This is a genomic window from Limnobaculum parvum, assembly GCF_003096015.2.
In the GTDB taxonomy this organism is placed as follows: domain Bacteria; phylum Pseudomonadota; class Gammaproteobacteria; order Enterobacterales; family Enterobacteriaceae; genus Limnobaculum; species Limnobaculum parvum.
Window position 1 is genome coordinate 1,611,370 of sequence record NZ_CP029185.2, and the last position, 57,671, is coordinate 1,669,040.

Here is a 57,671-nt window from a genome sequence, read left to right on the forward strand (position 1 = left end):
CGTGAAATGGTAGGCTTACCACCAGAAACCGAAAGTAAGCTTCCGGTGGAACGTGGCCGTCGTCGCACAAAAGCAAATCAAATTCGCCGTGCGGTGAAGAAACATAGCCAAAGACCGGCGTCTAGAAATACCACAAGAAGAAGCGCTCAACCGAAGCGTTAATACTAAAATTGATAAGAATAGCGCCGTGTAGGCGCTATTTTTTTATCTAAAAATCCGGATTATCCATTAATTTCAATTGATAAATTATAAAATTATTAATCCTCTTTTTACATGAATATGATAGCGTTGCTTTTTATATTGCTAAATATGTTGCATTAATATCATGCTATCTAATTTTAATCTTAATCGTGTTAATAACTATTCTCGATAGAGAATAAACCTTAAAAATATTATGTATATTTCCGCTGTTTATCCCGATGTACTCTCTTGCTGTTAATTTTTATCAAAAATTAAAACCAGCCACGCTGCTAAATTGTACATAATTTCATCTTTTCTATTGCTTTCTGATAGTAAAAAATGAAATGTTATAGACGTGTTGTAGCCATGACTCAGCACATAACCCGCTGGAATTAATTTTTTTAATATAAATTACATGTAGTTAATGAAATGGTAGCCACGCGTATATTATTCTAAATGTGGTCATTATTTACATCTTTGATACACAGGCTCTTTCTCGTTACCGAATTTCTTTTTTTTGACATCCATCAACGATATCAGTGGGTCAGTTGCTATAGTGCAGTAGTGCGGAAATAGAAATTTGAGATTATAGTTTATTTGTACTAATTCTTAGGTAATTATCGTTCTGATATATTTGTAATTAAGTGTGGAAGCAATCAAATGATTGCAATTTTAATAAAGCCGATGGTGAGTATAATATGCTACAAATAACGTCTCTGGTGGTTGTCGCAATCACTATTTATTTACTGATAAAACAGTATGAAACGCGGATGGTGCTAATTGGTTCTGGTTTGGTGATGTGTCTTTTGGCATTGTCACCTATGGGGGGGCTTGATGCATTCAGTGAGCGTATGACTTCAGCTAGCCTGATTCAGTCAATTTGTGCCAGTATGGGTTTTGCTTACGTCATGAAGTATACCGAATGTGATATGCATTTGGTGCGTACTTTGACCGGTATGATGAACCGTATGGGTTTCTTCCTGATCCCGATGACGGTGGTTGTGACCTACTTTATTAACATTGCTATTCCTTCAGCCGCCGGGTGTGCGGCAGCGGTAGGAGCAACGTTAATCCCTCTATTGATTGGTGCTCGTATTCACCCTGCCATTGCAGGTGCTGCGGTTCTGAGTGGTACCATCGGTTCTTTCTTAAGCCCAGGTATGTCACATAATGCCTTTGTATCTAACCTGTATAATGAAGTTATGGTTGGTACTGAAGGCTTCAAGCATATGGAAGTTATCGACCTGATTAAACATCACGCGCCAATCAGTATTGCTGTTGGGGTTATCGGTGCGATTTCTCTGTCTGTTGTGGCGCTGGTGCGTAAAGAGTTTCGTGTTGAATTGGCCGATACTGTTGCAATACAAGATGTAGAAGCCAAAGAAAAGCCAAAAACGAACTATTCGTATGCTACTGCACCTTTTATTCCATTAGTGCTACTGTTGGTTGCAGGCTTAACCGATTGGTTTGGCGCAGTGAAAATGACTGTACCGGCAGCAATGGTTATCGGTGTTATCTATGCGCTGCTCATTACCTGCTGTAACCCAACCACGATGACCAAACAGTTCTTTAGCGGTATGGGTAATGCCTATGGTGATGTGATGGGTATCATCATTGCGGCTGCCGTCTTTGCGGCGGGTTTAAAGGTCTCTGGCTTAATCGACAGCTTTATCTTCTTCCTGACTCATAATCCTGAACTGGCTCGTTGGGGCGGTACGATTGGTCCATTCCTGATGGGGATCATTACGGGTTCTGGTGATGCTGCGGCATTAGCCTTCAACGAAACGGTTACCCGCCATGCAGCCGATCTGGGATATACCATTCCTGATCTAGGTATGGCAGCCGCTATTGCTGGTGCATTAGGCCGTACTATGTCGCCAATCGCCGGTGTAACAATCGTTTGTGCTGGTTTAGCAGCAACCAACCCCGTTGAGATAATCAAACGTACTGCGCCTGGTATGCTTATCGCTGTATGTTTTGTGGCCCTGTTTATGCTGTAAACGTTATGCAGTAACTATCGCAGTAACTACCAGATAATAAGGAAGGAAGAGTAATGTCGACTATTGATTTAAACCAATTAGTAACATGGCGTCGTGAATTTCATCGCTTTCCTGAAATCGGTTGGTCCGAATTTACGACTACGGCGCGTTTAATGACTGAATTACGCAAGATGGGGCTTGAGGTTATCACTGGCCCAAAAGTCATTAACCGTGAATTTGTTCGGGGCCGTAGAGCTGAGGTTGTAACGCGGGGGCTGGAATTAGCCAGAGAACGAGGTGTTGATGAAGCGCTGTTAGCTGAGATGGATGAATTAACCGGCTGTATGGCAACATTTTACAGTGGTAAACCGGGTCCGACAGTTGCTCTGCGTTTTGATATTGACTGCGTTAACGTGCAGGAGTGTGCTGCGGGTGAGCATGTTCCTAATAAAGAGGGCTTTTCATCGAAAAGCGCCGGTCTGATGCACGCATGTGGTCATGATGGTCATATGTCCATCGGTTTAGGGATTGCTAAATGGTTAGTTGCAAACGGCAGTTCACTGAGCGGTAAAGTGAAGCTGCTGTTCCAACCGGCTGAAGAGGGCGTTCGTGGCGCAAGGCCAATGGCAGAAAGCGGCATTGTTGATGATGCCGATTACTTCCTTGGTATGCACCTCGGTTTTATCGCCAAAACCGGTGAGATCGTGGTTAATCCAAATAGTTTCCTTTGCACTACCAAGTATGACTTTCGTTTCTACGGAGCACCTGCTCATGCCGGTGCTGAACCTCATTTAGGTCGCAACGCACTGGCCGGTGCCTGCCACGCAGCAACTCAAATGTTAGGGATTTCCCGTCATGGTAAAGGGATGTCCCGAATCAACGTGGGCGTTATCCGGGCAGGTGAAGGCCGTAACGTAGTACCCGCTTATGGTGAGCTTCAGGTTGAAGTTCGCGGCGAAGATGAATCGATTAATACTTTCATGGCTGAGCAGGTAGAGCGCATGGCTGCTGGTGCAGCTCATAGCTTTGACTTACGTTTAGAAAGCGAAGTCATGGGCGAAGCGGTTGATCTGCAAAACGATAAAGAGCTGGTTGATTTATTAACTGACGTTGTGAAACAAAATCCTGAGCTGACTGTGGTACCAGAGCGCATATTTGGCGGCAGTGAGGATGCAACTGTACTGGCCAAACGTGTTCAGCGGCATGGTGGTAAGTCACTGTATTTTATTGTAGGTGCAGATCGAAAAGCAGGCCACCATCAGGCAGAGTTTGACTTTGACGAGCAACAGATGGAAACCGCGGCAAATCTGTTGATAGGCTGTCTGCAAAAACTGATGATTAAATAAATATCTTATTGATGTGGTTAGGAAGCCGCCTTGCAGGCGGCTTGAGAGTGCTGACAAATCTAATAAATCAGCATCTGTGAATCTTCCGGCCGTTCACCTTCGAGCTCGGCCGGAAGATCGTCTGTACTTAGCTATGGAGCGCAACGGGCTTGGCCGGGTTAGGGGCGATCCGGCAGCTAAAGCTGCTACGACCCCAACCCTGACCCTCCCGTCGATTAGCTATCTTAAGGGATTAAATTGAATTAGCAGAGGTTGTCATCGGTCTGAATCCGCTTTACAGGCGGCTTTTTTTTGCATCTAAAGCTTGTTATTTCGCAGCGCCGGGAACCCGATTCGGCTGGGCATCAAAGCTAACGCCAGACTCATTGCTGCTGTCGTCTCCCATAACGTACAAATAGGTTGGCATGATATCAGCAGGTGTCTTCAACAGACCGGGATCTTCTTGTGGGAACGCCGAAGCTCTCATACTGGTACGGGTTCCTCCCGGGTTAATGCAGTTAACCCTCAATGAAGTCCCCTGATATTCGTCCGCCAGAACCTGCATCAGGCCTTCGGTAGCAAATTTCGATACTGAATAAGCCCCCCACCCGCGACGGCCTTTACGGCCTACGCCAGAACTGCTGAAGACCAGTGATGCTTTAGGTGATTTGAGTAACAGCGGCAACAGGGCCTGAGTGAGCATAAACCCGGCATTGACGTTGACTTGCATGACCTGTTGCCAAAGTTCTGGATCCTGAGTACTTATTGGGGCAATTTCACCCAGCAAACCTGCGCTGTGTAGCAATCCATCCAGACGCTCAATTCTGTTAGCTATCTCTTTTGCCAGTGCCTGATAATCGCTGGTTTTTGCCGTCAGTAAATCAAAAGGAAAAATCAGCACAGGATGGCTACCCTGAGCGGCGATTTCTTGCTGTACTTGTTTGAGTTTAGTTTCGCTACGGCCAAGTAATAGTAACTGAGCGCCATAGCGAGCATAGGTTAGAGCCGCTTCTTTACCAATACCGTCACTGGCTCCGGTTATCATGATAATTTTGTTATTGAGTAAATTGGACGGTGGCTGGTAGTGCATAGTCTCTCCTTACGGTATATTTGTCGGCATCACGAACTAAGTGACAAGGTATAGCGAATATAGAATTGTAGCGTTTTAGAAAACTTTTGCATGAGTAGCAAAAGTAAATAGCTATACTTAATGGGTTATTGTTCATCATGTTAGTTCATTGCTAGTTTGATTCAACTATATAGGAATATGTCTGTGGAGTGGATTTCTCAGTACGGTCTTTTTTTGGCAAAAATTGTGACTTTTGTGGTGGTAGTTGCTGCGGCTGTGTTACTTGTCGTGAGCGTAACTCAGCGTAAGTCTGGGCGTCGTGGGGAGTTAACGCTGGTAGATTTAGGTGAGCAGTACCGCAATATGCAGGAAGATATGCAGTTTGCCCGTTTGCAACCGGCAGAGCAGAAGTTGTGGCATAAGGAACAAAAGAAAAAGGATAAAGCTGAGGCGAAAAAAGCGAAACTGGCAGTCAAAAATGGTGAAAAGGAAATCCTAAAACCATGCCTTTATGTGTTGTCGTTTAAGGGCAGTATTGATGCTCATGAAGTTGAATCTTTGAGAGAAGAGGTATCCGCTATTCTCGCCGTGGCTAAATCGGGTGATGAGGTTTTATTGAAACTGGAAAGCCCGGGTGGAATGGTGCACGGCTATGGTCTAGCGGCATCACAGTTGGACCGTTTGCGTAAGGCGGGCATTCGCCTGACAGCGGCGGTAGATAAAGTGGCAGCCAGCGGTGGTTATATGATGGCCTGCGTTGCTGACCATATTGTCGCTGCGCCTTTTGCAGTGATTGGTTCTATCGGTGTAGTGGCACAGCTACCAAACTTCCATCGTTTACTGAAAAAGAATGATATTGATGTGGAACTACATACTGCCGGAGAATTTAAACGCACTCTGACACTGTTTGGTGAAAACACCGATCAGGGACGTGAGAAATTTCGTGAAGAGTTGAATGAAACCCATCAACTGTTTAAAGATTTTGTACGTGAGCAGCGACCATCGCTGGATATCGATCAGGTTGCTACCGGAGAACACTGGTTTGGTATTCAGGCAAAAGAGAAGGGTTTGATCGACGATATTGGCACCAGTGATGATTTGGTGATCGCTCAAATGAAAGATCGTGATGTGATTGGTGTTACCTATGCACAGCGTAAAAAGCTAATAGATCGCCTGACCGGCAGTGTTGCCGAAGGGGCTGACCGCCTGTTGTTGCGGTGGTGGCAGAGGGGACAGAAGCCGTTAGTGTAGTCTTGAGTTTTTCAAGAAAATAATAATTGGCTTTTGAAGACATTCCGGCCATGAAAACAAAGAGCTTATATTGCCTTTGTGCTAGGCCGGAAGACCATCTGTATTTAGCGTAGGCGTGTATTGGGGATAGATTTCCTACGGGCCAGCGCAAGTGCTGTTCAAACAGGCGTTAGCCTGTTTATCGTTGGCTTACGCCCAGTCGATAACAGTACCAGATTAATCTTGCAGATGATATTGGCTGGATAACACATGGGCCAAGTGCTTAAACATATTAAATACAGCGGTAGTTTTTGGGGTAGGTAGTCCATCTTCATCTAGGAAAAACTCTCCTCGAAAAACCAGGACATCGCCTTTTTGTTCTACATCGGTGGCTTCCATTCCGTGAAGAAAATCCTCATGGTTACGAATAATTTTATTCGCTTCAGTCAGTAATGCCTGACGGGACATAGGTGATGTTTGGTTAAGCATGAATACCTCCATTCAATTTTTACGGATGGGTTATTTTAGACATCTGCGCTCGCGAGAGCAATGTGTTAAATGGGTTGCGATTGCCCATTTTTTTCAGTTCGACAGGATGAGCTATTACCGATAAAACGGCATCAATAAACTAATTTTGTTGCGTAGCGCTTTTTATCAGGTACAGTTATGGGCTTTCAACAGCAGAGTCAGCATGATGTTTGGTGGTGTTAACTAATTGTAAGTAATATCAATATCACCCAAAAATTGGCGTTACAGGTTGAGATTCTGTATTTTCGCTACAATATAGAAGTCATGCTTTCTCATCATTTTGCTGAAATTGAAATGTTGAGTTTCATTAAGAAGGTCTAATTTAGGTAAACAATATTATGGGTAAAGCGCTCGTCATTGTGGAGTCCCCGGCTAAGGCCAAAACGATTAATAAATATTTAGGAAATGACTACGTGGTTAAGTCCAGCGTTGGTCATATCCGGGATTTGCCAACGAGTGGTTCGGTAACAAAAAGCAGCGCTGTAACAAAAGGCACCAAAGTAAAAAAGGATGCTAAACAGGCGTTGGTTCACCGAATGGGAATCGATCCTTATCATGACTGGGCGGCTCATTATGAAATTTTGCCAGGTAAAGAAAAAGTCGTTGCAGAACTAAAGGCGTTAGCCGAAAAAGCCGATACTATCTATCTCGCAACCGACCTTGACCGCGAAGGGGAAGCCATAGCGTGGCACCTGCGGGAAGTGATTGGTGGTGACGATAGTCGCTATCGGCGAGTGGTGTTTAACGAAATTACTAAAAATGCGATTCGTCAGGCGTTTGAAGAGCCGGGCGAACTGAATATTGATAGAGTTAATGCTCAACAGGCGCGTCGCTTTATGGATCGCGTCGTCGGGTATATGGTTTCTCCATTATTATGGAAAAAGATTGCCCGCGGTTTATCTGCTGGACGAGTGCAGTCTGTTGCCGTGCGTTTGGTCGTGGAACGTGAACGTGAAATCAAAGCCTTTGTCCCCGAAGAGTATTGGGAACTGCATGCGGATTTAAGTCATGGTAAAGATGTTCCTCTGCAAATGGAGGTTACTCACTTTCATGATAAAGCGTTTAAACCGGTTACCCATAATGAAACTTACGCTGCGGTAGCGCTACTGGAAAAAGCGCATTACGAAGTGTTGGAACGTGAAGACAAACCAACCAGCAGTAAACCAAGCGCTCCCTTTATTACCTCCACATTACAGCAGGCTGCCAGTACACGTCTGGGTTTTGGCGTGAAGAAAACCATGATGATGGCTCAGCGTCTGTATGAAGCGGGTCATATCACTTATATGCGTACCGACTCTACCAACCTGAGTCAGGATGCGTTAGCGATGGTGCGCGGTTATATCACCGATAGTTTCGGTGACAAGTATTTGCCTGAGCAGCCAAATCAGTACAGCAGCAAAGAGAACTCACAAGAAGCACACGAAGCGATTCGTCCTTCTGATGTGAATATTCAGGCTGAACAGCTAAAAGATATGGAAGCGGACGCTCAGCGTCTGTATCAGTTGATCTGGCGTCAATTTGTTTCTTGTCAGATGACACCAGCTAAATATGATTCCACTACGCTGACGGTTAAAGCGGGAGACTTCCTGCTGAAAGCTAAAGGGCGTACTCTGCGTTTTGATGGCTGGACAAGAGTACTTCCTGCATTACGTAAGAACGATGAGGATAAAACCTTACCGGTCATCGCCGTAGGCACGACATTGAAGCTGGAACAGTTACTGCCAGCACAACACTTCACTAAACCACCTGCGCGTTTCAATGAAGCCTCGTTGGTTAAAGAGCTAGAAAAACGCGGTATTGGCCGTCCATCTACGTATGCTTCGATTATTTCGACTATTCAAGATCGCGGCTATGTTCATACGGAAAACCGCCGTTTCTATGCGGAAAAAATGGGTGAAATCGTTACTGACCGTTTGGAAGAGAACTTCCGAGACTTAATGGATTACGATTTTACCGCCCGTATGGAAAACGATCTGGATAGCGTAGCAACCAATAAAGCCTCTTGGAAAACGGTACTGAATAATTTCTTCAGCGAGTTTAATAACCAGTTGGAAAAGGCCGAGCAGGAACCCGAAGAAGGCGGTATGCGCCCTAATCAGGTGGTGCTGACCTCTATCGATTGTCCGACCTGTAGTCGTAATATGGGTATTCGTACTGCTAGCACCGGCGTATTTTTAGGTTGTTCTGGTTATGCTTTACCGCCTAAAGAGCGCTGTAAGCAGACTATCAACCTGATCCCTGAATCTGAGGTACTGAATGTACTTGAAGAGGATGATGCAGAAACTAACGCATTGCGTGCCCGTCACCGTTGTAAAAAATGCGGCACGGCAATGGACAGTTACCTGATCGACAATCAGCGTAAACTTCACGTTTGTGGTAATAACCCAGAATGTGATGGTTATGATATTGAAGAGGGTGAGTTCCGCATTAAAGGTTATGACGGTCCGGTGATTGAATGTGAGAAATGTGGTTCTGAAATGCACCTGAAAGTAGGGCGTTTTGGTAAGTACATGGGCTGCACCAATGCGGATTGTAAAAATACCCGTAAGATTTTACGCAACGGTGATATTGCACCACCAAAAGAAGATCCGGTTCCATTACCAGAATTATCTTGTGAAAAATCGGATGCCTATTTTGTGTTGCGTGACGGGGCTGCAGGGGTATTCCTAGCTGCTAACACCTTCCCTAAATCTCGCGAAACGCGGGCTCCAACGGTAGAAGAGCTGCGTCGTTTTAAAGATCGTTTACCCGAGAAGCTGAGCTATCTGGCTGATGCTCCTGTTGCCGATCCCGAAGGGAATAAAGCGATTGTTCGTTTTAGTCGGAAAACAAAGCAGCAATATGTGGCATCTGAAAAAAATGGCAAAGCGACCGGCTGGTCGGTGTTCTATGCGGATGGTAAGTGGGCTGAAGCCGCCAAAAAGTAATGAAAGTTGCTGATTAAGTAGAATATTACTTGATATATAACGCCCTGTGTGTCATTTAACTGCAGGGCGTTTTTATTTTTTGCAAACGGTGCACAAAATAAGTCGGATTTTTTTGGTCGCGTTTCTAACACCTGAGTAAACCTTCAGTGGTGTGATGAGAGGGATGTTTTCACTGAACTGGACAATGGAATATAACTTTATATTTTCAGTATTGAGATACTTGTTAAGTGGTGGTGTAAAGCATGAAATTACAACAGCTTCGCTATATTGTTGAAGTGGTTAATCATAATCTTAACGTTTCTTCTACAGCCGAGCGCCTCTATACCTCGCAGCCCGGCATCAGCAAGCAAGTTCGAATGCTGGAAGATGAACTGGGCATCCAAATTTTTACCCGCAGCGGTAAACATTTAACCGAAGTGACTCCCGCAGGGCAGGAAGTGGTACGTATTGCCCGTGAAGTGTTATCCAAAATCGACGCTATTAAGTCGGTTGCGGGTGAGCATACTTATCCCGATCAAGGTTCTCTGTATGTGGCTACGACCCATACTCAGGCACGTTATGCGTTGCCAAAAACGATTAAAACCTTTATTGAGCGCTACCCTAAAGTTTCGTTGCATATGCATCAGGGATCGCCAACCCAGATAGCTGAAGCGGTATCCAAAGGTAATGCCGATTTTGCTATTGCGACAGAAGCGCTGCATTTGTACGAAGATTTGGTTATGTTGCCCTGTTATCACTGGAATCGAGCGATCGTTGTGAAGTCCGATCATCCATTAGCTAATAAGAAGCAAGTCAGTATTAAAGAGTTGGCTGAATATCAACTGGTGACCTATACCTTCGGCTTTACGGGGCGTTCTGAATTAGATATTGCTTTTAGCCGGGCAGGGCTAACGCCGAAAATTGTCTTCACCGCCACTGATGCGGATGTGATTAAAACTTACGTTCGTTTAGGTTTAGGCGTTGGTGTATTGGCAAACATGGCGGTAGACCCCATTGAAGACCCTGATTTAGTCGCGTTGGATGCCAGCCATATCTTTTCTCACAGCACCACAAAAATAGGTTTCCGCCGTACCACGTTCTTGCGTAGCTATATGTACAGCTTTATTGAGGGTTTTGCTCCGCATTTAACGCGTGACATCGTGGATAAAGCAGTGGCAGCAAAAACGCCGGAGGAGCTTGATGAGCTGTTTAAAAATGTTGAGTTACCGGTGAGATAATATCCAGCGATAGAATATTTAAGAATAGAAAGATAAAGCCCGCCAAAACGGCGGGCTTTATCTTTTGTTGCAGTGCAAACTATTTTGTCAGCAGATGCCCCATCTTGGTGGCTTTAGTATCCAAATACTTTTCATTTTTAGGATTACGTCCAACCTGCAGTGGCACTCGCTCAACGATATTGATACCGGCGTCGGATAGAATCTCAACTTTCTTCGGGTTATTGGTTAGCAGGCGTACAGAGTCAACATTCAGCAATTTGAACATATCTGCACACAGGGTAAAGTCACGCTCATCGGCAGCAAAACCTAATTGATGGTTTGCTTCAACCGTATCGGCCCCTTTATCTTGAAGGGCGTAGGCGCGGATTTTATTCAACAGGCCAATATTACGACCTTCTTGACGGTGATAGAGCAGAATACCGCGGCCTTCTTCAGCAATATGCTGCAATGCAGCTTCAAGCTGAAAACCACAATCACAGCGTAAACTGAATAGCGCATCGCCAGTCAGACATTCTGAATGGATTCGGGCTAATACAGGTTTTGGATCGCTGACGTCACCAAATACCAATGCTACATGGTCATGCCCTGTGGCCAGCTCTTCAAAACCGACCATCAGAAAATCGCCCCATGGTGTCGGTAATTTGGCCTCTGCCACTCTTTTTAGCTGCATGATACTCTCCAATAACCTATTGCTACGTTATGAACCCTGTTATTTTGCGAAGATACGGTAAAAATAAACAGAAATTCTAATGCGTATGACTTTATTAGTCTGATAAAGCGTATCAGTATAATCTAATCAAACGAATTTTGTTGCTGAATAGTTAAGAAAAAATCAGCCGAGTCGGGATGGTATTTTTGCGCTTTTAGCCATTTTTGTGGGATTATAGACCACTGTTGTGATATCAGAACTGAGACGGAACATGCTAAGTGGGCTTGCAAAGCGAATATTTATTGGGGTTTTAGTTCTGTTGGTGATGCCAGTATTTGTCTGGCTTATTGATTGGACATGGACACCTAATGAAGATAATCCTACGCTTAAACCATTATTCTGGATGACAGAGACAGCCAGTTCTCCTTGGGGAGCAATTACCAGTGTGGTGCTGGCGCTATGGTTTGTCTGGCGTTTGCGACTTGTATTTAAGCCAAGTGCTTTGCTGATAGTCATACTGATGGTGGCTATCGTTGGTGGACAGGGGATAAAATCAGTCATTAAAGAAACAATGGAAGAGCCTCGACCATTTGTTCTTTGGATGGAAGGTGAGTTTCAGGTTGATGATCACGCATTTTATGCGTTACCGCGCAAAGAGCGTGCCCGCATTGTGGAACAACACCTTAAAGGTGAAGAACGTGTTCCACCTTGGTTATCTAAACACTGGGAAAGAGAAACAGGCTACTCATTTCCATCAGGCCATACGTTGTTTACCTCTACCTGGGCGCTGTTGGGGCTGGGAATGCTGTTTCCTCGCCGTCGCTATATCAGTGTGGTTGTATTGATGACTTGGGCGATTACAGTCGCAGGGAGCCGGTTGTTGCTCGGAATGCACTGGCCAGAAGATTTAATTGTTTCGGTTTTATTGAGTGGCTTATTTGCTTTTCTGGCCTGTTGGGTTGCAGAGTTTCGAGTGTTTTCTCCTAAACCAACGGCAGTCACTACCCGCGAAAAGTGCGAAGAATAGCGAATACAAAACGATACTATTCGCCACGAGTCACCAGAGTCAGTAAGATGGTGTGATAGTATTATTAGACGATATCAGCGATAAACAGCCCACGGATAAAAAGAGAGATTTTCTATCTGTAAGTAGAAATGCTAAGTTATAGAACATTAATCAAGTATTCTTGGTATAATTCATCCGTTTATCTCTATTTTGGATAGCATTGTGAAATATTTAATAATTGGACTTATCGTCATTGTTATTTTGGTTATCTCAGTAACATTAGGCGCACATAATGAGCAAGTTGTCACATTCAACTTCCTGATTGCTAAGGGTGACTATACTTTGTCCACTCTGCTAGCAGTATTATTTGGCGGTGGTTTTATTCTGGGGTGGTTAGTCAGCGGCCTGTTTTATCTGCGTTTGCGCTTGCGTTTAGGCCGTGCGGAACGTCAGATCAAACGCTTACAGCAAGCGGCAATACCTTCCTCGTCACCGGTCAGCGAGCCTGCCCCCGTGGCGTTGCCGCAATCCATAAAGGAATAAGGCTGTATGCTAGAACTGCTGTTTCTGTTGTTGCCCGTAGCTGCCGCATACGGCTGGTATATGGGCCGAAGAGGCGCACAACAGGAGCGGCAGCAGGAAGCGAATAAACTGTCCCGTGGTTATGTGGACGGGGTTAACTTCCTGCTTTCTAACCAACAAGATAAAGCCGTTGATCTCTTTGTCGACATGTTAAAAGAGGACGGCGGCGCTTTTGAAGCCCACCTGACGCTAGGCAACTTATTCCGTTCTCGGGGTGAAGTTGACCGAGCTATCCGTATCCACCAGTCTTTGATTGAGAGTGCTTCCCTTGCGTTTGAACAGCGTTTGTTGGTTACTCAGCAATTAGGCTGGGACTATATGGCAGCAGGTCTCTACGATCGTGCTGAACAGATGTTCATCCAGTTAATCAATGAAGCAGACTTTCGTGTTCCTGCATTGAAGCAGTTGCTGATTATTTATCAGGCAACCAGCGATTGGCAGCAGGCGATAGAGATGGCTGAAAAATTGGTTAAAGCCGGAAAAGATGAGTTTCGTCTTCAGATTGCTCATTTTTATTGTGAATTAGCTTTGCAAGCGATGGGTTCTGATGATCTGGATAAAGCGATGGGGTTGCTGAAAAGAGCCGCATCGGCCGATAAGAGTTGTGCCCGGGTATCGATTATGTCTGGCCGTATTTGGATTGCTCGCGGTGACGATACTAAAGCGATTAATGAGCTTGAACGAGTGATTGATCAGGATAAAGATTTTGTCAGTGAGACCATTTCTATGCTGTATGAGTGCTATCAACGATTACAGCAGCCTGAGCGTTGGATAGAGTACCTGAAGCGTTGTGTGGCAGAAAATACCGGCTCAGAAGCAGAATTAAAACTAGCAGATATGTTGGAGCAAACTGAGGGGCGGGATGCCGCTCAAACCTACATTAACCGTCAGTTACAGCTTCATCCCACCACCCGAGGTTTTTATCGCCTGATGGATTACCAATTGGCGGAAGCAGAAGAAGGGCGAGCTAAAGAGAGCCTGCTCGTTTTACGCGAAATGGTCGGTGAACAAATTCGTATCCGCCCTCGTTATCGCTGTGAAAAGTGTGGGCTGGTGGCTAATTCGCTTTACTGGCACTGTCCCTCTTGTCGGGCATGGTCTACGGTGAAGCCTATTCGTGGATTAGATGGTCAATAAACAGATGATAGCCTGATAGCGATCGGGCTTTTTTAGTAAGAATGCATTACAGGAAAACAGTATGTCGATGTCGACTTCACCCATAATTGTTGCTCTGGATTACGATAATCAACGCTCAGCCCTTGAACTGGCCGATAAAATAGAGCCTAAAGATTGCCGGCTGAAAATTGGTAAAGAGATGTTTTCTCTGTGTGGTCCTGAATTGGTACGTGAGTTACATCAGCGTGGTTTTGATATTTTTCTGGATTTGAAGTTTCATGATATTCCCAATACGGTAGCGAAGAGTGTTGCCGCGGCGGCTGAGTTGGGCGTTTGGATGGTCGATGTGCACGCCAGCGGTGGCGCTCGTATGTTGGAAGCCGCAAAGAAAGCACTTTTGCCTTATGGTGATTCTGCGCCTAAGCTAATTGCCGTGACGGTATTAACCAGTATGGATGAGAGCGATTTACGGGGCATTGGAATTACCTCTTCGCTGGAAGAGCATGCAGAAAGGCTGGCTCGATTAGCAAAAGAGAATGGCCTTGATGGCGTCGTGTGTTCAGCGCATGAAGCTCGCCATTTGAAATCATTGTTTGGTCCGGCATTCCAGTTAGTTACCCCAGGAATTCGTCCTGTAGGTAGCGATATTGGAGATCAGCGTCGTGTAATGACGCCGCCACAGGCTTTAGATGCAGGCGTCGACTATATGGTTATTGGTCGTCCTATTACACAGTCAGCTAATCCTGCACAGGCACTACAGAATATTCTGACCAGCTTGGCATAATTTATATGGCACGATCATGACAGATAATAATAGTCGTTTAGTCTACTCTACTGACTCTGGGCGAATTACCCAGGAAGAAGTTAAAGTTGAACGTCCAAAAGGCGATGGTGTTGTCAGAATTCAACGACAAACCAGCGGACGTAAAGGAAAAGGTGTTTGCATTATCACCGGTTTGGATATTGACGATGCCGAATTGCAGAAACTGGCTGCCGAGCTAAAGAAAAAATGCGGTTGCGGTGGTGCAGTGAAAGACGGCCTGATTGAAATTCAAGGTGATAAACGCGATGAGTTAAAAGTGCTGCTAGAATATAAAGGATTCAAAGTTAAACTTGCCGGTGGCTAAGTTTACCTACTGATTTTTGGAATGATATCTCACCTTTGCGGTTAAATATCTGTCAGTTTGCTTTGTCGTTTATGTTGATAAAATGAATAAAAAAGCGTTTTATACTGAGTTGCACCGAGACTTGGCCGCCCTGATTACAGGGGAGCCGAATCTGATAGCGACATTTGCTAATGCGAGTGCATTATTATTTGAGCGACTGGAAGCGGTTAACTGGGCTGGTTTCTACCTGTTGCAAGGTGATGAACTGGTGCTTGGACCGTTTCAGGGAAAGATTGCCTGTACGCGAATTCCTGTTGGTCGGGGTGTGTGCGGTACGGCGGTTGAAGAAAATCGAATTCAACGTATTGATGATGTTCATCAATTTGAAGGACACATTGCCTGTGATAGCGCAAGCAATGCGGAGATAGTGTTACCTGTTTATCAGGGAAGTCACATTATCGCTGTTTTAGATATAGATAGTACAGTATTTGGTCGTTTTGATAGTGATGATCAACAAGGTCTGGAAAAAGTTGCTACACTGCTTTCTCAGCATATCAGCTAATATTTACAGACGGTTATCATCATTAGTTTAAACTTGAAGTGCGGATAACGTAGCTTTTACTGAAAGCGTGATTATAATGACGCGTAATCTACGCCTGCGCTTTTGGGTGAGTTCGTTGTAATCAGGAAATTTCATGGAAAATCAACCTAAGTTGAACAGCAGTAAAGAAGTGATTGCCTTTCTGGCAGAAAAATTCCCGCTTTGTTTTACCCTTGAGGGTGAAGCAAGGCCGCTGAAAATTGGAATCTTTCAGGATGTTGTAACCCGACTGCCTGAAGAGACCTTATTCAGTAAAACACAACTACGTACTGCGTTACGCTTATATACGTCCAGTTGGCGTTATCTGCACGGTCTAAAATTAAATGCTCAACGTGTTGATTTAGATGGTGCGGACTGTGGCCTGCTGGAAGAACAGCACGTGGAGCATGCACGTAAGCAACTGGAAGAGGCGAAAGCCCGAGTTCAGGCTCAGCGTGCAGCACAGCGTAAGGAATCAGGAGACGCTCCTCAGGCTCGCCGTCCTCGTCCTGCCGCTAGAAAAGCGACATCGGATAGCAAAACGGCTCAGCCATCGTCTCAACCAAAAGCGAAGGCAAAACCGGCTCCGACACGTGCTACGACCACAGAACCTGCGGTTAAAGTGACTGAAAAATTCCGTCCAGCTTCTGTTGCTGATATTGCTGCGCTTAAAACCGGGCAAAATGTCAAAGTACGTGCAGGGCAGAGCGCTATGGATGCAACCGTTCTCGAAATTGCTAAAGATGGCGTTCGGGTGCAACTCGCTTCAGGTTTAGCTATGCTGGTTCGAGCAGAGCATTTACAGTTTTAAGTTGGAGGTCAGCCAGAGCATGAGTAACTTAATCCGGTTAACGGCCATTGCAAGCTTATTTCTAGCAGGATTAAGTTATGCTAAGGAAACGACGATAACCCGTGTCGATCAACTGCCTGTTTTAAAACAAGAAGGGCAGCATGCGACGGTTAGTGAACGGGTAACCGCGCGTTTTACACGTTCACACTATCGTCAGTTCGATCTCGATGATGCATTTTCAGAGAAGATTTTTAATCGTTATCTGAACGTATTGGATTTTAGCCATAATGTTCTGTTGGTTTCTGATATATCTAAATTTGCTGATAAAACGACTAAACTAGATGATGAACTGAAGTCCGGTCAATTAGATACGGCTTATGACCTCTACAACTATGCACAGAAACGTCGTTTTGAGCGTTTAACCTATGCGTTAACGTTGTTGGATAAGCCGATGACGTTTGACGGCGATGACGCGATTGAAGTCGATCGCAGTAAAGCGCCTTGGCCAACTAGCGAAGAAGAGCTGGATAAACTTTGGTTCGAAAAAGTCAAATATGATGAACTCAACCTTAAGTTGGCGGGTAAAGAGTGGCCAGAAATCAAAGATATTCTGACCAAGCGCTATCAGTCAGCCATTAAGCGTTTAAGTCAGGCGAAAAGTGAAGACGTCTTCCAGTCGTTCATTAATGCCTTTGCCCGTGAAATTGATCCGCATACCAGCTATCTTTCTCCTCGAAACACCGAGCAGTTTAATACGGAAATGAGCCTTTCTTTAGAAGGTATCGGTGCCGTATTACAGATGGAAGATGACTATACGCAAATCAATTCTCTGGTTGCCGGTGGACCTGCGGCTAAGAGCAAATCAATTGCAGTTGGTGATAAAATTGTTGGCGTAGGCCAGCAGGATAAGCCAATGGTTGATGTTATCGGTTGGCGTCTGGATGATGTGGTTGCATTAATTAAAGGACCTAAAGGTAGTAAGGTTCGCCTTGAGATTTTACCTGCGGCTAAAGGGGCGAAATCGAAGACGGTTGTCCTGACGCGCGAACGTATTCGCTTGGAAGATCGCGCCGTTAAGATGACGCTGAAGACCATGGGTAAAAAGAAGGTTGGCGTACTGGATATTCCCGGTTTCTACGTTGGCTTGACCGAAGACGTTAAAACACAATTACAGAAACTGACCAAGCAAAACGTCGACAGCATTATTATTGATCTACGTACGAATGGTGGTGGGGCATTAACCGAAGCGGTGTCTCTTTCTGGGTTGTTTATTCCAAGCGGTCCTGTGGTGCAGGTTCGTGATAATAATGGAAAAATTCGCGAAGATAGTGATACCGATGACATTGTTTACTACAAAGGCCCCTTGGTGGTGTTAGTCGATCGCTTTAGTGCCTCAGCATCGGAAATTTTCGCCGCAGCAATGCAAGACTATGGTCGGGCACTGATCGTTGGAGAACCCACCTTTGGTAAAGGTACGGTACAACAGCATCGCGCATTAAACCGTATTTATGATCAAATGCTGCGCCCTGACTGGCCAGAGCTGGGTTCAGTACAGTACACCATTCAAAAGTTCTACCGTATTAACGGTGGTAGTACTCAGCGCAAAGGGGTAACGCCAGATATCATCATGCCTACGGGGATTGATCCGGTAGAAACCGGTGAAAGTTTTGAAGATAATGCGCTACCGTGGGACAGTGTAGATAAAGCAACATACACCCTGTTAGGTGACGAATCTCGCTATATTCCGACCTTGAAGAAGAACTATGATGAGCGGATTGCTAAAGATCCAGAGTTCCAGTTCATCATGCAGGATATTGCACGCTATAAGGCCAATAAAGATAAGCGTTCTACAATTTCACTGAACTACGCGAAACGCGAAAAAGAGAGCAGTGAAGATGATGCGATTCGTTTAAAACGTATCAACGACCGCTTGGAACGTGAAGGCAAGAGCAAGTTGAAATCGCTGGAAGACTTACCAAAAGACTATAAGGACGCCGATCCTTATCTGGATGAGACGGTATTGATCGCAGTAGATTTGGCTGATTTAGAAAAGAATGATGCTACTCCAGCAACCCCTGTGGAGACAGAGAAAAAGATTAAATAGCAACATTTTAATTAGCAAATGAAAGGAAGGCGCTCTTTGAGCGCCTTTTTTATCCTCGTTAGAATTGGTATGCAGGGGATAAATGTGAGGTTAATCATCTGCCATTGTAAAGTTATGATCTAATTGCTCTGTGGGTGTTGTTTAGGCTTGAATTTTGAATATTAGCCCATAAGATCTGTCGGGTAGGAACATTTTTTATTTTTCTGAGGAAACTATCATTTTATGATGCGTATAGCGTTATTTTTATTAACAAACCTCGCCGTTATGGTGGTTTTTGGAATCGTGCTAAGTTTGACAGGCATTCAGGGGCGAAGCGCTCAGGGCCTGCTGATCATGGCGGGTTTGTTTGGTTTTGGAGGTGCATTCGTCTCGTTGCTGATGTCAAAATGGATGGCGTTGCGTTCTGTTGGTGGTCAGGTGATTGAACAACCTGCCAATGAAGCGGAACGTTGGTTAGTTGAAACCGTTAGACATCAGTCACAACAGGCGGGTATTGCAATGCCACAGGTTGCCATTTATCAGGCACCCGACATTAACGCATTTGCAACGGGAGCCAGACGAAACGCATCTTTGGTTGCCGTTAGTACAGGTTTATTACAAAACATGAGTCGTGATGAAGCTGAAGCGGTTCTGGCTCATGAGATTAGCCATGTTGCTAACGGTGATATGGTTACCATGACCCTGATTCAAGGTGTGGTAAACACCTTCGTAATTTTTGCTTCACGTTTGATTGCTCAGGTAGCAGCAGGCTTTATGAATCGCGGTAACGAAAGTTCGTCGGGTAACTCCATGATCTATTTTGCCGTTTCTATGGTACTGGAACTGGTATTCGGTATTTTAGCCAGCATCATTACTATGTGGTTCTCTCGTCATCGAGAGTTTAAGGCGGATGCTGGCTCGGCTAATCTGGTTGGTAAAGAGAAGATGATTGCAGCACTGCAGCGCTTGAAAACCAGTCATGAGCCGCAGGAAAGCTCTACCATGACGGCATTTTGCATCAACGGTAAGTCAAAAACCTTTAGTGAGCTGTTTTTGTCCCATCCACCGTTAGACAAGCGTATCGAAGCATTACGTGCAGGTAGCTACCTGAAGTAATAGAGCATTGAGTATTTATGATGAAACAGGGAGCCTTGTGGCTCCCTGTGTTTTAACCCTCTTTTAATCATCGAACAGATATACATCATCATCCCGTAATTCCAACTTAGGATGGCGAATATCATTCAGCACTAAGCGATGAGCACCTTTACTCTTATACCCGGCAAACAGAATCAGAGAGTCAGCCGGTTTTCCGGAGATGGGGACATCTTTCACGGTGATTTGCGAACCGGGCAACATTTTCACCGGCCATACTATCAAATTGCCGGGGTTCTCTTTTAGTATCTGTTGTTTCTGCTCAAACCACTGACTGGCCGTGAGAGCTTCAATCTTTTGCACCAGTTTCTCGCTGCGAACAGCAACAAAATCGACATTTAATGGCTTACCATCATTGGCTTTATCCGTCACGCTAAGCTCAATGGAACTCATCGCAACATGAGGGGGCATAAAAGCGCAGGCAGATAATGTCATACCAATAGTGGCAAAAAGGATCCCAGAAAGCAGGGGACGAAAACGATAGGGCAATGTTGAAAATATCATAATATGACCACTTGTGATTCAAAGCCTGCATGTATGTTTTTATTAGACTCTGAATGGGGGATTTAAATCCTGTACCTGATAACATATCTATTAAAATATAGGTCGATATCCAAGCTGAATCAAACTAGCCGGTATGTTATCGGGACCGAGGGAGGATAACTGACTGAAAACTTGGGGAGAACTAGCTCCAAAACCATTACAAATGATGATGATTGATTCTGGAGCAAAGTTCAGCGATGACTATTTCTTCAGATAGGGGCCATCAGTCACGGATTTTCGTTCAATCAGTTCAGGATGTAGTTCAATGGAGTGGGACGCTTCGCGCTTATTGATAATCCGATCTAATAACATATCTAACGCCATGACAGCCAAGCTCTCTTTAGGCTGTTGAATGGTGGTTAGCGGTGGATTATAGAAACGGGTATGGCGAATATTGTCATAGCCAATAACCGAAATATCTTCTGGTACACGAACCCCCATATCTCCGGCAGCACATAACGCACCCATCGCGATGACATCTCCGCCGCAGAATAACGCAGTAGGGCGCTTCTTCAGATTGATAAGCGATACCATGCCATCGTAGCCTGCCTGTGGTTGAAAGTCCGCCTCGATAATCCACTCAGGGAGGATATCGATATGGGCTTCTTTCAAGGCATGGAGAAAACCTTTATGGCGCTCACGGCCGGTAAATTCATTTAATTGACCCGTTATCGTTGAGATTTCGCGATGTCCTCGCTCTATCAGGTAACGAGCAGCCAGATAACCGCCATGAAAACCGTTATCTTCAATATTATCAGTAAAGCCTTTGTGTTTATTCCAGTCCATCACCATCATGGGAATGGCGTGATAATTTTCCAGAAGCGAAAGTAGTGGGGGATGATACTCAGAACACATCACTAACAGGCCATCAACCCGTTTTTGTGCCAACATAGCAAGATAAGCCTGCTGTTTTTCTAAATCGTTTTGCGTGTTGCACAGAATCAGCGTATAGCCTTTTTTATAACAGGCTTCTTCCACTGCTTGGATAACTTCAGCAAAATACGGTGAACCGCTGGCGGTTGCCAGCAGGCCAATGGTTTTGGTGTTATTCACCTTAAGACTACGGGCAACGGCGCTGGGTGAATAGCTAAGCTCTTTAATGGCCGCCCAGACGGCTGTTTTAGTATCTTCGGCGACAAAACGCGTTTTATTAATAACGTGGGAGACCGTGGTCGTTGAAACCCCCGCGTGTTTAGCCACATCTTTTATAGTTGCCATGAAACAGAGCACTCCTGAGCTTATACTGGTATCAAGTACAGTGTAAGCTGATATGTTAACGTTTGCTTTTAGTGATAACCAACACATTACACATTAAAAGCAAAACGGTGTAGAATTCCTTTAACCATCACTGCTGGTGGCACATATGCCTTTCAGTGATAACAAGCGGTGGATTTTGGCGTATCTGATACAAAAGTCCAAGAGATATCATGGAAAAATCGCTTTTGGGTATACATTTTTGTTAAGCGCCTTACAATGATTCCGTGTCTAATCACGTTTATGTAAAGGAAAAAGAATGTCTGCTGAATTAAAATGGGCGTTAAGCACAGTAGTTTTTGCTCTATTTGTTATCGTTACTTATAGCTTGATTGCGGTAACACACTAATATATTAAAAGCTCGGTTCATTATATGTATCGAGCTTTATACTTCCTGATGGGTGTTAAGTATCGTTGCTGGTCAATGGAGTATCACTTTTCTTGGAAATTGTCAGATTATGTTCCTTTAAACTGGAACATGATTTTTTTTGTAATTGATTTGATAAAAAATCGGTGTTTCAACATGGAGGCAGAATGACTCACCAACAGGCCAGTACAGTTGCGTTGATTAAACGTATTGCAGGGATCGTTATTTTTATTCCGGCATTCATTTCAACAATTATCTCTGTGCTGAAGTATCTGGTTGTACCTAAAGCTAACATGCAAGAAATGACAGCGACGATTATGGATTTTCTGCAGGTCATTATCAAAATTGTTCGTCAGTACACCTCATTCGTTGAGTATTTTTGGGCTAATTCCCCAGTACCGAATATTAGCAATTGGTTTGCTAGCGGTAGTGTATGGTTTATTGTGATCTTCCTACTGATGTTTGTCGGTTTGGCATTACAGGCTTCCGGCGCACGTTTAGCTAAACGCGTGTATAACGTGAAAGAAGCTGTCAGAGAAAGAGCGATACTGGAAGCGATGAATGGTGATGAAGCGCGCTCATTCGCGGAGTTGGAGAAGTTGATCTCTATACCCAATACCTCGATCTTTGCACAATATGGACAGTTGTATGTTTCACCGATCTTCTGGGGTATTTTTATCTATATCATCCTGTATATGATCAACCGGCTTTAATAATCCTGCATTGCCTTCTACGCTTAATACTGCAGACCGGTAGTTATACCGGCTCTGTAGGTTAATCTTTGGGTCTCCTATGGCCTGCAATATGAATATCAGCCTTTAGCGATCTTTTTACACCAAAGCTGTGCATTGGATCGAAGTTTCGCTGGAATCAAAAGGTTAACCTGAATCTATCTTGATCATAGCCTTGGGGTGATGTCATGTGGCAATCCGTCAGCCGTTTATTAAGTGAGTATCTGGGTGAGACTTATACAATCACTGAAAAGGAGGAACTGTCAGGAGGTGATATCCATCATGCTCGCCGGGTCAGTAACGGCAAAAAAGAGGTTTTTATCAAGTATGACACTCGGGATATTCTACCTATATTCAATGCCGAACTTGATCAGCTTACGGCATTAGCCAAGAGTGGTACGGTTCGAGTACCAGAGGTTTATGGTGTTGGTTACGACCGCGATTTCAGCTTTTTGGTATTGGAGTACCTGCCGTTAAAACCACTGGATGCCCATCACGCCTATTGTTTAGGACAGCAGCTAGCCCGATTGCATCAATGGAGCGATCAACCACAGTTTGGACTGGATTTTGATAGCGACCTAGCAACTACACCACAGCCTAATCGCTGGCAACGTTACTGGAATGTATTCTTTGCTGAACAGCGTATAGGATGGCAGCTTCAATTGGCGGATGAAAAAGGGTTCCACTATGGGGATATTGATACCATTATCGATATTGTTAGCCATCGGCTGAAAAGCCATCACCCACAACCATCTTTACTTCACGGTGATTTATGGCCAGCGAACTGCGGTGTTAGTACCGTAGGGCCGATAATTTTTGATCCGGCTTGTTATTGGGGCGATCGTGAATGCGATTTAGCCATGTTGCCGTTATATCCTAATTTACCACCGCAAATATATGATGGTTATCAGAGCATTTGGCCTTTACCGGCCAGCTTTATCGATCGCCAGCCGCTATATCAACTTTACTATTTGTTGAATCGGGCAAATCTATTTGGTGGAGAGCACGTTAATGTCGCACAGTTGGCGGTTAAGCGGCTGTTTGGTGATGAGTTGTAATTATTGAGTGATGCCTGCCAAAATAGTGTTTTGACCAATAATCTTTCACCGTAGCGGGTTCATTAACGATATTTAACCGACACCGAGCGTTATCTCTTGTGGCATCAGGGCTTTTTTCATTTTGTACTATCCAGCCACTGTTCTCAATGGTAAAATTTACCCTTCGTTTTTATAAAACGTAAACCGACAAGTCAATGTGTGTACACAATTGAGCGGGCATTCGATAACAGTGAGTCGAAAAAGTCATCAATCCATTGATCTAAATACAAAAAATATTTTTACATGTGATCTTGCGTATGGGTCACCACTGTAACTAAGGAATTATAATGCCAGTTATTACTCTTCCTGATGGAAGTCAACGTCAGTACGACCATGCCGTTTCAGTGATGGATATTGCTCGTGATATCGGCCCTGGTCTGGCAAAAGCCTGTATCGCCGGTCGTATTAACGGTGAGCGTATTGACGCTTGCGATCTGATTGAAAACGATGCGAATCTGGAAATCATTACCGTCAAAGATGAAGATGGTCTGGAAATTATCCGCCACTCATGTGCGCACCTGTTAGGCCATGCAATTAAACAACTTTGGCCTGATACTAAAATGGCAATTGGTCCAACCATCGACAATGGTTTTTATTACGATGTTGATATCGACAGAACGTTAAATCAGGAAGATCTTGATCTGCTTGAACAGCGCATGATGGAGCTGGTTAAGAAAGACTACGACGTCATCAAGAAGAAGGTTAGTTGGCAAGAAGCTCGGGATACTTTCGAAGCCCGTGGTGAAATTTATAAATTACGTATTCTTGATGAAAACATCAGTCGTGACGCACATCCGGCGCTGTATCATCATGAAGAATATATTGACATGTGCCGCGGTCCGCACGTGCCGAACATGCGTTTCTGTTATAACTTCAAGCTGCAAAAAGTTTCCGGCGCTTACTGGCGTGGCGACAGCAACAATAAAATGCTGCAGCGTATTTATGGCACTGCATGGGCTGATAAAAAACAATTGGCTGCCTATTTATTGCGTCTGGAAGAGGCGGCTAAGCGCGACCATCGTCGTATTGGAAAGCAGCTTGATCTGTATCATATGCAGGAAGAAGCGCCGGGTATGGTGTTCTGGCACAACGATGGCTGGACTATTTTCCGTGAGCTGGAAGCCTTTGTGCGTATGAAGCTCAGAGAATACGATTATCAGGAAGTGAAAGGGCCATTTATGATGGACCGTGTGCTGTGGGAAAAAACCGGGCACTGGGAAAACTATAAAGAAGCCATGTTCACCACGTCCTCAGAAAACCGTGAATACTGTATTAAACCAATGAACTGCCCTGGTCACGTGCAGATTTTCAATCAAGGTCTAAAATCATATCGCGACCTGCCGTTGAGAATGGCTGAGTTTGGTAGCTGTCATCGTAATGAACCTTCTGGCTCACTGCATGGCTTAATGCGAGTTCGTGGTTTTACTCAGGACGATGCGCATATTTTCTGTACTGAAGAACAGGTGCGAGTGGAAGTAACCAGCTGTATCAAAATGGTTTACGATCTGTATAGCACTTTTGGCTTTGAAAATATCAGCGTGAAATTGTCGACTCGCCCTGCAAAGCGCATCGGTACTGATGCCATGTGGGACAGAGCCGAGCACGATCTGGCAGAGGCATTGACGGCTAACGGTCTGGAATTTGATTATCAGCCGGGTGAAGGGGCATTTTACGGCCCTAAAATTGAATTTACTTTGCATGATAGTTTGGATCGTGCATGGCAGTGTGGTACTGTGCAGCTCGACTTTTCATTACCAGAGCGTTTAAGCGCGTCTTTTGTTGGTGAAGATAATGAGCGCCACGTACCGGTGATGATTCACCGTGCCATTTTAGGTTCATTAGAGCGCTTTATCGGTATTCTGACTGAAGAATGTGCAGGTTTCTTCCCAACATGGTTGGCACCACAGCAAGTCGTGGTAATGAATATTACTGACAGTCAGGCCGAATATGTCGAAGAATTAACGAAAAAACTTCAGGCTGCTGGCATTCGTGCGAAAGCGGACTTGAGAAATGAGAAAATAGGCTTTAAAATCCGTGAACATACTCTACGACGTGTGCCATATATGTTAGTCTGCGGCGATAAAGAGGTAGAAGCTGGCAAAATTGCTGTGCGTACCCGCCGCGGAAAAGACTTAGGCAGTCTTGACGTAAGTTACGTGATTGAAAAACTGCAACAAGAAATTCGCAGTCGTAGTCTTAATCAACTGGAGGAATAAAGTATTAAAGGCGGAAAAAGAGTTCAAACAGCGCGTCCTAATCGCATAAACAACGAAATTCGCGCCCGTGAAGTGCGACTAACAGGCATCGATGGCGAGCAATTGGGGATTGTTAGTCTGAATGAAGCACTGCAAAAAGCAGAAGAAGCTGGCGTTGATCTGGTAGAGATTAGCCCAAATGCTGAGCCGCCAGTTTGCCGGGTCATGGACTACGGCAAATTCCTCTATGAAAAGAGTAAGGCTACGAAAGAGCAGAAGAAAAAACAAAAAGTTGTCCAGATCAAGGAAATTAAATTCCGACCTGGTACAGATGATGGCGACTATCAGGTAAAACTCCGCAGCCTGGTTCGCTTTCTGGAAGAGGGTGATAAAGCTAAAATCACACTGCGTTTCCGCGGTCGTGAGATGGCTCACCAGCAAATCGGTATGGAAGTGCTTAACCGCGTCCGTGACGATCTCGTCGAACTGGCCGTTGTTGAATCCTACCCAAGTAGGATTGAAGGACGCCAGATGGTGATGGTGCTCGCCCCGAAGAAGAAACAGTAAGGCATACAAGTAATAATTTCTGGGTGGTTAACGCCACTCAGGTTTTATTCGCCCAACTGGTTCGTTTTATTAACAATGCGAAGTGGATATATTTAAAATGCCAAAGATCAAAACTGTGCGTGGCGCAGCTAAGCGCTTTAAAAAAACCGCCTCAGGTGGTTTTAAGCGTAAGCATGCCAACCTACGTCATATTCTGACTAAAAAAGCTACTAAGCGTAAACGTCACCTGCGTCCGAAAGGTCTGGTCTCCAAAGGGGATCTGGGTCTGGTCGTGGCATGTCTGCCATACGCATAAATAAGCATAATTTTTAATTCAGACAATAAGTCGATAGGAGAGAGCATATGGCTCGCGTAAAACGTGGTGTAATCGCACGTGCACGTCACAAGAAAATAATGAAGCAAGCGAAAGGCTACTACGGTGCCCGTTCGCGCGTATATCGTGTTGCCTTCCAGGCAGTAATCAAAGCAGGGCAGTATGCTTACCGTGACCGTCGTCAACGTAAGCGTCAGTTCCGTCAGCTGTGGATTGCACGTATTAACGCTGCTGCCCGTCAAAATGGTTTATCTTACAGCCGTTTCATCAATGGTCTGAAAAAGGCTTCTGTTGAAATCGACCGTAAGATTCTGGCTGATATCGCTGTATTCGACAAAGTGGCATTTGCTGCTTTAGTTGAAAAAGCAAAATCAGTTCTGGCGTAAGTCAGATAAAAGAGGGCGTGAAAACGCCCTCTTTTACTTTTTTGTTCAATGAAGTGAAATTAAAGAACATTCGTAGTATTGTCAGTCTCAATACATTTTATCATCTTGATTTTTAACACTAACCAGAATAATAACAAGGTAACGCAAGTATGAATTCTGCTATTTTCCGTTTCTTCTTTTACTTTAGCTCCTGATATCGAGAGGCTTGCGCGTAAGAGAAGAAACGGAAACTAGCGCCAAAAGCCTCCTGATGGAGGCTTTTTTGTTGCCTGAAGTAATATTGATCGTTATTAACAGTATTGTTGTTTTATAAACCGGGTTTCATTACCAGATATCGGAACTCCAGAGCCGGAAGAAGAGGAAAATAATGCCACATCTCGCTGAACTGGTTGCCAATGCAAAGGCGGCTATAGAAGAAGCCCATGATGTTGCCGCGTTAGATTTAGTTCGCGTGGAATATTTAGGCAAGAAAGGTCACCTGACGCTGCAAATGACATCGCTGCGCGATGTTCCCGCAGAAGAGCGTCCTGCCGCTGGGCAGGTCATTAATCAGGCTAAACAGGAAGTTCAGGATGCCCTGAACGGTCGTAAGTACACGCTGGAATCAGCCGCACTCAATGCCCGTCTAGCAGAAGAGACCATTGATGTATCTTTGCCTGGTCGTCGTATAGAGAATGGTGGGTTACATCCGGTAACGCGTACCATAGATCGCATTGCTGACTTCTTTGGCGAACTGGGTTTTGCCGTGGCTAACGGCCCTGAAATTGAAGATGACTATCACAACTTTGATGCACTGAATATTCCTGGACATCACCCAGCGCGAGCGGATCACGATACCTTCTGGTTTGACGCGAAGCGCCTACTACGTACCCAAACTTCTGGCGTACAGATTCGCACCATGAATAACCAACAGCCGCCAATTCGTATTATTGCACCGGGTCGCGTATATCGTAACGATTACGACCAGACGCATACCCCGATGTTCCATCAAATGGAAGGGCTGATCGTTGATAAAGACATTAGTTTTACCAATCTGAAAGGAACCATTCACGACTTCTTGCAGAATTTCTTCGAAGAAGATTTACAGGTTCGTTTCCGACCTTCCTATTTCCCGTTTACCGAACCTTCTGCTGAAGTGGATGTGATGGGTAAAAATGGCAAATGGCTAGAAGTGTTGGGTTGCGGTATGGTGCACCCAAACGTACTGCGTGGAGTGGGCATTGACCCTGAAGTGTACTCTGGGTTTGCTTTCGGCATGGGTATGGAGCGCTTAACCATGCTTCGTTACGGTGTCACCGATTTACGTGCTTTCTTCGAAAACGATCTTCGTTTCTTAAAACAATTTAAATAATAGCAGGAGCCAAAACATGAAATTCAGTGAATCCTGGTTGCGTGAATGGGTAAACCCTGCGATTAGCCGTGACCAATTGTCTGAACAAATTACCATGGCCGGTCTGGAAGTAGATGGCGTGGAAGCCGTAGCCGGTGAGTTTACCGGTGTCGTTATTGGTCGCGTCGTGGAGTGCGGTCAGCATCCTAATGCGGATAAGTTACGGGTGACCAAAGTTGATGTGGGTGGCGATCGCCTGCTGGATATCGTTTGTGGTGCGCCAAACTGTCGTAAGGGATTAACCGTAGCCTGCGCCACCGTAGGTGCGGTATTGCCGGGTGACTTTAAAATTAAAGCTGCCAAACTGCGCGGAGAACCTTCTGAAGGGATGCTGTGTTCTTTCTCTGAACTGGGTGTCAGCGACGATCACAGCGGTATTATCGAATTACCGGAAGATGCACCAATCGGTCAGGACGTTCGGGAATACCTCAAATTAGACGATGCCACCATTGAAATCAGCGTAACGCCGAACCGTGCCGACTGCTTAGGCATTATCGGGGTTGCCCGCGATGTTGCTGTGATTAATAAACTACCGTTAAATCAGCCTGATATGTCACCTGTAGCGCCAGCTATTCAGGATGTCATCTCTATCCAAGTTGATGCCAGTCAAGCGTGCCCACGCTATTTAGGCCGGGTAGTTAAAGGTATTAACGTAAAAGCAGCCACACCTTTATGGATGAAAGAAAAGCTGCGCCGCTGTGGTATTCGCTCTATTGATCCGGTCGTAGATGTGACTAACTATGTTCTGCTGGAACTAGGCCATCCAATGCATGCATTCGATTTAGATCGCATTGACGGCGGCATTGTTGTGCGTATGGCAAAAGAGAATGAAGAGCTGGTTTTGCTGGACGGTAATAAAGTCAAACTGAGCCAAGATGTGGTTGTAATAGCCGATCGCCAAAAGCCATTGGCTATGGGCGGAATATTTGGCGGTGAGCATTCCGGTGTTAATCAGGAAACCAAAGACATCTTCTTGGAAAGTGCCTATTTTAATCCACTGGCAATTGCGGGTCGTGCACGCCGCTTTGGTTTGCACACCGACGCTTCTCATCGCTATGAAAGAGGGGTCGATCCGGCTCTACAGCAAACGGCATTAGAAAGAGCAACTCGCTTATTGCTTGATATTTGTGGTGGCCAACCGGGACCTGTTATTGATACTACCGATAAAACCACGCTTCCGATACGCTCCACCATTTTACTGCGTCGTGAAAAGCTGAATAAGCTGATTGGTCATGTGATTTCTGATGAGCAAGTTAGCGATATTTTGAGCCGTTTAGGCTGCGATGTGTCCCGGGAAGGTGACAGTTGGAAAGCCATTGCACCAAGCTGGCGTTTCGATATGGAAATCGAAGAAGATCTGATTGAAGAAATTGCGCGCGTGTATGGTTATAACAGTATTCCAAATGTACCACTACGTGCCAATTTGGAGATGACACCACATCGTGAAGCAAACTTACCATTGCGCCGGGTAAAAGCTTTGCTGGTAGACAAAGGGTATCAGGAAGCCATCACCTATAGCTTTGTTGATCCTAAGATTCAAAATTTACTGCATCCTCAACAAGAAGCGTTAATTTTACCCAATCCAATTTCGGTAGAAATGTCGGCTATGCGCCTCTCATTATGGAGTGGATTGTTGACGTCAGCCGTGTATAACCAGAATCGTCAGCAGGGGCGAGTACGTCTGTTTGAGAGTGGTTTACGCTTTGTTCCTGATGAAACAGCAGACCTTGGTGTCCGGCAGGAGGTTATGCTGGCAGGGGTAATTGCAGGAAATCGCTATGAAGAGCACTGGAACCTTGCGCGTGAAGCAGTTGACTTCTATGATTTAAAAGGCGATCTTGAGTCGGTGTTAGAATTGACGGGTAAATTGTCGGAGATTGAGTTTAAAGTCGAAGCAAACCCTGCACTGCATCCCGGCCAAAGTGCGGCTATTTATTTAAATGGCGAACGCATTGGATACATTGGTGTAGTGCATCCTGAGCTTGAGCGGAAGCTCGATCTCAACGGTCGTACGGTGGTATTCGAATTGTTGTGGGACAAGGTCTCAGAACGCCGTATACCGCTTGCCAGAGAGGTTTCCCGCTTCCCGGCAAACCGTCGTGATATCGCAATTGTTGTGGCTGAAAGCATACCTGCTGCCAATGTATTAGAAATATGTAAAAAAGTTGGCGTAAATCAGATGGTTGGCGTAAACTTATTTGACGTATATCGAGGTAAGGGTGTCGCTGAGGGGTATAAGAGCCTAGCTATCAGTCTGACATTGCAAGATACCACGCGTACGCTAGAAGAAGAGGAAATTGCCGCGACGGTTGCAGAATGCGTAGCGGCATTGAAACAGCGATTCCAAGCATCCTTGAGAGATTGAACCTATGGCGCTTACTAAAGCTGAAATGTCTGAACACTTGTGCGAAAAGCTTAACCTGAGTAAACGTGATGCAAAAGATCTCGTTGAACTGTTTTTTGAAGAAGTTCGTAAGGCTTTGGAAAATGGTGAACAAGTCAAACTTTCCGGATTCGGTAATTTTGATCTGCGGGATAAGAGTCAACGCCCAGGACGTAACCCCAAAACTGGCGAAGATATTCCTATTACTGCACGCCGGGTAGTGACTTTCCGTCCGGGCCAGAAGTTAAAGAGCCGGGTTGAGAACGCTACACCGAAAGAATAAGACATCAGACCTAAAAAGGCCGCGCAAGCGGCCTTTTTCTTTTGTATCATCATCGAATGCTCCACAACCCGAGAACCCTGTAACGATATGGGACTGCGTTTTTCTCAGCTTCAACAAAGACAACAGCGCCGAGACCGAATAAAACTCTGTCTGTTTGCGCTGCTTTTGATGATCACCATTATTATCAGCCTGTCTGCTGGAGATATCTGGTTACCACCTCGACTATGGTTTAGTGAACAGGCTCAACTGTTTGTCTGGCAATTACGGCTACCCCGAACGTTGGCGGTAATCGCCGTAGGGGCGGGGCTGGCAATGTCCGGGGCCGTGATGCAATCGCTGTTTGATAATCCACTGTCAGAACCCGGATTGCTGGGGGTTGCCAACGGTGCTGGCGTTGCGCTGGTGCTGACCATTTTACTGGGCGGTGGCCTGTTACCTGTTTGGTTGCTAAGCATGAATGCCATTCTGGGTGCATTAATACTGACGTTGATTTTGTTAGGGTTGTCCCGACGCAAACTGCTTCCCGGAGCCCGGCTACTGCTGATTGGTTTTGCTTTAGGAATTGCCTGTAGTGCCATTATGACTTGGGCGGTCTATTTCAGCTCAAGTATGGACCTACGTCAGTTATTGTATTGGTTGATGGGGAGTTTTGCCGGCATTGGCTGGCAGCAAAAATGGTTGATATTGGCATTGGTTCCGGCGCTTGTTTGGCTGATTTACCAAGGTAATAAACTTAATTTACTTTCTTTGGGTGAGGATCAGGCGCGTCAATTAGGGGTTCCATTAGTGGTCTGGCGCAATATTTTTGTCATGATCATTGCTTGGGTAGTGGGTACCAGTGTGGCGCTGGCCGGAATTATCGGGTTTATTGGGTTAATTATTCCCCACATTTTGAGATTGGCTGGTATTACCGATCATCGTTATTTATTAGCCGGTTGCGCTCTGACCGGTTCAACGCTTTTGCTAATAGCAGATTTAACCTCGCGAGTAGCCATGTCATCCGCTGAATTACCCATTGGCGTTATTACTTCAACCATTGGAGCACCGCTTTTTATCTGGATGCTATTACGACATGCTAAAACTTACTAATATCACTTTATTGTCTCGTTTATCAGATATCACCGTCTCGGCTGAATCGGGAAAGTTGATACATGTGATAGGGCCAAACGGTGCTGGAAAAAGCTCTCTGTTAGCGTCCATCGCGGGATTGTTACCTTATCAGGGTACCATCGAATTACAGCAACGTGATATTCGCCACTGTTCGGCGATACAACTGGCCGATATGCGCGCTTATCTCAGCCAACAACAAGATAGCAGGGCGATGATGCTGGTTTTTCAATATATTGCTCTGCATCAGCCTAAAATGGCAACGGCGTTGGAAGTTGAAACGGTAGTGATGTTTTTGGCTGAACAGCTGGAATTAACCGATAAGTTAACTCGACCATTAGGCCAACTTTCCGGTGGTGAGTGGCAAAGAGTACGACTGGTAGCCGTGTTTCTACAAGTATGGCCAACATTGAACCCCGAAGCCCGGCTTCTGTTACTTGATGAACCCATGAACAGTCTTGATGTGGCACAGCAGGCGGCACTGGATAATTTACTGATGCAGTTTTGCCAGTTGGGTGCCAGCGCTATCGTAAGTGCTCATAATCTAAATCATACATTACATCATGCTGATGAAGTCTGGTTATTTTATCAGGGGCAATTGATCGCCTCTGGCACGACCGCTGAAGTTATGTCTGTTCAACAGTTAGAAAAAGTTTTTCATATTGGCTTTGAGTTATTTCAGGTGAATGAACAGCGCTGGTTAAGATCAATTAATTAAATTTTTTAATATTTTTTAGGTCATAAAAATTTATTTGAAGTTCATCACATTAATAATTTTTTTTGCTGTTCAATTAAAATAATTATAAAAAATTAAAACGTATTAATTTCTTAATTAATGAACATTAGAAACAAAAAATATAATATTTAACAAATGAAGTTATTATTATTTATAATAAAGTGTACCTATCCAAAAATACACTCCTGTACTAATATTTTTATATTTTTTTCTTGATAAAAATCAATCGATTAAATAAATAATGATTAGATACCTGTCAACATTGACAGGTATCTAATCATTATTTTTTTTGATATAAAAAAGTTAAGTGAAGCTTAACGAGCTGATTGATTTTCATACGAATAAATTCGGTTAAATTTTTCAGTCAATACAACATTATTCGTAAAACTGAATATAACTTTTATCAATAACCAATAGACGGAACCACGGTTATCGACCATGAGGCAGAACCTCATCCGAGCGCTCGGATATTTCAGGCAGTTGATGCATAAGGAAATAGGGAACGTAGTTGTGGTGTACTTTACTAATAAGGATCAGGACTAAGACTATGGCTGACAGCTTTCAAAACGAAGTTCCCGCAGCGCGCGTAAATATTAAACTCGATCTTCATACCGGCGGCGCACAGAAAAAAGTTGAATTACCACTGAAACTATTAGTGATGGGCGATTATAGCCACGGTCAGGAAAATCGACCTATTGCTGAAAGAGAAAAGATCTCCATCAATAAAAATAACTTCAATGCCGTATTAGCGGATTTAAACCCTACAGCTAAACTCACCATCAAAAATACCCTAGCCGGTGATGATTCAGAAACCAACGTATCGTTAAGTTTTAAAGATATGAAAGATTTCGAACCGGAGCAGGTAGCCAAACAAATTCCTGCATTACGTTCACTACTCGCCATGCGTAATCTATTACGCGACCTGAAATCCAACCTGTTAGATAACGCCACTTTCCGTCAGGAACTGGAACGTATTTTAAAAGATGAGCAATTATCGGACGAACTGCGCGCCGAATTAGCAGCAATTGGTTCTTTACCCGGCGGCTCTGATTCTCAGTAATCATGACTCTTTGATACGTATTTTATAAGGATTGTTTATGTCTACCTCTACACAAGGTTCCAGTTCTAAAACAGCCAGCACCGTCGTAAAAGACGCCGGCAGCGTCTATCAGTCTCTGTTCGATAAAATTAATCTCACCCCGGTGGCGCAATTTGACGATATCGTCAAGTTTCAGGACAACGATGCGTTGGCAGAAGCCTCGGCGGACGAACGTGTCACCATGGCGGTTAACGTCTTTCTGAACATGGTTCAGAAATCGGCGCAAAAAGTGGATAAGCTGGACAAGAGCCTGCTGGATTTCCATATCAGCCAAATCGACAAACAGCTGAGCGAGCAGTTAGATGCCGTCATGCATCACCCAGAGTTCCAGTCTATCGAGTCTGCATGGCGTGGTTTGAAGTTTCTGGTTGACCGCACCGATTTCCGCCGCAACGTCAGAATCGAAGTGCTGGATGCGTCTAAAGAAGCGCTACAGCAAGATTTCGAAGATGCGCCAGAAACCATCCAAACCGGTTTCTACCGCCATACCTACATTCAGGAATATGACACCCCGGGCGGCGAGCCGATTGGCGTAACCATCTCTAACTTTGAGTTTGACCGTGGCCCGCAAGATATTGCATTACTGCGTAATATCTCTAAAGTCGCGGCGGCGGCCCACATGCCGTTTATCGCCTCCGTCGGCCCGGCATTCTTTGGCAAGAACAACATGGAAGAAGTGGCTGCCATTAAAGACATCGCCAACTATTTTGACCGTGCTGAATACACCAAGTGGAAAAGCTTCCGCGATACCGACGATTCCCGCTATGTGGGTTTAACCCTGCCGCGTGTGCTAGCGCGTCTGCCTTATGGTCCAGATACGGTACCGGTGCGTAACTTCAACTATACCGAAGAGGTAAAAGGGCCGGATCACGACAGATATCTGTGGACCAACGCCTCATTTGCGTTTGCCGCCAATATGGTAAAAAGCTTCGTGCGTAACGGTTGGTGTGTCCAAGTACGTGGCCCGCAAGCGGGTGGTTTGGTTGACGATCTGCCGATCCACCTATATGACCTCGGCACCGGCAATCAGGTGAAGATCCCAACGGAAGTACTGATCCCGGAAACCCGTGAGTTTGAATTTGCTAACTTGGGCTTTATTCCCCTGTCATTCTATAAAAACCGCGACTACGCGTGTTTCTTCTCCGCTAACTCTACCCAGAAGCCGGCGCTGTATGACACCAAAGAAGCCACCGCCAATAGCCGGATCAATGCCCGTTTACCGTACATTTTCCTGCTGTCGCGCATTGCCCATTACCTGAAAGTGATTCAGCGTGAAAACATCGGTGCCACCAAAGACCGCCGCGTACTGGAACTAGAACTGAACGCTTGGATCAATAATCTGGTGACAGAAATGACCGATCCGAGTGATGAAGTTCAAGCATCGCACCCGCTGCGTCAGGCTAAAGTGACCGTAGAAGATATTGAGGATAACCCGGGCTTCTTCCGCGTGAAAACCTTCCTTATTCCTCACTTCCAGATTGAAGGCATGGACATCAATTTATCGATGGTTTCTCAAATGCCAAAGGCTAAAGCTTAATTTTATCTGGAGTTTGAAATAATGAAGATCCACCGCCCGTTATGGAGCGAAGGTGCGTTTTTGTCGCCGGAACAATTCCAGCAGCAAAGTCGATGGGAAGCGTTTAGTAACGATCAGATTGCCAGGCTCGGCCTGGCTAATCCTTGGGGCGTCCAGCGCGTAATGTTTGACACCCAAGCTTTAGCCTTGAATAGACTCAATGCCGAAAGTTTAAGCGTGCGTTTTCCCGATGGCAGTTGGATAGATACCGACGTCTCTGATGCGCTGCCTCCGGCTCGCGATCTGAAACACAGCATTCCAGCCGATCGTCATGATGTGACGGTGCTGTTGGGGTTGCCGCTGTTACATGCTAATGGTGGAAACTGCCATCAGGACGGTCACTACTCGGAGCGACCATTACGCTACCGGCAGGAATGGGTCGAAACGCAAGACATATTCGGTCAGGGGAATGAATCCATTGCCGTTGAGCGTTATGCACTGACGCTGCTGTTTGATTTTGAAGAACAGGGAGATTATCTCACCTGTCCATTGATTCGACTAAAGCGCGATGCTAACGGCCTGTTTGCCATTGAACCGGCATTTTTACCACCGCTACTGAGCCTCACCGCCAGTAATGGCGTGCTGACCCAACAGCTGGACATGTTATGCACGCAAGTGCAGTCAAAGCGCCAGCGCCTGATGGGAATGCGTCGTGAGCGCAATCAGCAAATGGCGGAGTTTGCCGTGGCGGATGTGTCACTGTTCTGGCTGCTCAATGCCCTGAACAGCCATGAGCCGCTGCTGAAGTTTCTGCACCAGTACCCGGTTACCCATCCTGAGCGACTGTATCAGCAACTGGTCTCTCTGGCGGGCGCGTTGCTGACGTTTTCGCTGGAGCATGACGTTGAGGCCATCCCGTCTTATCAGCATGACCAATTGGATAGGGTATTCCCGCCGCTGTTTAAACTGATTGGTCAACTGCTGGAAGCCAGCCTACCGTCAAGGGTGATTGCCATCGATCTGGTTCACAGCAACGGAACCCGCTGGTCTGGTCGCCTACAAGACAGCCGCCTGACGGAAGAGACCGATTTCTACCTGTCGGTGCGCTCATCGTTACCGGCGCATCAACTGCTGGAACTGATGCCGGTGCTGTGCAAAGTGGGCTCTCCGGACGATGTGAATCAAATCATCAACTCGGCGCTGTCCGGCGTTCCGCTAAAAGCATTAAGTCATGTACCGGCAGCCATCCCGCTGCGGCTGGATAACCAGTACTTTGCGCTGGACTTAACCCATTCGGCCGCGCAAAGCATGCTGGCGGCACGTTGCTGCGAGTTTTACGTTCCGCGCTCGTTGCCGGACGTTTCGCTGGAACTGTTTGCGGTACTTAAATCATGAGCCAAAACCTGAAAACTATTTCCATTGATGAACTGTTGCGTGATACCGCCCTGACCGTCGTGCATTTGCGCGCGGGGTCAGTGGTTGAACAGGGGGAAGCGCTGTACAATCGCTGCGTAGAGCAGATCGAGCAACTGCGTAAACGCTTAACCGACATGCAATGCAGCACGGACGTGGTTAACGACATCAGCTACGCCGCCTGTGCCTTACTGGATGAAACCGTCCTGTTACGCAATAGCGATGAAGGTTACAACGTTTGGCAGGGCACGCCGCTACAGGTCACCTTCTTTAAAACGTATCGAGCCGGTGATGAGCTGTTTGAACGCATTCGCCAGCGTATTGGCCATCCGGAAGGGGCTCAGCTCGTGCTGGCTTGCTACGACCGCATTTTGGGGTTGGGCTTTCAGGGCCGTTATCTGGCACAGCCACAAACGGAAAGAGAACAACTGGTGATGGCGGTACGCGATCTGTTGCCGAAGTCTTCAACGGGTAACAACGCGCCAACAATTAACGCAGTGCAGGGGAAAGGCGGCTTTTGGCGTCGTTCTTCGCTGCTGTTCTGGACCGGTATTTCAGTGATGGCGGTGATTTTACTGTACATGCTGTTACGCCAGCATCTGGACAGCACGCTGGTTCAGCTATTACAGGATGCATAACAACGTTTCAATCCGGCGCTGTGACGGCAACCGGTATGAAAATCCATGCAATTAATCAGGCGTTTTACAGGAGAGAGAAACTTACACAGCAATAGGGAAAGTCCCGGCGGTGTTGACTTTAAGCGGAGTGGATAGTTTAGCGTCATACCCGGGTTGCCCCTTATCGATGGGGTAAGGCGTCCTGCACAACGAGACGGCATTGCAAAATCGACGTGGGATTGAAATTAAGGATGTGAATGTGGGTGATTACCCTTGGCGAGTGCAGCTGCTGTATGCCACCTGTCTCTGTCTGGCTCTGCTGCTGTTCTTCCTACCTTTGCCGACCGGCTGGGTAGTTATAGGTTGTGTGCTGACGCTGTTGGTCAGCGGATATAAAGGGTGGCGCACCTTACGGTATACCAAACAGGTTAAACAGGTATCACCTTATCTGGATGCGCTAGACGGACAACTGGAAGCATTGCCGGCGCGACTGAGACGCCGGTTACCGGTGATATTCGTCACCGGCGATGCGACCCCCCGTTACTTTGCGGAACAAGACAATCAGCAAGTAGCGATAAGCGGTAAGTGTATCTGGATTGCAGTACCGGATATGTCGACGCTCTCTCTGACGGCAGACGCCCTGAGCGGACGCTGGCCCGAGATGGCAGGAAGGATAGGCGTTCTGTTCACGCTGACGCCTGAACGATATATCAACGGCCCGTCGCTGGCAGGATATCTGCAAACCTTTCGCCAGTCATGGGCGGATGCCAGTAAAACCAGCGGTTACAAGCTGCCGGGGTACTTGGCGGTTAATGCCCGACTGGGTGAAGAGCCCTCAGAATCAGCGCCGTGGTTCTGGTGGAATCAACAGAGTTCGGGAATACGTATTCTGGATGACTGCCACACGCCGCTAAACCTGTGGTGTCAGCAGGCAGAGCAACCGCATCAACATCGGCGCCAACATCTGGCGGTGATGTTGAAAACCTTACAACAGTGGCTGGATGAGCAGGTCATTTCAGTACTCAATGATACACAACAGCCGGTTCCCCAGTGGATACCGGGGGCGGTAGCGTGCCTGAACATCCGTTTGGCGGGTGAAAGTGAAAACGTCTGGCAGCGCTATTTACACGATGCCACTACGTTATCGCTTCCGGCGGCGGCTGAAACGAATCAGTCGATCGCCTTGCCAGAGCGCTTGGTGGAAGACATGCCGGTGTACTGTCCGTTACCGGCCAAGAAAAGGGCGCTGTGTCATGCGGTCATACTGACGGCGATATTTGCGGCGATGGCATTATGCTCATCGGCTTATCACAACCGCCAATTGCTGCAACATGTCGCAGGCGATCTGAATGCCTACCGGCAGGTAGCTATGGACAGCTATGACGAAAAGTTAACCCGCCTGAATGTGCTGAAAACAGACCGCCAACTGTTAGATAAGTATTACCGGGAAGGCGAACCCGAACGGTTGGGGGTGGGATTGTACACCGCCGGGCGATTAATCCTGCCGTTGGATGTGGCGATTAAAAATTACCAGCCACCGCCTCCGCCGCCTCCGGTAGAGGACGTACCGAAGCTGGTCCGCCTCGACAGCATGTCGCTGTTTGACGCCGGGAAGGCCCAACTGAAAAGTGGTTCAACCAAAATTCTTGTAGACGCTTTAATTAACATTAAAGCCAAGCCGGGGTGGCTGATTCTGATTGCGGGCCATACCGATGTCACAGGAAATCCAGAAAGTAATCAGACGCTGTCACTGGCCAGAGCGGAATCGGTCCGCGACTGGATGATACACACCAGTGATATCGAGAAGACCTGTTTCGCCATTCAGGGGTACGGGGCAACTCAACCCATTGCTGACAATGAGACAGCAGAAGGAAGAGCGGCTAACCGCCGGGTGGAAATCAGTTTGGTGCCAGACGCTTCGGCATGTCAGCCACAAGCCGGGCATCAGATATCTCAACAAAACTAAGGAGAGAGTAATGGCAATTCCTGCATATCTGTTTGTTAAAGATGATGGTGGTGCAGACATCAAGGGATCGGTGACGGTTCAAGGACGTGAAGGCAGTATTGAACTGGTTGAGTTTGACCATAAGGTTCATATTCCCACCGATGGTAACACCGGCAAATTAACCGGTACTCGCGTACATGCGCCTTTAACCTTTGTGAAAGAAGTGGATTCTTCATCCCCTTATTTGTACAAAGCGGTGACCACCGGTCAAACCCTGAAATCAGCTGAAATCAAATGGTTCCGTATTGATGATTCTGGTCAGGAAGTCGAGTACTTCAACACCCTGATGGACAGCGTGAAAGTGGTTTCTATCAAACCCATCATGCACAACATCAAAGATCCAAGCAAAGAGCGTTACAACCACTTAGAAGAAGTGGAAGTGCGCTACGAAAAAATCACATGGACTTATAAAGATGGCAACATCATCCATGCTGATAGCTGGAACGAAGGTCGCGGTTAAATTCCCGACGTCCTTGAAACAGGCGCGGCGTTCACTTTCTGCCTTGCCACGGTTCCAATGACTTAGGGCATTACCGCCATGATGCACCGGTGGGCTTCTGCCGGTGCATTTATCACCAAGATAAAATCATGCATCTATCTCCAAGATAAAATCATATTGTGCCAGGGAGCAGCCAATGATCACCGATCCTTCCGTATTACTACGTCGATTAAACCCCTATTGCGCCAAAGCGTTAGAGGCTGCTGCCAGCCTGTGTCAGACGCGCGCACATCCAGAAATTACTTTAGAACATTGGTTACTGAAATTGCTGGAGCAAGGGTGCGGCGATATGACGGTGATCGCTCGTCGCTATGAGCTGGATTTGGACAGCGTATGGCAAGCACTGCTCAATCAACTGGAAACTTTACCCCATACGGTACAGCAGAAACCGGTATTATCCGGCGTGGTACAAGAGCTGTTAAAGTCAGCCTGGCTTATCGCCTCGCTGGAAAATCAAGCCGATTCCGTGCGTTCAGCCCACATTCTTCAGGCGCTTTGCGACAATCCCCAATGGCTGAAAGCCCGAGACGCGTGGCCTTTACTCAGCGTTTCTCAGGTTCAGCTTCAGCGTCTATTACCCATTCTGGACGAACTCTCCGATGAGAGCCCGGAACGGGTCAACGCACCCACTTACGAGAGCGCTGACTTTGCCAGTGCCGATATCGCCCCAACTGCACCGGGTGCCAGCACATTAAATAAAACGGCACCACCACCGGCACAGCCTACCGCATTAGACCGTTTCACCATCAACCTGACTGCCAGAGCAAAAGAACAAAAAATCGATCCGGTATTTGGTCGCGATGTGGAAATTCGTCAGATGGTGGATATCTTATCCCGCCGTCGTAAAAACAACCCGATTTTGGTGGGGGAACCCGGCGTAGGAAAAACCGCGCTGGTAGAAGGCTTAGCCCTGCGTATTGCCGAAGGCAACGTGCCGGACAGCTTAAAATCGGTCAATATTCATACGCTGGACTTAGGTTTGCTACAGGCCGGTGCTGGCGTGAAAGGTGAATTTGAGCAGCGGCTAAAAAACGTGATTGACGCGGTACAGCAATCGCCCACCCCAATCCTGCTGTTTATCGATGAAGCCCATACCATTATTGGGGCGGGCAATCAGGCCGGGGGAGCCGATGCGGCTAACTTGCTGAAACCCGCGCTGGCTCGGGGGGAACTGCGTACCATCGCCGCCACCACTTGGTCTGAATACAAACAGTATTTTGAGCGCGACGCGGCATTGGAACGCCGCTTCCAAATGGTGAAAGTGGATGAGCCAGACGACGACACCGCCGCGCTGATGCTGCGCGGCCTAAAGTCTCGCTATGCACAGCACCACGGGGTTCATATTTTAGATGAAGCGGTACGTACCGCAGTTTCACTGTCGCGCCGCTATATTACGGGTCGTCAGCTACCGGACAAAGCGGTGGATTTGCTGGATACCGCATCAGCCCGAGTGCGTATGGGGTTAGATACTATTCCCGAAGAGATAACGCTGCTAGAAGCACAGCTTTCAGCACGGGAGTACGAGTACATCGCCCTGAGTGAAGATAAAGAACTGGGGGAAGCCATCCCCGAGTCACGTTTGGATAAGATTAAAGTCGAGCAGCAAGGGCTGATCCAACAAATTGAGCAGCGCACCGTACAGTTTACTAACGAAAAGCAAATTATTGAGCAACTGATAGAGCTGCGCTCTTGGCTGAACCAAACGGATATACCGCAAACGCCGCAGGAGATAACCGAGCAGATTAACCAACTTCAGCAACAGCTTTACAACGTACAGGACTCGGTACCGCTGTTGTCGCTGGACGTAGACAGCCGCACCGTTGCTAGCGTTATCGCCGACTGGACCGGGGTTCCATTAGAAAGCCTGATGAAAGATGAGCAAAGCAACCTGCTGACGTTGGAAAGCAAACTGGCAGAAAGAGTCATCGGGCAGGATGAAGCGCTGATATCGCTGGCCCAGCGTTTACGGGCGGCAAAAACCGGCCTGACCCCGGAGAAGGGACCGTTGGGGGTATTCTTACTGGTAGGCCCATCGGGGATTGGTAAAACCGAAAGCGCGCTGGCGCTGGCGGATAGCCTGTTTGGTGGTGAACGCTCGCTGATCACCATCAATATGTCTGAATATCAGGAAGCCCATACGGTTTCCCAACTGAAAGGCTCCCCGCCTGGCTATGTGGGCTACGGACAGGGGGGCATCCTGACCGAAGCGGTACGCCGTCGCCCTTACAGCGTCGTGCTGCTGGATGAAGTAGAAAAAGCCCATAAGGACGTCATCAATCTGTTTTATCAGGTCTTTGACCGAGGCTTTATGCGCGACGGTGAAGGGCGTGAAATTGATTTTCGCAATACCGTTATTCTGATGACCGCCAACCTCGGCAGCGACTACATGATGGCGTTGCTGGAAGAGCAACCTCAGGCGACCACCGCCATGCTGCATGAAGTGATTCATCCTATTCTGCGCGACCACTTCCAACCGGCTTTACTGGCCCGTTTCCAGACCGTGATTTACCGCCCGCTGGGGGCCGACGCGTTAAGAAAAATTGTGGCGATAAAAATGGGCAACGTGGCGGAAAGATTACAGCGCCACTACGGCATTGAGTTTCGGGTTGAAGAGAGTTTGTTTGACGAACTGGTGAGCGCCTGTTTATTGCCGGACAGCGGTGCCCGCAATATCGATAGCCTGCTGAATCAGCAAATTTTGCCGGTACTGTCACAAACCCTGCTGCAAATGCAGTCACAGCAGAAGAAAGCCAAAGCGCTGGCCTTGGGTTACCGCGAGCAGGAAGGCATTACGCTGGATATTATTGAACACGACACGACCGCAATGACACATTCTGCACCGGAAGCAGAGATAACCTTGGGCGTTTACGAGTCAGAAAAGGAATAACGGAATGAAAGACCAACTGATAACAAAGGGTAAAGATCTGCTGGACGAACAGCTTCAGGCCTATGGTCTTGGGGGAATGGTCGGCCAGAGTAGCAGTAGTAACCGCAGTGGTTCAGCCGCCAGCTTTTCATCATTAGGTGATGGCATCAACCGTTATCAGTTGGCGATAGACGGATTGAACGCTCAACTTTCTGTGTTAAGCGTACAGGGCCATGAACACCTGAGTGAGGCTTGGCAATACGACATTCAGTTTACCGCGCAGCACGGCCTGAGCATGGAACAGGTGCTGAGTGAAAAAGCGGTGTTTACGCTGGCGCCCGGCGGTATCAGCAGCCTAAGCGGCGTTGCCGGTCAGTTAAGTAATGAACTGATGAGCGCGTTTAACGCCTTTGGCGGGATGTTCAGCGACAAGATTGGCAGTGCGTCCAACTCGCTTTCCGGTGGTTTTTCCATTAACAGCGTGAGCCAGATGGCGAGTCGCGGCATGGGCAGGGTGAATCAGGCCAGCTCGGCGATGAGCCAACTGGGGGGAATGGCGGACTCGGTTGGCGGCATCGCCGGTAAAGCCTCAGGCTTACTGGGCAAAGCCGGCTCCAGCCTGTCGACCCTCAGCGGTATCACCCGTTCACTAGGCGGTAGTGAAAGCGAAACCCGAATTTTATACGGCGTGGTCACCGCGTTCAGTCAGTTAGCCACATCGGCAGACGAAGCCCGTTACGCCATTACGCTGGCCCCGCGTTTAGCCCTGCTGGAGAACACCCAAAACAGCGCTATCTACCAGAACCAGACGGTTCCCCAAGTGGTAGAGCAGGTGCTGCGTCAACACGAAATGACCGGGGTGGATTTCCGCTTTGAGCTCACGGAAAGCTACCCGGTCAAAGAGTACATCTCTCAATGGCAAGAGAGCGACCTGACCTTTATTCGCCGGTTGCTGGCGGACAGCGGTATCTGGTTCCGCTTTGAAACCCACACCAAACACAACTGTGATGTGGTGGTGTTTGGCGATTGTGAACAGCAATATCAGGACGGCCCAACCGCCAGCTATCGTCAGCCTTCAGGCAATAACGACAACGGGGTGGAATCGGTATGGGATATGTCGGTAGCCCGCAAGACCGTGCCCAAAAATGTGCTGACCCAAGACTATAACTACCGTAACGCCCAAACCGGCATGAAGTCCGACGTTAACAGCGCGCAAAAAGATAACACCACCCGCGGTCAACATTATGTTTACGGTGAGCACTATCGCGACAAAGGCGAAGACACCAACCACGCCAATGCACAGGATGATTTAGTCGGTCAGTTCAGCAATATGATGCCAAACGGCTTAGGGGATATCCCCGGCGTCAGCCAGTTAAGCGGCGTGGCAGGCTCGGTGGGCGGTGCGGTCAGCGGCGTTAAGGGTGGGGTTTCATTACCCTCGCCAGCGGGTATCGCCGGAGGAACATCGGCTGCGGGTATGGGCAATATCGCCAGCGCTGCCGCGGGTTCAGTGGGTTCCTCTGCTCGTTCAGCGGTTTCCGGCGTGACCTGTACGGTACAGAACATGGCGGGTCAGGCCAAAGGGGCTTTCGACAGCGTCGGCAGTTCGCTGGGGGGCTTATCCGATAAAGGTGGGGACCTGCTCAATGGCTTGAGCGGCAGTGAAAGTGACGCAGCTGCCAGCGAAGAGCCAGAAGGCGTGGGTCAAGGCGCGTGGTATGCTCGCCTGCGCCATCAGCGCTTTATGACTGAACAAATCACCATCAGCGGAAAGACCACCTTATCCCATCTGGCACCGGGGCAAATTCTGACCGTATCCGGCTCGCCAATAGCCGAAGCGGGCAGCGGCATTCTGATTGTTTCAGTAGAGACTCAGGGTGACCGTCAACAGGCCTATGTCATCAGCTTCACCGCAATTCCTTACGACGTACTGCGGCCTTACCGTCCAGCTCGTTTGCCTTGGCCAACCATCAGCGGCACCTTACCGGCAAGGGTCACCAGCCCGGATAACGACACCTACAGTTATATCGACGCACAGGGTCGCTATCGGGTGAAGATGGACTTCGACCTGAACGACAACTGGCGTAAAGGGGAAGAGAGTTTGTGGATGCGGTTGGCGAAATCCTACGCCGGTGAAACCTACGGCATCCACTTCCCGCTGATTGACGGCACCGAAGTGGCTATCGCCTTCACCGAAGGCAACCCCGACCGACCGTATATCGCCCACGCCATGCACGACTCCCGTCATGGGGATGTGGTCACTCTTGCCAACCATAAACGCAACCTGATCCGCACCCCAGCCAATAACAAATTGCGAATGGACGACGAGCGCGGCAAAGAGCACATCAAAGTCGCCACCGAATACGGCAAAACCCAGCTGAATATGGGGCATCTGGTGGATGCCGAACGGAAACAGCGGGGAGAAGGGTTTGAGCTACGCACCGATGAGTGGGGGGCTATACGGGCGGGGAAAGGGCTGTTTATTAGTGCGGAAGAACAGTCAAAAGCTCAGAAGCAACAGTTAACGATGGACAGTGTGATTGCTGAATTAGAGCAGGCGCACAAAATGGTGGAATCACTGAATCAAATGGCAGAAGCCGCGAAAGCGGAGCTGGCAGATCTTCAAGCCCAGAGTGCATTATTACAATCATCACTTGATACCTTAAAAGGCCAGGCGGTTTTAACCTATGCACCAGCCGGAATTGCTTCAGTTACCCCTTCGAGCATTCAAAATACGGCAGGTGAAAACATCATTCAAACGGCTCAGAATACCGTTGATATCAGTGCCTTTAAGCGTTTTGTTGTCACAGCCGGTGAAGTTATTAGCCTGTTTGCCAATAAAATGGGGATCAAAATTTTTGCCGGTAAAGGTAAGTTAGAACTTCAAGCTCAAGATGATGAAATGCATTTAACCTCTAAGCAGAATATGGTGATTACCAGTACGGATAGCGAAGTCATGGTAGTTGCAAAGAATCGTTTGACGCTGGCATGTGATGGGGCCGCCATTGTGATGGAAGGTGGGGGAATTACGTTTATTGGACCTGGGGACCTGAAAGTGAAAATGGCAAGCCTCAATATTATTGGACCTGAAAGTTATTCACCGCCAGCGCCAGTGCTGCCTGCTGGGTCCTCTTGTAAGGAGAACTTATAAATATGGATGCATTATTATCCGTTATAAACCATGACCGTTCTCTCTATCGCTACTTATTGCTTGACCCGTTGGTACCAATGGGAAATCTAAGCCCAATACATATAGATACATTAACGGAAATGTTAGGTAAAAACCGGGTTATGCCCGTATTGCGTCCCGAAATTGCTTATGATCCGTTATCGTGTCCTCAATTGATGATTATTGCTAATCCCAGTCAAGATGTTGATATCGAACTCATCAGGAACAGTCTGAATTGGGCAAGAAAAGAGAGTACATACACAAAGCGTTATGTATGTAGCTGGATAACCAGCAAAGTTAATCTTCAAACTCTGTCAGAGCGTCTTGTTGATATTGGACTATTAATGGGGAGAACGATGGGCCTGTCTTTTGTTCCCTATTTTGAGCCTTTCAGAATGCAACTACTTCAGGAAGGAAATTCCATTTGTCCTGAGTGGTTAATCTCTGCATTAAAAGATATTGAAACCTACAGCTATTTCTCTGCCACATCGGGCTTAAAGACTATCCGTCAGACGGATTATTCACTATTGGATAGGGAAGTTTTTATTACCGAAGAGGCTAAGTTATATCAGCGAGAGGCCCGAAAGATCCTCCACCTTTTTTTAGCATGGCATGAGTTGTGTGAACAAAGAGGAATACCTTTGACTGAACGTCGTTTGATGGACGTTGCTGAAATATATAGAACAGGTCGGAATATTGGACTATTAAATACAGAGGATAACTTCGTATTTTCTTTAAATTCACTGCAGTACGGTAACTTATTAAACAGTCCGAAACTTTCAGCGGAAATAGCCTCAGTATTGAAAGATGAAGGTAGTTTAGCTGAAAGATTTAGTCAGTTAGATGAGCATGTTTTTTTATCACTGGACAGCAAATAACAGGGATTCATCGATGAGCGATCATAAAACAAATTGTGTTGAAGCTAAAAAAGCTGCGGATATTTCTAACGGTGGTTGTGGTGTCTGCGAACGTTTAGGTTTTCCTCTATTTTTAGTTAGAAAGTCAGTGGTAAAAAAACAGCTAAATGGTATTAACTGGTCGGCTGGTATTCCGTCATTGAACGACAGAGAACCGGAAGAGACGTTGAAAGCACATGAATATGTACTAAGAACGTTAAGAACCGGTTATGTTTATGTTCTGGTAGAGACTAAGTTAGGTGGAAATAAAGAATTTTTAGGATATGAAGTAACGCCTGATGGCGCCTTTCGTTACCGCACTGTTAAAGAAATGCATGAAACCGATGTTAAACCGTTAGCTGAAAGCTGCGTTAAGAACGATCACACTTTGCCTTCGTTATTTATTAACGTTGATATGTCTATCCATAAAGAAACGGTATGGGTTGCCTACAGTCGGCGGGCATGGTCAGAGAAGGTGCGTTTAAAATATACATCAGCAGATGCGGACTTAACGCGCTTTACTCAAGTGACCATTAATGATGGTTCAAAGGCTGAACCAGCTAAATTATCGCCCGGCAGAAGTTTTGATTTTGATAAATTGATAAACGGTGAAATTAAATTATTAGAGTTTGAGAATGAAACGCTGAAAGGTAAGTTTGACACGGCACACAACTTTAATTCTCTGGCTAAAAAAGGCACTAAAGATAAATTAAATAATATTGCCGCACATTTGGCTAAAAAGAATAACTGTAAAGTCGGAGTGGTATTAGTTGAAGATACCTTTGGATTGGCAGAAGAGTTTAATAAACAGCGTCTGATAAATTGTGAACCATTAATTATGCCAGCTTGGGAACAGGCCAAATTAATGGACGATAATATTCAAAAAGCGTTTAAAGACTACGCTGAAAATACTGATGCGATGGGGAATAAGAGGAATGGGCAATCGGCGATTGACAGTTATATGGACCGGGCATTGGATGGCAAATTGCCATTAAAAAAACTCAGTGAAGAATTGTTTAAAGTTTTCCAAAACCCTCCCAATACATCGGCAAAATTAACATCAGCTAGAGTACCGGATTATTTTAAACAAGATCTGGTATATCGACGCAAGATTATGTCCTGCATTAACGGGTATAAATCCGGATTACAAGACTACTTTGACGAAAAATTTACTCAACCACAATATCGGGATTTTTCTTCCACTACCGGAGATCCCCGAGGCGATGCCTATAATGCCAAGGAAAAGGCTCGACTGTTGAGCGAAGGCTGGGAGGAAGTTACTTTACCGCCAACGGATAAAGTTTCTAGCCTGACGCCGAAGACCCGGCTGGTTCTTACGCCAGAAAAGGCCGCTGAGTTTGGCTTTAAAAAAGAGTGGGAAAAACTGCAGAAGCGACTTTCCACCGATAAACTTGATACCTTTGAAAAGGATAATAACGCTGCATTTAAAAGGCTGTTGTCTGAAATTGAGCAACATAATTACGATTACCTGATGTACGTGACTTGGCTGTTTGGCAGCGAGTCAAAACCCTCCACTGAAGCGATTAAGGTGAAGAGATATAACAGCGTTGAATTCTGGTTGATTGAATGTGAGTCAGATGGGTTGGATGCCCATAAAGGGTATATTGATGATGCTATCGCAATGCTCAAAGGTAATGTGACACTGGCAAAACTTCCCGAACAATATGCAATTTGGGATAGTTTGATGCGCAACGATAAGACTTTCTATTTCCATGTGTTAAGCGGGGGAGAAAAGAGCCTGTGGAGCTGGTTATTGCAGGAAAAACTGGATGATAACGATAAAACACAGGAAAAAATAGGTGATGTATCGAAAGGCGTCGATACGTCATCACAGTTGGCGGATATTCCATATCACAATAAAACGCTGTTTATTGCCGCGTTTGAGGAACTGGTGGGCTGGAGTGTTGCCGGCATAGCCAACGGGCCTGAAAGTGCTAAACGAATTAATAGCGCATTAATGAAAGGGCACTTTGAAGAAGCGGTTAAGGCATTTTCTAATATAGAGGCCCGGCGTTTTACCTTTAATGCCCGAATCAGGGATTTACCTGAAATATATCGGGCAGTGATGTCCACGTATGAGGGAGAGAAATCCGTATCGGTCAGAAGTGGTGGACAAACTATTGAAGTTAAAAAAACCAGTGGTAACTGGGAAATTCAGGGTAACCATTCAAGTAACGTATTAAATAATAAAATTAAAATAGAAATGGTGTTGATTGCGGATGATTTTGCCAGCATGCAGCACCTAGAGCAGTTTTTAACGGCGCATAAGAATTCTGGTGGGGGAATGGTTAATAGCTCCTCTTTGGTGCAGGCCAGCCAGATCGACGGTGCTCAAATGCGGGTACCGGTGGAGTTAGCAAGAGACCTGACTGCGGATGAAATGTTGAATGCAATAAAACAAGTTAGACGTAGGGCCATTATAGCGGAAGGCAAAGCGGCGGTGATCAACGGTATTATGGTGCTGTTGCAAATGTTGAGCTTCAATGCAAACCGTAAGCTGCTTCAACAGCAACAGTTACCCAAAGCGCAACACGATAAGATTGTTGCCAGTATGGCTAAGGCGTTGTTGACTTCAGGAATAATGATAAGCCAGATGGGAGCACAACTGGTTAAAGTTGTTGGTGTGTTACGTCGTGGGGGAATATTCTCGCAGATGATCCCGGGGGCCAGCTCTTTTATAAAGGGGACGGGGGTTGTTTTAGCGGGGGTGGCGATATTGGATGGGATTATGGATGTATGTTCGGGGATTAGGATGATTGCTAGAGGGGATGGGAATGATGGAGTGTTAGTATTTTTAGGAGGTGTATTAGGAATACTGTCAGGTAGTATATTGTTATATTTTGCCGTTTTTGTCGGAGCTACGCCAATCGGTTGGTTATTGTTTGCGATAGGTTTAGCACTGTTAGGTGCATATTTAGTTGCCACTGGTTCGGAATCAGATAACTGGTCGCCCATTGAGCTGTGGTTCAATCGGTGTCTGTTTGGTAAGCACGATCATACAGAAAAGGGTGTCCCTTACCAGGCGACAGAAGCGGATGTGGGTAAAGCTATTAATGACTATTTCGCCTGTATTTCTGGCAGCTATTTGTTTGTTGCCAAAAATATGTCAGAGAAGAAGCTGGTCAACGCTATCCACCCGGAAGTTCCCTGGTATGTAAGAATATCGGACTCAGCAAGCGGTAATGGTAATCCTGTTGCGGCAGATGCCATTAGTCGGGATTTCTATGGTTCCCTTTATCTGTTGGCCGGACTATCGCAATATACTGAAAAAAGCACCTTTGAAGGGGAAGTGATTATTGAGTGCTATCAGGGGGCACCGATTCGCCTGACGATAGAAAAAGCCGCAGACAGGGTTAAATTTATTCCCGTTACCGGTATACCTGAAGGGCATAAGCTGTTGCTGGCTAAAGAGGCTTCGGATGCAGAAAAGCATACTTATGGCATAAGTGAAAAAAATAAGGGTATATTTACCATTGAACAGAAGATTGGCGAAATATCCGGCCTAAAGCAGTTATACTGTTTCCTTAATTATTGGGCAGAAGGTAAAGAAGTTAACTCTATGCCAATGCGCTTAGAATACCAACAGCAGGGATAATAATATGCCATCAAAATACACACCTCAGCTCTCTATGTGGCGGGAAGATCTGTATAAAGGGATCTATAGTCGAAGTGAGCGATTAACCAGTAATAAAAAGCTGCGTTTTTATAATGATGATTATTGTGAGTTATCACGGCGTACCCCAGGTATGGGATATGGTAATTATTTTGCTTATGCACTTTTAGGTTCTATGTTGTTTTTTTGTTTTTTTGTTTTTTTGTTTGGGTTTTATATTTTAATAACGAATATATTTCAGTTAGGTACATATAATCCGAATACATGGCAAGATGAATATGTATCGGTTAATGTTTTATCGGGGGCAGTAATACTAACTGGAGCCTGTTTTTTTTATTTTTTTGCCACTTTATTAAATTATTCCATCTTTGCGCCAAAAGATTGTCCTATCCGGTTAAACCGTAAAACCGGGAAGGTATATATCTATGACTATATTTTATTAAATTTAAGTACCAAAGGGCTTTTTACTTCGCCTTTCTTTCGGGTAACCCGACCGGTACAAAAAGAGTTTAACTGGCAGGATATTCAGGCGGTGCTGACCTCCATGGCGGCACCGGTCAGCACCGGCGGAATGCTGCGTAGCTATGTGATCCGTTGTGTAGTGTGTAAGCCGGGCACCACTGAAATGATAGATCACTTTTGCCTGACGGCGGACAGTTCGCTAAGTTATGACGAATGGATGTGGATCAACAGCTATATGGCCTTTAGTGACGGCAATCTGGATACGACTACCTTCGAGAAAGATAACGTGCCGGGTAAAGCCATTATATGGACGCCTGAATACGATGAAAAAGCGAAAGTTGCTTCACCGCAAGCGTATCAGTCAGTTGCAGCACGTTATGCAGACTAAATGATATTCTTTTTACTGCCCGCCAGATAAAGGTATTAGGGAAAAGGTGATAGGTTTAGTCTGACGGGTATGAATGTCATACTTACCCGAATAGCTAATTTATTTATTGTTATTGTTCGGTATATTACCTGAATTGGTAATTAATGTTATCGATTGGCTATCAATAAAAGGATAAGGTGAATGCCATCAAAATACACACCTCAGCTCTCTATGTGGCGGGAAGATCTGTATAAAGGGATCTATAGTCGAAGTGAGCGATTAACCAGTAATAAAAAGTTACGCTTTTATAATGATGATTATTGTGAATTATCTCGGCGAACATCAGGTATGGGATACGGCAGCTATTTTGTTTATATTCTTTTAAGTTGTATGTTGCTTCTTTGTCTTTTTACTTTTTTATTTTTTATTTTTGATCTTTTTTCAATTATTCACTTTTATAAAGTGAATAATGATTCTAATGATTTATTGTTTTCCAGTACTGCTATTATTGTCGCATTCATGCTTTCTTGTTTTTCTGCAACTTTACTTAATTATTCCCTCTTTGCACCCAAAGATTGTCCTATCCGGTTAAATCGTAAAACCGGGAAGGTATATATCTATGACTACATTTTATTAAATTTAAGTACCAAAGGGCTATTTACCTCTCCCTTTTTTCGGGTAACCAAGCCGGTGCAAAAAGAGTTTGACTGGCAGGATATTCAGGCGGTGCTGACCTCAATGGCGGCACCGGTCAGCACCGGCGGAATGCTGCGTAGCTATGTGATCCGCTGTGTAGTGTGTAAGCCGGGCACCACTGAAATGATAGATCACTTTTGCCTGACGGCGGATAGCTCGCTGAGTTATGACGAATGGATGTGGATCAACAGCTATATGGCCTTTAGTGACGACAATCTGGATACGACTACCTTTGAAAAAGATAATGTGCCGGGTAAAGCCATTATATGGAAGCCTGAATATGATGAAAAAGCGAAAGTGAGTTCGATGGAAGAGTATCAGTCAGTCGCAGCGCGTTATTCAAACTAAATAATATTATTTTACTGCCTGCCAGATAAACGTATCAGGGGAAAGGTGATACGTTTAATCTGACAGGTATGAATATCATACTTACTTGAATAGCTAATTTATTTGTTGTTATTGTCCGGTATATTACCAGAGTAGGTATAAGATATTATCGACTGGCTATTAACAAAAGGATAAGGTGAATGCCATCAAAATATACACCTCAGCTCTCTATGTGGCGGGAAGATCTGTATAAAGGGATCTATAGTCGAAGTGAACGATTAACCAGTAATAAAAAACTGCGTTTTTATAATGATAATTATTGTGAATTGTCCCGTCGTACTTCTGGTATGGGATATGGTAATTATTTTGCTTATGCTCTTTTAGGTTTTGCGTTGCTTTTTTGTCTGTTCTTTTTCCTTTTCGGCTTTTATGTTTTATTAAGTAATGTATTTCAGTTAGGTACATATAATCCGAATACATGGCAAGATGAATATGTATCGGTTAATGTTTTATCGGGGGCAATAATACTAACTGGAGCCTGTTTTTTTTATTTTTTTGCCACTTTATTAAATCATTCCATCTTTGCGCCAAAAGATTGTCCTATTCGGTTAAATCGTAAAACCGGGAAGGTATATATTTATGACTATATTTTATTAAATTTAAGTACCAAAGGGCTTTTTACTTCACCTTTCTTTCGGGTAACCAAGCCGGTGCAAAAAGAGTTTAACTGGCAGGATATTCAGGCGGTGCTGACTTCAATGGCGGCACCAATCAGCACCGGCGGAATGCTGCGTAGCTATGTGATCCGTTGTGTAGTGTGTAAGCCGGGCACCACTGAAATGATAGATCACTTTTGCCTGACGGCGGATAGCTCGCTGAGTTATGACGAATGGATGTGGATCAACAGCTATATGGCCTTTAGTGACGACAATCTGGATACAACTACCTTTGAAAAAGATAACGTGCCGGGTAAAGCCATTTGCTGGTTACCGGAAATAGATGAAAAGTCTAAAGTCAGTTCAATAGAAGAATACAATAAAATTCTATTAAAGAATAACCTCACGCATTAAATTCGAAAACAGCAATTCTTATTATTTAAATAAAAGATTTTATTAGATTTAATAAAGTCTTTTATTACTATTTTTAATGGAGTGTAATTATATGAAAGGTGTAATTCGGCTCGGTGATGCGACCGATCACGGTGGTAAAGTTATATCAGCCTCATCAACCATGATAATTATGGGAAAAGGGGTGGCGCGCGTTGGTGATTTAGTCGATTGCCCTCAGAGTGGTCATGGGGTGAATAAAATTATAGAAGGTGAGAGCATCTTTAAAGATCAGGGCGTAGCAATTGCACTGGATGGGCATAAAACCGAGTGTGGTTGTACGCTGATATCGTCGATTAGTAGCGTAGGAAAGTCATAAATGTCGGTTGATTTAACGCAGATCCCTCCGCCATTACCAGAGCCTAAAAAGATGAATTTATGGCGATGGGCGATCGCTTTTCTGGTTGTTATGGTTGTTGGTTCACTCGTCACTTTAGCTATTAGTCAGTTTTATTCATTAAGTGACTTTTGGCTTTGGTTCGGTTTAACCGCAGCGCCTTTTATTACCTGGTTATTGGTATTTTTATATTGCCTCTATTTGAACGGGTGTCGACAGTATTATGTTATCCAATGGAATAAACGCCATGAACAGCGACGTGACGAGTTAATTACTTTTGCTCAACGTCCACTGTATGTGTTGGAAAACTACCTCTATACCCAATATGGTAAAGCCGGCAATGCTAAAGGGGTTTCCAGCCTTAGCATAACAATGGAATCCCTGAGGCCGCATGCCGGAGGAAATGCGGTTCCACATAGTGCATTACCCTTAGAACATGATGTATCAGAATCTGACTTTATCAAGCGGTTAACTACAATAGTGTCAGATATAAAAACGACCTTTGGTAAAAAACTCGTTGAATTATCCAGTGCAAATCCTTTACATATTCGGCTATTTATTGACACTCCATTGAAAGACAAGGAAGTACAGGATGTATTTCATCAGGTCTGGGAACATAGGCTGAATTACACCAGTTTATCAGTCGAGCCCACAGAGCAAAGCCACTTATTTTTAGATAAATGGTTGGATAACACGGCACACGATAATGCGCTATTGCTGGTCATTGGTTGTCATTTATTCAGTTACCCTCAGCCCAACAGCGCAGAGGTCGGTACAGCATTTCTATTGGCAGGAAAGAACATAATAAAAAATAAAAGGCTGCTGGAAGATATATTATCTAATAACCATACTATTGCCGAAGTTTTCAGAACGGAACATCAGATTGATGTTGAAAAATTATTAGATAACGCTTTGTTATGGGGGGCAGGAAATAAATCAGCATTGACCACGCTGTGGTATAGCAATATTACACCAGAAGTTAATGTTAAGGTTCTTACCTATTTCAGCAGCAAAAAAATAACTCTCAATAATCATTTTAACTTAGACACGTCGATAGGGCATGCCAACTATTGTGCCTATTGGCTTACGTTAGCTATTGCGATTGAACAGGCTATAGAGTCGAAAGAGAAACAGTTAGCCATGTGTGGGTCGTCGGATATAAGTGCTTTGGTAGTTTCAACATATATGCCGAATGAATCGATAAAGGATAAATAATGAAAAAAATTACCATTGGATGGATTCTATTTCTGCTGGTTATTGCATTGGTAGTAATATTTTTTATTTGGAGAGGGAGTTTTTCTTTTATTCAGGAACAGGAACAACAAATACTTTCCACTGCGGTTGTTGTAATTGCTTTATTGATTCTATCTCACTTTCATTATGCCGTTGCCTGGATATTGAACAAATCAGTGTTACTCAATTTTAGCCAAAATGATCAGAGTCAGACTAATTCAACAACAGAAAATAATAACGAAATCGGCTTATCCGAAACTTTTTTGGCTCTTAAATCCCACCTCCGCCACCGCTACGGCCTTTTCTCTTGGCGTCGCAAATTACGCTGGCTGTTAGTCACCGGTGAAGCGGTAGACGTAGAGCAGGCGGCACCGGGGTTAATCGCTCAGGGCTGGCAAACCAGTAACGATACGCTATTGATTTGGGGTGGTTCATCCCAAACGCCGCCGGATGAAGCGTGGTTAAAACAGTTGAAAAAACTGCGCTGGCGCAGGCCGATTGATGCGCAGGTCTGGGTGGTGTCTGCGCTTCACTATGAGCCGACCAAAGTGCAGAAAGCATTTCAGGATAAGGCACTGTGGCACATGCACAGCCGCAATAAGCTGTTGCGCTGGGCAGCGCCGCTGTATCTGCTGGACCTTCGCACCATGACGTGGACGCAGGATGAACGGGAAGAGCTTCAGGTGGGTACACTGTTCCCCGCCAAACCCCAGCCGGATACCCTGACCAAGCTGCTGTCAGCGGTGGTGAAACAAACCACCGGCTTGGGTATGGAGCAGGTGATGATCAACAATCGTCACGCCTTCCTGCTGCAACTGGCTCAGGATTTAGAACAGCGCGATATTCCTCGTTTGCGCGCGTGGTTACCGGCGTTTGTGACGACTCAGGGCGGTAATCAACTGCGTGGGTTGCTGTTTACGTCTAAAGTGACCCGACCCGATACGCTGGCGGAACACGCCTTTCTCCCTACGCCAGCATGGCAGGTGGTGACGGACGACAGCCGCAAAGCCAAAGGGCGGGGCGTGGGTATTCAGTGGGTAAACAGTGCGGTGGCAACGGTATTAGGTATTGTGCTGCTGTTTGGTGTGGGCTGCATTGTCTCCTACATCGGCAACCGGGGGCTTATCTCCTCGGCGGAAGATTTGGCGAAGCAGAGCACCGCTCCTCGCGCCAGCCTGACCGAACGCTTAACGCGCCAGCAGGCGTTTAAACAGCAAATTTCCCAACTGCAATACCGCGCTGAGCACGGTAGCCCGTGGTATCTGCGCTTTGGTTTGAGCACCAACAATAAGCTGCTGACGGTGCTGTGGCCTTATTACCACACCGCCAATCAGCAGAACATTCAGCAGCCTATCGTGGATAACCTGTACGGCAAACTGAGTGAATTGGTGCAAATGCCCCCCAACAGCCCGGAACGCGCAGCGCTAGCCAAAGCGGGTTACGACCGGCTGAAAGCCTATCTGATGCTGTCCCGCCCCGACCGAGTTGATGCGCCGCTGCTGGGCAATATTCTGATTGAAAATAACAAACAGGCTCCGGCTACCGTCTCTGACGGCGTGTGGCAAAGCGTTGGCCCGGAGCTGATGCAGTTCTATGCCAGCAATCTCTCCCGCCATCCAGATTGGGCGATTAAGCCAGACAGAACGCTGGTTAGCGATGCCCGTCAGGTCTTGATCAACCAGATCGGTATGCAAAATGCGGAAACCTCGATTTATCAGGGCATTTTGCGGCGCGTGGGGCAAAACTACGGCAATATGTCGCTGAGTCAGGTGCTCAACGGCATGGACAGCCGCACGCTGTTTACCACCGACGAAGAGGTGCCGGGCATGTTTACCCGCGATGCGTGGGAAGGCATGGTGGAGAAAGAGATTGATAAGGCGGTGAAAAACCGCCGTGAAGAGATTGACTGGGTACTGACGGACGGCGGCAAACAGCCCGCCAACGACATTTCGCCAGAGGTACTCAAACAGCGGTTAAACGAACGTTATTTTACCGACTACAGCGCCGCTTGGCTGAACTTCCTGAACAGCATCAGTTGGACGCGGGCAGAGTCCATGTCCGATGTGATTGACCAATTGACCCTGCTGGCGGATGCGCGCCAGTCGCCGCTGATTGGGCTGATGAATACCGTCAAATATCAGGGCCAGACCGCCCAAAAAGGACGGGCATTAACCGAAACGCTGGTGAAATCAGCGCAGGCGGCGTTTGGCAGCAAAGCCAAACGGCTGGATGCTATTCCGATAGACGACGATACGCCCGTCGGCCCGCTGGATGGCACCTTCGCGCCGCTATTGCGTATTGTGCAGGCCACCACCAAAGAGGGTGGCGATAACCTTAGCCTGCAAACCTACCTGACCCGCGTGACTCGGGTTCGCCTCAAACTTCAGCAAATTACCAGCGCGCCGGACCCGCAGGCCATGACGCAATCGCTGGCTAAAACCGTGTTTGAAGGTAAAGCCATCGACTTAACCGACACCCGTGATTACGGCAGCCTGATTGCCGCCAGTATGGGAGAAGAGTGGGCGGGTTTTGGCAGCAATCTGTTTGTACAGCCGCTG

At 46.1% G+C, this 57,671-nt stretch carries 49 protein-coding genes and 1 other annotated feature (2 of these 50 only partly in view); of the genes, 44 read left to right on the forward strand and 5 right to left on the reverse strand.

Annotated elements, in window-relative coordinates; all coding sequences use genetic code 11:
* From rluB to HYN51_RS06560, 3 genes are all read left to right on the forward strand, one after another.
* Positions 1-162: the 3' end of a 23S rRNA pseudouridine(2605) synthase RluB gene (rluB, locus tag HYN51_RS06550; RefSeq protein WP_108899284.1), read on the forward strand. It extends 720 nt beyond the left edge of the window; the window shows 162 of its 882 coding nt (coding positions 721-882); its start codon lies beyond the left edge, outside the window; the stop codon is at positions 160-162.
* Positions 163-878: 716 nt separating this feature from the next.
* Complete coding sequence (dcuC, locus tag HYN51_RS06555; protein ID WP_108899285.1) at positions 879-2,180, forward strand: C4-dicarboxylate transporter DcuC; 1,302 nt, start codon at positions 879-881, stop codon at positions 2,178-2,180.
* A 53-nt stretch (positions 2,181-2,233) separates the two neighbouring features.
* Positions 2,234-3,505: an amidohydrolase gene (locus tag HYN51_RS06560; protein WP_108899286.1), complete on the forward strand. Its 1,272-nt coding sequence runs from the start codon at positions 2,234-2,236 to the stop codon at positions 3,503-3,505.
* 307 nt (positions 3,506-3,812) lie between these two features.
* Here HYN51_RS06560 and HYN51_RS06565 read toward each other — a convergent pair whose 3' ends face one another.
* Positions 3,813-4,574, reverse strand: coding sequence for a YciK family oxidoreductase (locus HYN51_RS06565; RefSeq protein WP_108899287.1), 762 nt, complete (start codon positions 4,572-4,574; stop codon positions 3,813-3,815).
* Between the two features lie 183 nt (positions 4,575-4,757).
* Here HYN51_RS06565 and sohB point away from each other — a divergent pair, with 183 nt between their 5' ends.
* Positions 4,758-5,804 (forward strand): protease SohB, encoded by a 1,047-nt coding sequence (gene sohB, locus HYN51_RS06570; protein ID WP_108899288.1) that lies wholly within the window; start codon positions 4,758-4,760, stop codon positions 5,802-5,804.
* 216 nt (positions 5,805-6,020) lie between these two features.
* Here the strand turns inward: sohB and HYN51_RS06575 are convergent, their stop codons facing one another.
* On the reverse strand, positions 6,021-6,272 hold the full coding sequence (locus HYN51_RS06575) for a YciN family protein (RefSeq protein WP_108899289.1): 252 nt from the start codon (positions 6,270-6,272) through the stop codon (positions 6,021-6,023).
* Between the two features lie 377 nt (positions 6,273-6,649).
* On the opposite strand from HYN51_RS06575, the gene topA reads away from it, so the two are divergent.
* Positions 6,650-9,238 carry a type I DNA topoisomerase gene (topA, locus tag HYN51_RS06580; RefSeq protein ID WP_108899290.1) on the forward strand — a complete coding sequence of 863 codons (2,589 nt, stop codon included), beginning with the start codon at positions 6,650-6,652 and terminating at the stop codon, positions 9,236-9,238.
* A gap of 242 nt (positions 9,239-9,480) precedes the next feature.
* On the forward strand, positions 9,481-10,455 hold the full coding sequence (gene cysB, locus HYN51_RS06585; RefSeq protein WP_108899291.1) for an HTH-type transcriptional regulator CysB: 975 nt from the start codon (positions 9,481-9,483) through the stop codon (positions 10,453-10,455).
* Positions 10,456-10,534: 79 nt separating this feature from the next.
* On the opposite strand, the gene ribA is transcribed toward cysB, so the two are convergent.
* The gene (ribA, locus tag HYN51_RS06590) at positions 10,535-11,125 is read right to left on the reverse strand and encodes a GTP cyclohydrolase II (RefSeq protein ID WP_108899292.1); all 591 of its coding nucleotides are present in this window, start codon (positions 11,123-11,125) and stop codon (positions 10,535-10,537) included.
* A gap of 250 nt (positions 11,126-11,375) precedes the next feature.
* Here ribA and pgpB point away from each other — a divergent pair, with 250 nt between their 5' ends.
* From pgpB to htpX, 9 genes are all read left to right on the forward strand, one after another.
* Positions 11,376-12,131 (forward strand): phosphatidylglycerophosphatase B, encoded by a 756-nt coding sequence (gene pgpB, locus HYN51_RS06595; RefSeq protein WP_108899293.1) that lies wholly within the window; start codon positions 11,376-11,378, stop codon positions 12,129-12,131.
* Positions 12,132-12,332: 201 nt separating this feature from the next.
* Complete coding sequence (locus HYN51_RS06600; RefSeq protein WP_108899294.1) at positions 12,333-12,653, forward strand: LapA family protein; 321 nt, start codon at positions 12,333-12,335, stop codon at positions 12,651-12,653.
* A 6-nt stretch (positions 12,654-12,659) separates the two neighbouring features.
* Complete coding sequence (gene lapB / locus HYN51_RS06605) at positions 12,660-13,829, forward strand: lipopolysaccharide assembly protein LapB (protein WP_108899295.1); 1,170 nt, start codon at positions 12,660-12,662, stop codon at positions 13,827-13,829.
* A gap of 61 nt (positions 13,830-13,890) precedes the next feature.
* Positions 13,891-14,592, forward strand: a complete 702-nt coding sequence (pyrF, locus tag HYN51_RS06610) for an orotidine-5'-phosphate decarboxylase (protein WP_108899296.1) — start codon at positions 13,891-13,893, stop codon at positions 14,590-14,592.
* Positions 14,593-14,608: 16 nt separating this feature from the next.
* A complete protein-coding gene (gene yciH, locus HYN51_RS06615; protein WP_108899297.1) occupies positions 14,609-14,935 on the forward strand; it encodes a stress response translation initiation inhibitor YciH in 327 nt (108 codons plus the stop codon).
* Positions 14,936-15,017: 82 nt separating this feature from the next.
* The gene (locus HYN51_RS06620; RefSeq protein WP_108899298.1) at positions 15,018-15,476 is read left to right on the forward strand and encodes a GAF domain-containing protein; all 459 of its coding nucleotides are present in this window, start codon (positions 15,018-15,020) and stop codon (positions 15,474-15,476) included.
* A gap of 133 nt (positions 15,477-15,609) precedes the next feature.
* Positions 15,610-16,305 carry an RNA chaperone ProQ gene (gene proQ, locus HYN51_RS06625; protein ID WP_108899299.1) on the forward strand — a complete coding sequence of 232 codons (696 nt, stop codon included), beginning with the start codon at positions 15,610-15,612 and terminating at the stop codon, positions 16,303-16,305.
* Between the two features lie 19 nt (positions 16,306-16,324).
* Positions 16,325-18,388 carry a carboxy terminal-processing peptidase gene (gene prc, locus HYN51_RS06630; RefSeq protein WP_108899300.1) on the forward strand — a complete coding sequence of 688 codons (2,064 nt, stop codon included), beginning with the start codon at positions 16,325-16,327 and terminating at the stop codon, positions 18,386-18,388.
* A gap of 222 nt (positions 18,389-18,610) precedes the next feature.
* A complete protein-coding gene (gene htpX / locus HYN51_RS06635) occupies positions 18,611-19,483 on the forward strand; it encodes a protease HtpX (protein ID WP_108899301.1) in 873 nt (290 codons plus the stop codon).
* Between the two features lie 63 nt (positions 19,484-19,546).
* On the opposite strand, the gene HYN51_RS06640 is transcribed toward htpX, so the two are convergent.
* The gene (locus HYN51_RS06640; RefSeq protein ID WP_157952997.1) at positions 19,547-20,023 is read right to left on the reverse strand and encodes a hypothetical protein; all 477 of its coding nucleotides are present in this window, start codon (positions 20,021-20,023) and stop codon (positions 19,547-19,549) included.
* A 240-nt stretch (positions 20,024-20,263) separates the two neighbouring features.
* Positions 20,264-21,280: an HTH-type transcriptional repressor PurR gene (gene purR / locus HYN51_RS06645; RefSeq protein ID WP_108899303.1), complete on the reverse strand. Its 1,017-nt coding sequence runs from the start codon at positions 21,278-21,280 to the stop codon at positions 20,264-20,266.
* 295 nt (positions 21,281-21,575) lie between these two features.
* Between purR and cydH the strand changes: the two genes are divergently transcribed.
* The 29 genes from cydH to HYN51_RS06785 form a co-directional block, all read left to right on the forward strand.
* A complete protein-coding gene (gene cydH / locus HYN51_RS16795) occupies positions 21,576-21,665 on the forward strand; it encodes a cytochrome bd-I oxidase subunit CydH (protein WP_108899304.1) in 90 nt (29 codons plus the stop codon).
* A gap of 185 nt (positions 21,666-21,850) precedes the next feature.
* Positions 21,851-22,396: a YniB family protein gene (locus HYN51_RS06655; RefSeq protein ID WP_108899305.1), complete on the forward strand. Its 546-nt coding sequence runs from the start codon at positions 21,851-21,853 to the stop codon at positions 22,394-22,396.
* Positions 22,397-22,602: 206 nt separating this feature from the next.
* Positions 22,603-23,472 (forward strand): fructosamine kinase family protein, encoded by an 870-nt coding sequence (locus HYN51_RS06660; protein ID WP_108899306.1) that lies wholly within the window; start codon positions 22,603-22,605, stop codon positions 23,470-23,472.
* A 326-nt stretch (positions 23,473-23,798) separates the two neighbouring features.
* A complete protein-coding gene (thrS, locus tag HYN51_RS06665) occupies positions 23,799-25,727 on the forward strand; it encodes a threonine--tRNA ligase (protein ID WP_108899307.1) in 1,929 nt (642 codons plus the stop codon).
* A gap of 3 nt (positions 25,728-25,730) precedes the next feature.
* The gene (gene infC / locus HYN51_RS06670; protein WP_108899308.1) at positions 25,731-26,273 is read left to right on the forward strand and encodes a translation initiation factor IF-3; all 543 of its coding nucleotides are present in this window, start codon (positions 25,731-25,733) and stop codon (positions 26,271-26,273) included.
* Positions 26,274-26,370: 97 nt separating this feature from the next.
* A complete protein-coding gene (gene rpmI, locus HYN51_RS06675; protein ID WP_029095034.1) occupies positions 26,371-26,568 on the forward strand; it encodes a 50S ribosomal protein L35 in 198 nt (65 codons plus the stop codon).
* 47 nt (positions 26,569-26,615) lie between these two features.
* A complete protein-coding gene (gene rplT / locus HYN51_RS06680; protein WP_027273088.1) occupies positions 26,616-26,972 on the forward strand; it encodes a 50S ribosomal protein L20 in 357 nt (118 codons plus the stop codon).
* 144 nt (positions 26,973-27,116) lie between these two features.
* Positions 27,117-27,239 (forward strand) — a sequence feature (Phe leader region).
* On the forward strand, positions 27,122-27,166 hold the full coding sequence (pheM, locus tag HYN51_RS16315; protein WP_157953066.1) for a pheST operon leader peptide PheM: 45 nt from the start codon (positions 27,122-27,124) through the stop codon (positions 27,164-27,166). Its footprint overlaps the feature before it by 45 nt.
* A gap of 100 nt (positions 27,240-27,339) precedes the next feature.
* Positions 27,340-28,323 carry a phenylalanine--tRNA ligase subunit alpha gene (pheS, locus tag HYN51_RS06685; protein WP_108899309.1) on the forward strand — a complete coding sequence of 328 codons (984 nt, stop codon included), beginning with the start codon at positions 27,340-27,342 and terminating at the stop codon, positions 28,321-28,323.
* 16 nt (positions 28,324-28,339) lie between these two features.
* Positions 28,340-30,727, forward strand: coding sequence for a phenylalanine--tRNA ligase subunit beta (gene pheT / locus HYN51_RS06690; RefSeq protein ID WP_108899310.1), 2,388 nt, complete (start codon positions 28,340-28,342; stop codon positions 30,725-30,727).
* Positions 30,728-30,731: 4 nt separating this feature from the next.
* Positions 30,732-31,028 (forward strand): integration host factor subunit alpha, encoded by a 297-nt coding sequence (gene ihfA / locus HYN51_RS06695; RefSeq protein WP_029095030.1) that lies wholly within the window; start codon positions 30,732-30,734, stop codon positions 31,026-31,028.
* 87 nt (positions 31,029-31,115) lie between these two features.
* Positions 31,116-32,117, forward strand: a complete 1,002-nt coding sequence (gene btuC, locus HYN51_RS06700) for a vitamin B12 ABC transporter permease BtuC (protein WP_108899311.1) — start codon at positions 31,116-31,118, stop codon at positions 32,115-32,117.
* On the forward strand, positions 32,101-32,853 hold the full coding sequence (gene btuD, locus HYN51_RS06705; RefSeq protein ID WP_108899312.1) for a vitamin B12 ABC transporter ATP-binding protein BtuD: 753 nt from the start codon (positions 32,101-32,103) through the stop codon (positions 32,851-32,853). The genes btuC and btuD overlap by 17 nt, the downstream gene beginning before the upstream one ends.
* 565 nt (positions 32,854-33,418) lie before the next feature.
* On the forward strand, positions 33,419-33,931 hold the full coding sequence (gene tssB, locus HYN51_RS06710) for a type VI secretion system contractile sheath small subunit (protein WP_108899313.1): 513 nt from the start codon (positions 33,419-33,421) through the stop codon (positions 33,929-33,931).
* 37 nt (positions 33,932-33,968) lie between these two features.
* Complete coding sequence (tssC, locus tag HYN51_RS06715) at positions 33,969-35,507, forward strand: type VI secretion system contractile sheath large subunit (RefSeq protein WP_108899314.1); 1,539 nt, start codon at positions 33,969-33,971, stop codon at positions 35,505-35,507.
* 21 nt (positions 35,508-35,528) lie between these two features.
* Positions 35,529-36,881: a type VI secretion system baseplate subunit TssK gene (gene tssK, locus HYN51_RS06720; protein ID WP_108899315.1), complete on the forward strand. Its 1,353-nt coding sequence runs from the start codon at positions 35,529-35,531 to the stop codon at positions 36,879-36,881.
* Complete coding sequence (tssL, locus tag HYN51_RS06725; RefSeq protein ID WP_108899316.1) at positions 36,878-37,537, forward strand: type VI secretion system protein TssL, short form; 660 nt, start codon at positions 36,878-36,880, stop codon at positions 37,535-37,537. The genes tssK and tssL overlap by 4 nt, the downstream gene beginning before the upstream one ends.
* 199 nt (positions 37,538-37,736) lie before the next feature.
* Positions 37,737-39,482: an OmpA family protein gene (locus HYN51_RS06730; RefSeq protein ID WP_157952998.1), complete on the forward strand. Its 1,746-nt coding sequence runs from the start codon at positions 37,737-37,739 to the stop codon at positions 39,480-39,482.
* Between the two features lie 10 nt (positions 39,483-39,492).
* Positions 39,493-39,981, forward strand: a complete 489-nt coding sequence (locus HYN51_RS06735; RefSeq protein ID WP_108899318.1) for an Hcp family type VI secretion system effector — start codon at positions 39,493-39,495, stop codon at positions 39,979-39,981.
* A 175-nt stretch (positions 39,982-40,156) separates the two neighbouring features.
* On the forward strand, positions 40,157-42,907 hold the full coding sequence (gene tssH, locus HYN51_RS06740) for a type VI secretion system ATPase TssH (RefSeq protein ID WP_108899319.1): 2,751 nt from the start codon (positions 40,157-40,159) through the stop codon (positions 42,905-42,907).
* A gap of 4 nt (positions 42,908-42,911) precedes the next feature.
* Complete coding sequence (gene vgrG, locus HYN51_RS06745) at positions 42,912-46,037, forward strand: type VI secretion system tip protein VgrG (protein ID WP_108899320.1); 3,126 nt, start codon at positions 42,912-42,914, stop codon at positions 46,035-46,037.
* Between the two features lie 2 nt (positions 46,038-46,039).
* On the forward strand, positions 46,040-46,933 hold the full coding sequence (locus tag HYN51_RS06750; RefSeq protein WP_108899321.1) for a hypothetical protein: 894 nt from the start codon (positions 46,040-46,042) through the stop codon (positions 46,931-46,933).
* Positions 46,934-46,946: 13 nt separating this feature from the next.
* Complete coding sequence (locus tag HYN51_RS06755) at positions 46,947-50,567, forward strand: T6SS effector BTH_I2691 family protein (protein ID WP_108899322.1); 3,621 nt, start codon at positions 46,947-46,949, stop codon at positions 50,565-50,567.
* A 4-nt stretch (positions 50,568-50,571) separates the two neighbouring features.
* On the forward strand, positions 50,572-51,435 hold the full coding sequence (locus tag HYN51_RS06760; RefSeq protein ID WP_108899323.1) for a DUF6708 domain-containing protein: 864 nt from the start codon (positions 50,572-50,574) through the stop codon (positions 51,433-51,435).
* A 498-nt stretch (positions 51,436-51,933) separates the two neighbouring features.
* A complete protein-coding gene (locus tag HYN51_RS16320; protein ID WP_329958631.1) occupies positions 51,934-52,458 on the forward strand; it encodes a DUF6708 domain-containing protein in 525 nt (174 codons plus the stop codon).
* Positions 52,459-52,637: 179 nt separating this feature from the next.
* Complete coding sequence (locus tag HYN51_RS06770) at positions 52,638-53,507, forward strand: DUF6708 domain-containing protein (RefSeq protein ID WP_108899325.1); 870 nt, start codon at positions 52,638-52,640, stop codon at positions 53,505-53,507.
* A gap of 91 nt (positions 53,508-53,598) precedes the next feature.
* Positions 53,599-53,862: a PAAR domain-containing protein gene (locus HYN51_RS06775; RefSeq protein WP_108899326.1), complete on the forward strand. Its 264-nt coding sequence runs from the start codon at positions 53,599-53,601 to the stop codon at positions 53,860-53,862.
* On the forward strand, positions 53,863-55,095 hold the full coding sequence (locus HYN51_RS06780; RefSeq protein WP_108899327.1) for a hypothetical protein: 1,233 nt from the start codon (positions 53,863-53,865) through the stop codon (positions 55,093-55,095).
* Positions 55,095-57,671, forward strand: partial view of an ImcF-related family protein gene (locus HYN51_RS06785; RefSeq protein ID WP_108899328.1) — the 5' portion only. Its footprint extends 1,035 nt past the window's final position; 2,577 of the gene's 3,612 nt are visible here — the first part of the coding sequence; its start codon is at positions 55,095-55,097; its stop codon lies beyond the right edge, outside the window. Before HYN51_RS06780 ends, HYN51_RS06785 begins: the two co-directional genes overlap by 1 nt.

Excerpts from the sequence above, each read along its gene's own strand:
- HYN51_RS06770 (WP_108899325.1), top strand. The coding sequence starts at position 52,638 with ATGCCATCAAAATATACACCTCAGCTCTCTATGTGGCGGGAAGATCTG.
- vgrG (WP_108899320.1), top strand. The coding sequence starts at position 42,912 with ATGAAAGACCAACTGATAACAAAGGGTAAAGATCTGCTGGACGAACAG.
- btuD (WP_108899312.1), top strand. The coding sequence starts at position 32,101 with ATGCTAAAACTTACTAATATCACTTTATTGTCTCGTTTATCAGATATC.
- cydH (WP_108899304.1), top strand. The coding sequence starts at position 21,576 with ATGTCTGCTGAATTAAAATGGGCGTTAAGCACAGTAGTTTTTGCTCTA.
- HYN51_RS06560 (WP_108899286.1), top strand. The coding sequence starts at position 2,234 with ATGTCGACTATTGATTTAAACCAATTAGTAACATGGCGTCGTGAATTT.
- tssL (WP_108899316.1), top strand. The coding sequence starts at position 36,878 with ATGAGCCAAAACCTGAAAACTATTTCCATTGATGAACTGTTGCGTGAT.
- HYN51_RS16320 (WP_329958631.1), top strand. The coding sequence starts at position 51,934 with ATGCTTTCTTGTTTTTCTGCAACTTTACTTAATTATTCCCTCTTTGCA.
- dcuC (WP_108899285.1), top strand. The coding sequence starts at position 879 with ATGCTACAAATAACGTCTCTGGTGGTTGTCGCAATCACTATTTATTTA.
- cysB (WP_108899291.1), top strand. The coding sequence starts at position 9,481 with ATGAAATTACAACAGCTTCGCTATATTGTTGAAGTGGTTAATCATAAT.
- btuC (WP_108899311.1), top strand. The coding sequence starts at position 31,116 with ATGGGACTGCGTTTTTCTCAGCTTCAACAAAGACAACAGCGCCGAGAC.
- HYN51_RS06760 (WP_108899323.1), top strand. The coding sequence starts at position 50,572 with ATGCCATCAAAATACACACCTCAGCTCTCTATGTGGCGGGAAGATCTG.
- proQ (WP_108899299.1), top strand. The coding sequence starts at position 15,610 with ATGGAAAATCAACCTAAGTTGAACAGCAGTAAAGAAGTGATTGCCTTT.
- topA (WP_108899290.1), top strand. The coding sequence starts at position 6,650 with ATGGGTAAAGCGCTCGTCATTGTGGAGTCCCCGGCTAAGGCCAAAACG.
- ihfA (WP_029095030.1), top strand. The coding sequence starts at position 30,732 with ATGGCGCTTACTAAAGCTGAAATGTCTGAACACTTGTGCGAAAAGCTT.
- ribA (WP_108899292.1), bottom strand. The coding sequence starts at position 11,125 with ATGCAGCTAAAAAGAGTGGCAGAGGCCAAATTACCGACACCATGGGGC.
- HYN51_RS06780 (WP_108899327.1), top strand. The coding sequence starts at position 53,863 with ATGTCGGTTGATTTAACGCAGATCCCTCCGCCATTACCAGAGCCTAAA.
- thrS (WP_108899307.1), top strand. The coding sequence starts at position 23,799 with ATGCCAGTTATTACTCTTCCTGATGGAAGTCAACGTCAGTACGACCAT.
- pheT (WP_108899310.1), top strand. The coding sequence starts at position 28,340 with ATGAAATTCAGTGAATCCTGGTTGCGTGAATGGGTAAACCCTGCGATT.
- yciH (WP_108899297.1), top strand. The coding sequence starts at position 14,609 with ATGACAGATAATAATAGTCGTTTAGTCTACTCTACTGACTCTGGGCGA.
- HYN51_RS06750 (WP_108899321.1), top strand. The coding sequence starts at position 46,040 with ATGGATGCATTATTATCCGTTATAAACCATGACCGTTCTCTCTATCGC.
- rplT (WP_027273088.1), top strand. The coding sequence starts at position 26,616 with ATGGCTCGCGTAAAACGTGGTGTAATCGCACGTGCACGTCACAAGAAA.
- tssK (WP_108899315.1), top strand. The coding sequence starts at position 35,529 with ATGAAGATCCACCGCCCGTTATGGAGCGAAGGTGCGTTTTTGTCGCCG.
- HYN51_RS06640 (WP_157952997.1), bottom strand. The coding sequence starts at position 20,023 with ATGATATTTTCAACATTGCCCTATCGTTTTCGTCCCCTGCTTTCTGGG.
- HYN51_RS06735 (WP_108899318.1), top strand. The coding sequence starts at position 39,493 with ATGGCAATTCCTGCATATCTGTTTGTTAAAGATGATGGTGGTGCAGAC.
- HYN51_RS06565 (WP_108899287.1), bottom strand. The coding sequence starts at position 4,574 with ATGCACTACCAGCCACCGTCCAATTTACTCAATAACAAAATTATCATG.
- purR (WP_108899303.1), bottom strand. The coding sequence starts at position 21,280 with ATGGCAACTATAAAAGATGTGGCTAAACACGCGGGGGTTTCAACGACC.
- HYN51_RS06655 (WP_108899305.1), top strand. The coding sequence starts at position 21,851 with ATGACTCACCAACAGGCCAGTACAGTTGCGTTGATTAAACGTATTGCA.
- rpmI (WP_029095034.1), top strand. The coding sequence starts at position 26,371 with ATGCCAAAGATCAAAACTGTGCGTGGCGCAGCTAAGCGCTTTAAAAAA.
- HYN51_RS06575 (WP_108899289.1), bottom strand. The coding sequence starts at position 6,272 with ATGCTTAACCAAACATCACCTATGTCCCGTCAGGCATTACTGACTGAA.
- pgpB (WP_108899293.1), top strand. The coding sequence starts at position 11,376 with ATGCTAAGTGGGCTTGCAAAGCGAATATTTATTGGGGTTTTAGTTCTG.
- HYN51_RS06755 (WP_108899322.1), top strand. The coding sequence starts at position 46,947 with ATGAGCGATCATAAAACAAATTGTGTTGAAGCTAAAAAAGCTGCGGAT.
- lapB (WP_108899295.1), top strand. The coding sequence starts at position 12,660 with ATGCTAGAACTGCTGTTTCTGTTGTTGCCCGTAGCTGCCGCATACGGC.
- tssB (WP_108899313.1), top strand. The coding sequence starts at position 33,419 with ATGGCTGACAGCTTTCAAAACGAAGTTCCCGCAGCGCGCGTAAATATT.
- HYN51_RS06775 (WP_108899326.1), top strand. The coding sequence starts at position 53,599 with ATGAAAGGTGTAATTCGGCTCGGTGATGCGACCGATCACGGTGGTAAA.
- tssC (WP_108899314.1), top strand. The coding sequence starts at position 33,969 with ATGTCTACCTCTACACAAGGTTCCAGTTCTAAAACAGCCAGCACCGTC.
- prc (WP_108899300.1), top strand. The coding sequence starts at position 16,325 with ATGAGTAACTTAATCCGGTTAACGGCCATTGCAAGCTTATTTCTAGCA.
- tssH (WP_108899319.1), top strand. The coding sequence starts at position 40,157 with ATGATCACCGATCCTTCCGTATTACTACGTCGATTAAACCCCTATTGC.
- pyrF (WP_108899296.1), top strand. The coding sequence starts at position 13,891 with ATGTCGATGTCGACTTCACCCATAATTGTTGCTCTGGATTACGATAAT.
- htpX (WP_108899301.1), top strand. The coding sequence starts at position 18,611 with ATGATGCGTATAGCGTTATTTTTATTAACAAACCTCGCCGTTATGGTG.
- HYN51_RS06620 (WP_108899298.1), top strand. The coding sequence starts at position 15,018 with ATGAATAAAAAAGCGTTTTATACTGAGTTGCACCGAGACTTGGCCGCC.
- pheS (WP_108899309.1), top strand. The coding sequence starts at position 27,340 with ATGCCACATCTCGCTGAACTGGTTGCCAATGCAAAGGCGGCTATAGAA.
- HYN51_RS06660 (WP_108899306.1), top strand. The coding sequence starts at position 22,603 with ATGTGGCAATCCGTCAGCCGTTTATTAAGTGAGTATCTGGGTGAGACT.